This window comes from Proteiniclasticum sediminis, from assembly GCF_018128025.1.
Taxonomy (GTDB): Bacteria; Bacillota; Clostridia; order Clostridiales; family Clostridiaceae; genus Proteiniclasticum; species Proteiniclasticum sediminis.
Genome location: NZ_JAGSCS010000009.1, coordinates 39,568 through 96,031 on the forward strand (window position 1 = coordinate 39,568; position 56,464 = coordinate 96,031).

At 50.2% G+C, this 56,464-nt stretch carries 67 protein-coding genes, 1 tRNA gene and 1 other annotated feature (1 of these 69 cut by a window edge); of the genes, 1 reads left to right on the forward strand and 67 read right to left on the reverse strand.

The annotated features are described in order from the left end of the window. The 39 genes from KCG48_RS07985 to rpoB form a co-directional block, all read right to left on the reverse strand. The coding region (locus tag KCG48_RS07985; protein WP_230977056.1) for a DNA-directed RNA polymerase subunit alpha at window positions 1-738 on the reverse strand (738 nt) is incomplete at its 3' end. Window positions 739-830: 92 nt separating this feature from the next. Next, window positions 831-1,232 (reverse strand): 30S ribosomal protein S11, encoded by a 402-nt coding sequence (rpsK, locus tag KCG48_RS07990; RefSeq protein ID WP_211801133.1) that lies wholly within the window; start codon window positions 1,230-1,232, stop codon window positions 831-833. Window positions 1,233-1,244: 12 nt separating this feature from the next. Then, window positions 1,245-1,613: a 30S ribosomal protein S13 gene (gene rpsM / locus KCG48_RS07995; protein ID WP_211801135.1), complete on the reverse strand. Its 369-nt coding sequence runs from the start codon at window positions 1,611-1,613 to the stop codon at window positions 1,245-1,247. 38 nt (window positions 1,614-1,651) lie between these two features. Beyond that, a complete protein-coding gene (gene rpmJ, locus KCG48_RS08000) occupies window positions 1,652-1,765 on the reverse strand; it encodes a 50S ribosomal protein L36 (RefSeq protein WP_003373491.1) in 114 nt (37 codons plus the stop codon). A gap of 18 nt (window positions 1,766-1,783) precedes the next feature. Next, window positions 1,784-2,002 (reverse strand): translation initiation factor IF-1, encoded by a 219-nt coding sequence (infA, locus tag KCG48_RS08005; protein ID WP_211801136.1) that lies wholly within the window; start codon window positions 2,000-2,002, stop codon window positions 1,784-1,786. A 7-nt stretch (window positions 2,003-2,009) separates the two neighbouring features. Beyond that, entirely contained in the window at window positions 2,010-2,282 is a 273-nt protein-coding gene (locus tag KCG48_RS08010) for a KOW domain-containing RNA-binding protein (RefSeq protein WP_211801138.1), read from the reverse strand. 32 nt (window positions 2,283-2,314) lie between these two features. Next, window positions 2,315-3,064: a type I methionyl aminopeptidase gene (gene map, locus KCG48_RS08015; protein ID WP_211801139.1), complete on the reverse strand. Its 750-nt coding sequence runs from the start codon at window positions 3,062-3,064 to the stop codon at window positions 2,315-2,317. Further along, window positions 3,057-3,710 carry an adenylate kinase gene (locus KCG48_RS08020; protein ID WP_211801141.1) on the reverse strand — a complete coding sequence of 218 codons (654 nt, stop codon included), beginning with the start codon at window positions 3,708-3,710 and terminating at the stop codon, window positions 3,057-3,059. The genes map and KCG48_RS08020 overlap by 8 nt, the downstream gene beginning before the upstream one ends. A gap of 23 nt (window positions 3,711-3,733) precedes the next feature. Beyond that, on the reverse strand, window positions 3,734-5,011 hold the full coding sequence (gene secY / locus KCG48_RS08025; RefSeq protein ID WP_211801144.1) for a preprotein translocase subunit SecY: 1,278 nt from the start codon (window positions 5,009-5,011) through the stop codon (window positions 3,734-3,736). Beyond that, window positions 5,011-5,451, reverse strand: a complete 441-nt coding sequence (gene rplO, locus KCG48_RS08030; RefSeq protein WP_211801146.1) for a 50S ribosomal protein L15 — start codon at window positions 5,449-5,451, stop codon at window positions 5,011-5,013. The genes secY and rplO overlap by 1 nt, the downstream gene beginning before the upstream one ends. 23 nt (window positions 5,452-5,474) lie before the next feature. Continuing rightward, window positions 5,475-5,654: a 50S ribosomal protein L30 gene (gene rpmD / locus KCG48_RS08035; RefSeq protein ID WP_211801147.1), complete on the reverse strand. Its 180-nt coding sequence runs from the start codon at window positions 5,652-5,654 to the stop codon at window positions 5,475-5,477. A 12-nt stretch (window positions 5,655-5,666) separates the two neighbouring features. Next, window positions 5,667-6,164: a 30S ribosomal protein S5 gene (gene rpsE / locus KCG48_RS08040; protein ID WP_211801148.1), complete on the reverse strand. Its 498-nt coding sequence runs from the start codon at window positions 6,162-6,164 to the stop codon at window positions 5,667-5,669. Between the two features lie 15 nt (window positions 6,165-6,179). Next, entirely contained in the window at window positions 6,180-6,539 is a 360-nt protein-coding gene (gene rplR / locus KCG48_RS08045; protein ID WP_211801150.1) for a 50S ribosomal protein L18, read from the reverse strand. 23 nt (window positions 6,540-6,562) lie between these two features. Continuing rightward, entirely contained in the window at window positions 6,563-7,102 is a 540-nt protein-coding gene (rplF, locus tag KCG48_RS08050; protein ID WP_211801152.1) for a 50S ribosomal protein L6, read from the reverse strand. Between the two features lie 37 nt (window positions 7,103-7,139). Next, on the reverse strand, window positions 7,140-7,538 hold the full coding sequence (gene rpsH, locus KCG48_RS08055; RefSeq protein WP_211801154.1) for a 30S ribosomal protein S8: 399 nt from the start codon (window positions 7,536-7,538) through the stop codon (window positions 7,140-7,142). A 28-nt stretch (window positions 7,539-7,566) separates the two neighbouring features. Then, window positions 7,567-7,752: a type Z 30S ribosomal protein S14 gene (locus KCG48_RS08060; protein ID WP_211801156.1), complete on the reverse strand. Its 186-nt coding sequence runs from the start codon at window positions 7,750-7,752 to the stop codon at window positions 7,567-7,569. 15 nt (window positions 7,753-7,767) lie between these two features. After that, complete coding sequence (gene rplE / locus KCG48_RS08065) at window positions 7,768-8,310, reverse strand: 50S ribosomal protein L5 (protein ID WP_211801157.1); 543 nt, start codon at window positions 8,308-8,310, stop codon at window positions 7,768-7,770. A 24-nt stretch (window positions 8,311-8,334) separates the two neighbouring features. Then, on the reverse strand, window positions 8,335-8,649 hold the full coding sequence (rplX, locus tag KCG48_RS08070; RefSeq protein WP_211801159.1) for a 50S ribosomal protein L24: 315 nt from the start codon (window positions 8,647-8,649) through the stop codon (window positions 8,335-8,337). 17 nt (window positions 8,650-8,666) lie between these two features. Beyond that, the gene (gene rplN, locus KCG48_RS08075) at window positions 8,667-9,038 is read right to left on the reverse strand and encodes a 50S ribosomal protein L14 (protein ID WP_211801161.1); all 372 of its coding nucleotides are present in this window, start codon (window positions 9,036-9,038) and stop codon (window positions 8,667-8,669) included. Window positions 9,039-9,062: 24 nt separating this feature from the next. Further along, complete coding sequence (gene rpsQ, locus KCG48_RS08080) at window positions 9,063-9,317, reverse strand: 30S ribosomal protein S17 (RefSeq protein WP_211801163.1); 255 nt, start codon at window positions 9,315-9,317, stop codon at window positions 9,063-9,065. A 21-nt stretch (window positions 9,318-9,338) separates the two neighbouring features. Further along, the gene (gene rpmC / locus KCG48_RS08085; RefSeq protein WP_211801165.1) at window positions 9,339-9,551 is read right to left on the reverse strand and encodes a 50S ribosomal protein L29; all 213 of its coding nucleotides are present in this window, start codon (window positions 9,549-9,551) and stop codon (window positions 9,339-9,341) included. Further along, entirely contained in the window at window positions 9,551-9,985 is a 435-nt protein-coding gene (rplP, locus tag KCG48_RS08090) for a 50S ribosomal protein L16 (RefSeq protein ID WP_211801166.1), read from the reverse strand. Before rplP ends, rpmC begins: the two co-directional genes overlap by 1 nt. A gap of 31 nt (window positions 9,986-10,016) precedes the next feature. Continuing rightward, window positions 10,017-10,682 carry a 30S ribosomal protein S3 gene (gene rpsC / locus KCG48_RS08095; protein ID WP_211801167.1) on the reverse strand — a complete coding sequence of 222 codons (666 nt, stop codon included), beginning with the start codon at window positions 10,680-10,682 and terminating at the stop codon, window positions 10,017-10,019. A 20-nt stretch (window positions 10,683-10,702) separates the two neighbouring features. Continuing rightward, window positions 10,703-11,038 carry a 50S ribosomal protein L22 gene (gene rplV / locus KCG48_RS08100; protein ID WP_211801168.1) on the reverse strand — a complete coding sequence of 112 codons (336 nt, stop codon included), beginning with the start codon at window positions 11,036-11,038 and terminating at the stop codon, window positions 10,703-10,705. A 30-nt stretch (window positions 11,039-11,068) separates the two neighbouring features. After that, a complete protein-coding gene (rpsS, locus tag KCG48_RS08105; protein WP_211801169.1) occupies window positions 11,069-11,347 on the reverse strand; it encodes a 30S ribosomal protein S19 in 279 nt (92 codons plus the stop codon). Window positions 11,348-11,416: 69 nt separating this feature from the next. Continuing rightward, a complete protein-coding gene (gene rplB, locus KCG48_RS08110) occupies window positions 11,417-12,247 on the reverse strand; it encodes a 50S ribosomal protein L2 (protein WP_211801170.1) in 831 nt (276 codons plus the stop codon). 71 nt (window positions 12,248-12,318) lie between these two features. Continuing rightward, window positions 12,319-12,618, reverse strand: a complete 300-nt coding sequence (gene rplW, locus KCG48_RS08115; protein ID WP_211801171.1) for a 50S ribosomal protein L23 — start codon at window positions 12,616-12,618, stop codon at window positions 12,319-12,321. Then, window positions 12,618-13,238 (reverse strand): 50S ribosomal protein L4, encoded by a 621-nt coding sequence (gene rplD, locus KCG48_RS08120; protein ID WP_211801172.1) that lies wholly within the window; start codon window positions 13,236-13,238, stop codon window positions 12,618-12,620. The genes rplW and rplD overlap by 1 nt, the downstream gene beginning before the upstream one ends. Before the next feature lie 25 nt (window positions 13,239-13,263). Further along, window positions 13,264-13,890, reverse strand: a complete 627-nt coding sequence (gene rplC / locus KCG48_RS08125; protein WP_211801175.1) for a 50S ribosomal protein L3 — start codon at window positions 13,888-13,890, stop codon at window positions 13,264-13,266. A gap of 79 nt (window positions 13,891-13,969) precedes the next feature. After that, window positions 13,970-14,278 carry a 30S ribosomal protein S10 gene (gene rpsJ, locus KCG48_RS08130; RefSeq protein WP_211801177.1) on the reverse strand — a complete coding sequence of 103 codons (309 nt, stop codon included), beginning with the start codon at window positions 14,276-14,278 and terminating at the stop codon, window positions 13,970-13,972. A gap of 432 nt (window positions 14,279-14,710) precedes the next feature. Continuing rightward, window positions 14,711-15,517: an HAD-IIA family hydrolase gene (locus KCG48_RS08135; RefSeq protein ID WP_211801179.1), complete on the reverse strand. Its 807-nt coding sequence runs from the start codon at window positions 15,515-15,517 to the stop codon at window positions 14,711-14,713. Window positions 15,518-15,525: 8 nt separating this feature from the next. After that, a complete protein-coding gene (locus KCG48_RS08140; protein WP_211801180.1) occupies window positions 15,526-17,151 on the reverse strand; it encodes an ABC transporter ATP-binding protein in 1,626 nt (541 codons plus the stop codon). Then, window positions 17,144-18,790, reverse strand: coding sequence for an ATP-binding cassette domain-containing protein (locus KCG48_RS08145; RefSeq protein WP_211801182.1), 1,647 nt, complete (start codon window positions 18,788-18,790; stop codon window positions 17,144-17,146). Before KCG48_RS08145 ends, KCG48_RS08140 begins: the two co-directional genes overlap by 8 nt. A gap of 171 nt (window positions 18,791-18,961) precedes the next feature. Next, complete coding sequence (gene tuf, locus KCG48_RS08150; protein ID WP_211801184.1) at window positions 18,962-20,155, reverse strand: elongation factor Tu; 1,194 nt, start codon at window positions 20,153-20,155, stop codon at window positions 18,962-18,964. 27 nt (window positions 20,156-20,182) lie between these two features. After that, window positions 20,183-22,249 carry an elongation factor G gene (gene fusA / locus KCG48_RS08155; RefSeq protein ID WP_211801186.1) on the reverse strand — a complete coding sequence of 689 codons (2,067 nt, stop codon included), beginning with the start codon at window positions 22,247-22,249 and terminating at the stop codon, window positions 20,183-20,185. A 73-nt stretch (window positions 22,250-22,322) separates the two neighbouring features. Continuing rightward, on the reverse strand, window positions 22,323-22,793 hold the full coding sequence (rpsG, locus tag KCG48_RS08160) for a 30S ribosomal protein S7 (RefSeq protein WP_211801188.1): 471 nt from the start codon (window positions 22,791-22,793) through the stop codon (window positions 22,323-22,325). Window positions 22,794-22,928: 135 nt separating this feature from the next. Beyond that, complete coding sequence (gene rpsL / locus KCG48_RS08165; protein WP_211801190.1) at window positions 22,929-23,309, reverse strand: 30S ribosomal protein S12; 381 nt, start codon at window positions 23,307-23,309, stop codon at window positions 22,929-22,931. Between the two features lie 275 nt (window positions 23,310-23,584). Further along, window positions 23,585-27,136, reverse strand: coding sequence for a DNA-directed RNA polymerase subunit beta' (rpoC, locus tag KCG48_RS08170; protein WP_211801192.1), 3,552 nt, complete (start codon window positions 27,134-27,136; stop codon window positions 23,585-23,587). 18 nt (window positions 27,137-27,154) lie between these two features. After that, a complete protein-coding gene (gene rpoB / locus KCG48_RS08175; RefSeq protein WP_211801194.1) occupies window positions 27,155-30,832 on the reverse strand; it encodes a DNA-directed RNA polymerase subunit beta in 3,678 nt (1,225 codons plus the stop codon). A 346-nt stretch (window positions 30,833-31,178) separates the two neighbouring features. Here rpoB and KCG48_RS08180 point away from each other — a divergent pair, with 346 nt between their 5' ends. Further along, window positions 31,179-32,441 (forward strand): IS30 family transposase, encoded by a 1,263-nt coding sequence (locus KCG48_RS08180; RefSeq protein WP_211801195.1) that lies wholly within the window; start codon window positions 31,179-31,181, stop codon window positions 32,439-32,441. 333 nt (window positions 32,442-32,774) lie between these two features. Here the strand turns inward: KCG48_RS08180 and KCG48_RS08185 are convergent, their stop codons facing one another. From KCG48_RS08185 to KCG48_RS08320, 28 genes are all read right to left on the reverse strand, one after another. After that, a complete protein-coding gene (locus KCG48_RS08185) occupies window positions 32,775-33,143 on the reverse strand; it encodes a YccF domain-containing protein (protein ID WP_211801197.1) in 369 nt (122 codons plus the stop codon). A 128-nt stretch (window positions 33,144-33,271) separates the two neighbouring features. Next, window positions 33,272-33,640 carry a 50S ribosomal protein L7/L12 gene (gene rplL / locus KCG48_RS08190; RefSeq protein ID WP_211801200.1) on the reverse strand — a complete coding sequence of 123 codons (369 nt, stop codon included), beginning with the start codon at window positions 33,638-33,640 and terminating at the stop codon, window positions 33,272-33,274. A 59-nt stretch (window positions 33,641-33,699) separates the two neighbouring features. Further along, window positions 33,700-34,191 (reverse strand): 50S ribosomal protein L10, encoded by a 492-nt coding sequence (gene rplJ / locus KCG48_RS08195; RefSeq protein ID WP_211801202.1) that lies wholly within the window; start codon window positions 34,189-34,191, stop codon window positions 33,700-33,702. A 38-nt stretch (window positions 34,192-34,229) separates the two neighbouring features. After that, window positions 34,230-34,356 (reverse strand) — a sequence feature (ribosomal protein L10 leader region). Between the two features lie 41 nt (window positions 34,357-34,397). Next, window positions 34,398-35,087 carry a 50S ribosomal protein L1 gene (rplA, locus tag KCG48_RS08200; RefSeq protein ID WP_211801204.1) on the reverse strand — a complete coding sequence of 230 codons (690 nt, stop codon included), beginning with the start codon at window positions 35,085-35,087 and terminating at the stop codon, window positions 34,398-34,400. A 57-nt stretch (window positions 35,088-35,144) separates the two neighbouring features. After that, window positions 35,145-35,570 (reverse strand): 50S ribosomal protein L11, encoded by a 426-nt coding sequence (gene rplK, locus KCG48_RS08205; RefSeq protein WP_211801206.1) that lies wholly within the window; start codon window positions 35,568-35,570, stop codon window positions 35,145-35,147. A gap of 79 nt (window positions 35,571-35,649) precedes the next feature. Continuing rightward, entirely contained in the window at window positions 35,650-36,174 is a 525-nt protein-coding gene (gene nusG, locus KCG48_RS08210) for a transcription termination/antitermination protein NusG (protein ID WP_211801208.1), read from the reverse strand. A 47-nt stretch (window positions 36,175-36,221) separates the two neighbouring features. Further along, window positions 36,222-36,422 (reverse strand): preprotein translocase subunit SecE, encoded by a 201-nt coding sequence (gene secE, locus KCG48_RS08215; RefSeq protein WP_211801209.1) that lies wholly within the window; start codon window positions 36,420-36,422, stop codon window positions 36,222-36,224. 21 nt (window positions 36,423-36,443) lie between these two features. Beyond that, on the reverse strand, window positions 36,444-36,593 hold the full coding sequence (gene rpmG, locus KCG48_RS08220) for a 50S ribosomal protein L33 (RefSeq protein ID WP_211801211.1): 150 nt from the start codon (window positions 36,591-36,593) through the stop codon (window positions 36,444-36,446). Window positions 36,594-36,801: 208 nt separating this feature from the next. Further along, window positions 36,802-37,995 (reverse strand): elongation factor Tu, encoded by a 1,194-nt coding sequence (gene tuf, locus KCG48_RS08225; protein WP_211801184.1) that lies wholly within the window; start codon window positions 37,993-37,995, stop codon window positions 36,802-36,804. A gap of 112 nt (window positions 37,996-38,107) precedes the next feature. Next, a tRNA-Thr gene (locus tag KCG48_RS08230) sits at window positions 38,108-38,183 on the reverse strand. Between the two features lie 68 nt (window positions 38,184-38,251). Then, window positions 38,252-38,881 (reverse strand): RNA polymerase sporulation sigma factor SigH, encoded by a 630-nt coding sequence (sigH, locus tag KCG48_RS08235; protein WP_211801213.1) that lies wholly within the window; start codon window positions 38,879-38,881, stop codon window positions 38,252-38,254. Window positions 38,882-38,976: 95 nt separating this feature from the next. Next, complete coding sequence (locus KCG48_RS08240; protein ID WP_211801215.1) at window positions 38,977-39,477, reverse strand: NYN domain-containing protein; 501 nt, start codon at window positions 39,475-39,477, stop codon at window positions 38,977-38,979. A gap of 27 nt (window positions 39,478-39,504) precedes the next feature. Next, the gene (rlmB, locus tag KCG48_RS08245; RefSeq protein WP_211801217.1) at window positions 39,505-40,377 is read right to left on the reverse strand and encodes a 23S rRNA (guanosine(2251)-2'-O)-methyltransferase RlmB; all 873 of its coding nucleotides are present in this window, start codon (window positions 40,375-40,377) and stop codon (window positions 39,505-39,507) included. Next, window positions 40,370-40,822: a Mini-ribonuclease 3 gene (locus KCG48_RS08250; RefSeq protein WP_230977058.1), complete on the reverse strand. Its 453-nt coding sequence runs from the start codon at window positions 40,820-40,822 to the stop codon at window positions 40,370-40,372. Before KCG48_RS08250 ends, rlmB begins: the two co-directional genes overlap by 8 nt. Before the next feature lie 89 nt (window positions 40,823-40,911). After that, window positions 40,912-41,505, reverse strand: coding sequence for a 30S ribosomal protein S4 (gene rpsD, locus KCG48_RS08255; RefSeq protein WP_211801219.1), 594 nt, complete (start codon window positions 41,503-41,505; stop codon window positions 40,912-40,914). Window positions 41,506-41,666: 161 nt separating this feature from the next. Then, the gene (locus KCG48_RS08260) at window positions 41,667-42,752 is read right to left on the reverse strand and encodes an FAD:protein FMN transferase (RefSeq protein WP_211801221.1); all 1,086 of its coding nucleotides are present in this window, start codon (window positions 42,750-42,752) and stop codon (window positions 41,667-41,669) included. A 171-nt stretch (window positions 42,753-42,923) separates the two neighbouring features. Beyond that, window positions 42,924-43,745 carry a hypothetical protein gene (locus KCG48_RS08265; protein ID WP_230977059.1) on the reverse strand — a complete coding sequence of 274 codons (822 nt, stop codon included), beginning with the start codon at window positions 43,743-43,745 and terminating at the stop codon, window positions 42,924-42,926. 543 nt (window positions 43,746-44,288) lie between these two features. Next, window positions 44,289-45,686 (reverse strand): cysteine--tRNA ligase, encoded by a 1,398-nt coding sequence (gene cysS / locus KCG48_RS08270; RefSeq protein WP_211801225.1) that lies wholly within the window; start codon window positions 45,684-45,686, stop codon window positions 44,289-44,291. A 49-nt stretch (window positions 45,687-45,735) separates the two neighbouring features. Further along, window positions 45,736-47,193, reverse strand: a complete 1,458-nt coding sequence (locus KCG48_RS08275; RefSeq protein WP_211801227.1) for a YbaK/EbsC family protein — start codon at window positions 47,191-47,193, stop codon at window positions 45,736-45,738. Between the two features lie 121 nt (window positions 47,194-47,314). Then, window positions 47,315-47,644, reverse strand: coding sequence for a Lin0368 family putative glycerol transporter subunit (locus KCG48_RS08280; RefSeq protein WP_211801228.1), 330 nt, complete (start codon window positions 47,642-47,644; stop codon window positions 47,315-47,317). A 19-nt stretch (window positions 47,645-47,663) separates the two neighbouring features. Next, a complete protein-coding gene (locus KCG48_RS08285) occupies window positions 47,664-48,032 on the reverse strand; it encodes a Lin0368 family putative glycerol transporter subunit (protein WP_211801229.1) in 369 nt (122 codons plus the stop codon). 24 nt (window positions 48,033-48,056) lie between these two features. Continuing rightward, window positions 48,057-48,446: a dihydroxyacetone kinase phosphoryl donor subunit DhaM gene (gene dhaM, locus KCG48_RS08290; RefSeq protein WP_211801230.1), complete on the reverse strand. Its 390-nt coding sequence runs from the start codon at window positions 48,444-48,446 to the stop codon at window positions 48,057-48,059. Window positions 48,447-48,598: 152 nt separating this feature from the next. Continuing rightward, a complete protein-coding gene (glpK, locus tag KCG48_RS08295) occupies window positions 48,599-50,086 on the reverse strand; it encodes a glycerol kinase GlpK (protein WP_211801231.1) in 1,488 nt (495 codons plus the stop codon). An 80-nt stretch (window positions 50,087-50,166) separates the two neighbouring features. Beyond that, a complete protein-coding gene (locus tag KCG48_RS08300; RefSeq protein WP_211801232.1) occupies window positions 50,167-50,733 on the reverse strand; it encodes a glycerol-3-phosphate responsive antiterminator in 567 nt (188 codons plus the stop codon). 294 nt (window positions 50,734-51,027) lie between these two features. Continuing rightward, window positions 51,028-51,705 (reverse strand): 2-C-methyl-D-erythritol 4-phosphate cytidylyltransferase, encoded by a 678-nt coding sequence (ispD, locus tag KCG48_RS08305; protein ID WP_211801233.1) that lies wholly within the window; start codon window positions 51,703-51,705, stop codon window positions 51,028-51,030. Window position 51,706: 1 nt separating this feature from the next. After that, window positions 51,707-52,807, reverse strand: coding sequence for a PIN/TRAM domain-containing protein (locus KCG48_RS08310; protein ID WP_211801234.1), 1,101 nt, complete (start codon window positions 52,805-52,807; stop codon window positions 51,707-51,709). A 108-nt stretch (window positions 52,808-52,915) separates the two neighbouring features. Beyond that, on the reverse strand, window positions 52,916-54,271 hold the full coding sequence (gene radA / locus KCG48_RS08315; RefSeq protein ID WP_211801235.1) for a DNA repair protein RadA: 1,356 nt from the start codon (window positions 54,269-54,271) through the stop codon (window positions 52,916-52,918). 143 nt (window positions 54,272-54,414) lie between these two features. Beyond that, window positions 54,415-56,464, reverse strand: the 3' portion of a protein-coding gene (locus KCG48_RS08320) for an ATP-dependent Clp protease ATP-binding subunit (RefSeq protein WP_211801237.1). 476 nt of this gene lie beyond the right edge of the window; 2,050 of the gene's 2,526 nt are visible here — the last part of the coding sequence; the start codon falls outside the window, past its right edge; its stop codon occupies window positions 54,415-54,417.

Below are 56,464 nucleotides of genomic sequence, written 5' to 3' on the forward strand. Positions count from 1 at the left end.
TTCCTTCTTGTCGTCTTCCTTCTCAATCATAACCTCCACATCGTTGGCATGATTGGTCAGTGTCATGAACAGCTTGAAGTGCTCGATAAGTACTTTTGCTGCAAGACTTATGGCTTCTTCAGTCAAAATGGTCCCATTGGTCCATAGCTCAAGAGTCAACTTGTCATAATCCGTGATCTGACCGACTCTTGTGTTATCCACAGTGAAGTTTACACGCTTCACTGGGGTGTAGATCGAATCCATGGGGATGGTGGAGATGGCCAGAGCATCGGATTTGTTCCGAGCCTGGGACACATAACCGCGTCCTCTGTCCACGTTGATTTCGATGTACAGCTTTGCATCCTCTTCCAGGGTGGCAATGTAGAGATCCTTGTTGACAATCTCCACGTCGCCGTCTGTCTTGATATCGCCTGCGGTGACAACACCGGGTCCCTTGGCATCTACATAGATCTTGCGGGGGCCTTCGCCGTTCATCTTGATGTACAGGCCCTTCAGGTTCAGGATCAGCTCCGTCACATCCTCGCGGACGCCGGGAACTGTGGAGAACTCATGAAGGACACCGTCAATCTTGACGGAACTGGGGGCAACGCCAGGCAGGGAGGACAAAAGCATTCTTCTCAATGCATTACCTAAAGTAATTCCATAGCCTCTCTCGAGAGGTTCCACTACGAACTTACCATAGGTTCCATCTTCGCTGGTTTCCACACACTGAATTTTTGGCTTCTCTATTTCAAACATTAATTAACCCTCCTCAGATTATTGGCAACTGTCTGAGGGCAACTGATTCCAGATCCCAGATCTCTCGTCCAGGTAACCGTTGAAACTTTAAGCTATACTCTTCTTCTCTTCGGAGGTCTGCATCCGTTGTGCGGAATTGGCGTAACATCCTTGATCAGTGTAACTTCAAGTCCTGCAGCCTGCAGTGAACGGATGGCTGCTTCTCTACCTGAACCAGGTCCCTTGACGTAAACTTCAACACTCTTCAAACCGTGCTCCATAGCTGCCTTAGCGGCTGTCTCAGCGGCCATCTGGGAAGCGTAAGGTGTGCTCTTTCTGGAGCCTCTGAATCCGAGGGATCCTGAGCTGGACCAGGAAAGCGCATTTCCTGCGGCATCGGTGATGGTGATGATGGAGTTGTTGAAAGTAGACTGAATATGGGCCTGACCATGTTCAATGTTCTTTCTTTCTCTTCTTCTTCTAACGACTTTCTTTGCATTCTTAGCTGCTGCCATTTTCTTCCCTCCTTACTTCTTCTTATTTGCGATGGTCTTCTTGGGACCCTTTCTGGTTCTTGCATTGGTCTTGGTCTTCTGTCCGCGGACGGGAAGTCCCTTTCTGTGTCTGATGCCTCTGTAGCATCCGATTTCTACAAGTCTCTTGATGTTCAGGGCTACTTCTCTTCTGAGATCGCCTTCCACCTTGATGTTCTTGCCGATATAGTCTCTGATTGCATTAACTTCTTCTTCAGAAAGATCCTTAACTCTGGTGTCCCCGTTTACTCCGGTTTCCTTGAGGATGGTTCTTGCTGTAGACAGTCCGATGCCGTAAATGTAGGTCAAACCTACTTCGACTCTTTTTGCCTTTGGCAGGTCAACACCTGATATTCTTGCCATGTAATTCTACACCTCCTGGTATACTCGAAATTTACTCTTTAGCCCTGTTTTTGCTTGTGCTTCGGGTTCTCACAAATTACCATTACTCTGCCTTTTCTCTTGATAACCTTGCACTTTTCGCAAATAGGCTTAACTGATGGTCTAACTTTCATCTCGCTAACCCTCCTTAATTACTTTGCCCTCCAGGTGATCCGTCCTTTTGAAAGGTCGTATGGGCTCAATTCTATTGTCACCCGGTCTCCTGGAAGAATTCTGATAAAGTTCATCCGCAATTTTCCTGAGAGATGCGCGTTGATGATGTGTCCGCTTTCCAGCTCCACCACAAACTGCGCATTGGGAAGTGATTCCTTGACCACGCCCTGCATCTCAATAACATCTTCTTTTGACATAAGGTAATCATACCTCCTTCGCCTCAAGCTCCAAGAGCTTGAATATATTGGGTAAGCATTTCTCATCCCTGGACATAATTCCTTGAACCACGTCCGCGTCTGCCTTCGTAAGAATCCAAAGATGTTTTTTGTTCTTCCGCTTTCGTCTCGTGAAATTGAACTTCTGCCCGTCCATGAGAGCCACGTGGAAGTCGTCCAGGACGTCTGCCACGATGTACAGCTTACCGCTGTCCCGGCCTTTTTTGGATCGGACGAGCCATCCAACCAGTTCTTTGTTCAATAATTGTTCCCCCGTTCCTTCTTCAGCCACTTCTAAAGAAGTGTGGTGATCAGCGGACCGTCCTCTGTGATGATGACCGTGTTTTCATAGTGCGCAGACAATTTTCCGTCTCGAGTAACCGTTGTCCAGTTGTCCTCCAGCACTTTGACATGGTACAAGCCCACATTGACCATGGGCTCAATGGCCAGTGCCATTCCTGCCCGCAGCTTCGGTCCCCGAAGTGCTGTTCCGTAGTTGGGGATGCTTGGTGCCTCATGAAGATCCCGCCCAATCCCGTGTCCGGTAAAATCGCGCACGACGCTGAATCCGTTGGATTCGATATGCTTCTGAATGGCTGCGGAAATGTCGCCCAGATGCTGGCCGACCTTTGCCTGTTCCAGCCCTTTGAAGAAACTCTCCTCCGTAATCTTGATCAGCCGGTCAGCTTCTTCCGAAACCTGACCCACTCTGAAGGTCCGGGCTGCGTCCCCGTGAAACCCCTGGAGCAATGCCCCACAGTCCACGGAAATGATGTCGCCTTCCTTCAAAATTACCGCTTTGCTCGGAATCCCGTGAATGACCACATGATTCACCGAGGCGCAGATGGAACCGGGAAAGCCGTTATAATTCTTGAAGGATGGAATTGCTCCATGCTCCATTATAAATTCTTCCGCGATTTTGTCCAGAGCCAAGGTGGAAATTCCGGGTCTAATCTGAGACTCCAACAGCTTCAGCGTTTCGCCGACCAAACGTCCAGCGTTCTTCATGAGCTCGATCTCTCGAGCGGTTTTAATGTTAATCATGGATTCCACCCAAAATGTCATTGATGTCATTGAACACTTCGTTGATGGCCTGGGTACCGTCCACGGACTTCAAAATGCCCTTGCGGGTGTAGTAGTCGATGAGGGGCAGGGTCTGGAAATCATATATCTCCAGTCTCTCCTCCACGGTTTCCCGGCTGTCATCCTTCCGCTGAATCAGTTCTGATCCGCAGTCGTCACAGGTGTCTTTCTGCATTGGCGGGTTGAACTCCAGATGGTAGGAAGCTCCACAGTTCTGGCAAACCCTTCGTCCAGTCATCCGCTGGATGATGAACTCCCGGGGAACCGTGATCAGGAGCGCCACATCAATCTTTTTCCCATCCTGATTAAGCAACTCTTCCAGGACATCTGCCTGGTTGATCGTTCTTGGAAATCCGTCAAGCAAAAATCCGTTCTTGGTGTCTTCTTCCTTTAGCCTGTTCTTGACCAGATCAATGGTTACGGTATCCGGAACGAGAAGTCCCTTGTCCATGTAACTCTTGGCGAGCACACCCAGTTCCGTTCCTCCCGAAATATTCTTCCGGAAGATGTCTCCGGTGGAGACATGGGGAATGGCATACTTGTTGCTGATTGACTGGGCCTGGGTTCCTTTACCGGCGCCAGGAGGACCCAATAAAATAATTCTCAACGGTATCATCTCCAAATTCATTACTACTTCAGGAATCCCTTATAGTGTCTCATGACCAGCTGAGATTCCAGCTGCCGCATCGTATCCAGTGCCACACCTGCCATGATGAAGATTACCGTTCCTCCAAAGGCCAGGCCTTTGAATGCGGTGAATCCCTCGAGGACGATGGGGAAGACGGCGATGGCGGCGGCGAAGATTCCGCCGACCAGGGCAACCCTGGTGAGGATCTTTTCCAGGTACTTCGCCGTGGCGACTCCTGGTCTGATTCCGGCGACATATCCACCTGACTTGGCCATGTTTTCGGCCATTTCTTCAGGCTTCATGGTGATTTGCGTATAGAATACCGCAAAGAAAATGACGAGGACGACATATGCGATGATATATCCCCACGAATTCACCTTGAAGATACTCCAGCCATTACTGGTCAGCCATTTCAGCACGGTGGATTTCGGGAAGAACTCCGCCAGAGTTGCTGGGAACTGCATGACCGACATGGCAAAAATGATGGCGATAACACATGCTGAACTGACGCTTACCGGGATGTGCGAAGACTGTCCCTTGATCTGCTTTGTTCCGCTGACCCGGCCGGCATACTGAACAGGGATCTTTCTTTCTCCCAGGGAGAAAGCGACCGTTCCGATAAACAGGGCGAGCATGGCGAGAACGAATAAGGCGAGCATGACGATGTCAACAGAACCGCCCCTGTACAGGGTAATGACCTGAGCAGCCATGGTGGGGATACGGGATACGATGTTGATGAAGATCAGAACGGACACGCCGTTTCCAATTCCATTCTCCGTTATCCGGTCGCCCAGCCAAATCAGGAACATGGATGCTGCAAGCAGGGTCATGATGATGAGGATGGTGTTGAGAAGGGAATCCTTCTCCACTGCTCCGGCATTGTAGATCAGCACATAAGTGCCGTATGCCTGAACGATACCGATGGCCACGGCCAGATACTTGGTGTAGTTCTGGATCTTGGCTCTTCCTTCCTGTCCTTCCTTGGATAGTTGTTCCAGTTTGGGGATGATCACATTCATGAGCTGCATGATGATTGATGCGTTGATGTAAGGTGTGACACCCATGGCAAAAATACTAAAATTGCCGAAGGCTCCACCGGAGATCAAATCATAAAAACCAACCAGCGTCTGCGAATTTGCCAGCTCTTTTAAGGCTGTCGTGTCAATATTAGGAACAGCTATAAAATTACCTAGTCTGAAGATGAAGACGATGAACACGGTAAACAGTATCCTTTTGCGCAGGTCCTCAAGCTTCCAAGCATTCTTCAGCGTCTGTAGCATTAAATCACCTCAACTTTTCCTCCGGCAGCTTCGATCTTTTCCTGGGCTGACTTCGAGAATTTAGTAGCCTTAACGGTCAGGGACTTGGTCAGTTCTCCGTTTCCGAGGATCTTGACGCCGTCAAGAATCTTGGATACGATTCCGGTTTTCTTCAGCAGGGCTTCGGTAACTTCTGTGCCGTTCTCGAAGATGTTCAGTCTTTCAACGTTAACTTCTACGATCTGCTTAGCAAAGATGTTGGTGAATCCTCTCTTGGGGAGTCTTCTGTATAGGGGCATCTGTCCGCCTTCAAATCCGGGCTTGACACCGCCGCCTGTTCTGGCGTTCTGACCCTTGTGACCCTTTCCAGCGGTCTTTCCGAGTCCTGAACCGGTACCTCTTCCTACTCTCTTCTGAGCTTTTCTGCTGCCTGCAACAGGCTTTAACTCATGTAGTTTCATATTCTGTACACCTCCTCTACCTTTTACGCTTCCTCGACTTGAAGAAGATATTCAATCTTCTTGATCATACCTCTGATCTGAGGAGTATCATTATGTTCCATGGTTTTGCCAATCTTGGAAAGTCCCAGAGCCTTCGCCGTGGCGATATGGTCCTTCTTTCTTCCGATCAGGCTCTTCTTGAGTGTTACCTTAACCTTAGACAAGTCAAACCCCTCCTATCCTAATATTTCTTCGACGGACTTTCCTCGAAGCTGTGCAATCTGCTCAGCGGTTCTGAGGTTAGCCAGTCCATTGATGGTCGCCTTTACCATGTTGCTGGGGTTGTTGGATCCCAGGGACTTGGCACGAACGTCCTTCAGTCCTGCCAATTCAAGCACCGCTCTAGCGGGGCCTCCGGCGATAACTCCGGTACCTTCGGTGGCGGGCATGATCAGCACTCTTCCGGTGCCGAAAATTCCATCGATGCTGTGGGGAACGGTGGTTCCGACGATTTCTACGCTAACCAGGTTCTTCTTGGCATCTTCGACGCCTTTTCTGATCGCTTCCGGAATTTCGATGGACTTGCCCATACCTACTCCGACGTGGCCGTTTTCATCTCCGACAACTACAAGAGCTGCGAATCTGAAGTTTCTACCGCCCTTAACAACTTTTGTAACTCTACCTATGTGAACAACTTTTTCTTTTAGGTCTAGTGTGCTAGGATCTATTCTCACTTCGTTATCCTCCTTTTAGAATTCTAGTCCAGCTTCACGAGCTGCGTTGGCCAGGGCTTCAATTCTTCCGTGGTAAATGTATCCACCTCTGTCAAATACGACAGTCTTGATTCCCTTGTCCAGTGCCTTCTTGGCAACCAGAACTCCAACCTTCTCTGCGGCTTCCTTGTTGCTGCCTACTCCATCAAAGTCTTTTTCTACTGATGAAGCAGAAACAAGTGTTACTCCGTTCACATCATCGATGATCTGAGCATAGATATTCTTTTCGCTTCTGTATACAGAAAGCCTTGGTCTTTCGGATGTTCCGCTGATCTTCTTACGAACTCTAGCGTGACGTCTTACTCTGTTCGCTCTTTTATCTTCCTTCTTGAACATTAAGGTTCACTCCTTTCCTATTTCTACTTACCAGTCTTACCAACCTTGCGTCGGATGATTTCTCCTTCGTACTTGACTCCCTTGCCCTTGTATGGCTCAGGCTTTCTCCAAGCACGAACGTCAGCCGCGATTGATCCCACCAGTTCCTTGTCAATTCCCTTGATCAGGAGCTTGGTTGGGCTGGCAACTTCGAACTCGATTCCGTCGATGGCATCGAATTCCACGGGATGTGAGTAACCCAGGTTCAGTACGAGCTTCTTGCCCTGGAGCTGAGCTCTGTAACCAACACCGACCAGTTCCAGGGTCTTGGTGTATCCAGCGGATACGCCCACTACCATGTTGTTGACAAGGGATCGAACGAGTCCGTGGAGGGCTCTGTTTTCCTTCTCATCGTTGGGTCTTGTCACATTAACCGTACCGTCTTCAACGGTGATGGTGATATTCTTGTGCATAGCCTTTTCCAGTGTGCCTTTAGGTCCTTTTACTGTTACAACATTTTCTGGTGAAACATTAAAGGTGACTCCGGCAGGAATTGCTATTGGCATTCTACCAATTCTTGACATTCATCTAACCTCCTGTTAAATAAGATGGCGATCCTGACTACCAAATGTAGCAGATCACTTCTCCACCGAGTCCAAGCTTTCTAGCCTCTCGATCGGCCAAAACTCCCTTGGATGTTGAAATTACAGCAACTCCAAGACCATTCAGAACCTTTGGAACTTCTTCAGCCTTGCAGTAAACTCTGAGTCCTGGCTTGGAGATTCTCTTCAGACCAGTGATAACTCTTTCTTTATTGCTGCCATACTTCAGGGCAATTCTCATCATCGGAACAACACCGTCGTTGTACTCCTCGATGCCCTTAACATATCCTTCTTCAAGTAATATATTTGCAACCGCCTTCTTAACCTTAGAAGATGGTACTTCCACAACTTCATGTCTAGCAGAATTCGCATTTCTGACTCTCGTCAAAAGGTCTGCTATAGGATCAGTCATAACCATTTATTTGCCTCCTTTCACTATATCGAGTTTACCAGCTTGCCTTCTTGACACCAGGAATTTCTCCCTTGTATGCAAGTTCTCTAAAGCAAATTCTGCAGATGCCGTATTTCTTCAGCACAGAATGGGGTCTTCCGCAAAGTCTGCATCTGGTGTAAGCCTGTGTAGGGTATTTCGGGTCTTTCTTCCACTTTTCTATAATAGCCTTACGTGCCACGTTATTCCCTCCTTATTATTGAGCAAATGGCATTCCGAGGAACCTTAACAGTTCTCGTGCTTCTTCGTCAGTCTTCGCTGTTGTTACGAATACGATGTCCATTCCTCTGATTGCATCAATCTTGTCATACTCAACCTCGGGGAATATGAGCTGTTCCTTGACTCCGATGGTGTAGTTTCCTCTTCCGTCGAATGACTTGTCGGAAACGCCTCTGAAGTCTCTAACTCTGGGAAGAGCGATGTTGATCAGCTTGTCGGCGAACTGGTACATTTTGGCCTTTCTCAAGGTTACTTTGCAACCAATGGGCATATTCTCTCTTATTTTAAAGTTAGCAACAGACTTCTTGGCTCTGGTGATGATTGGCTTCTGGCCAGAGATCAGGGTCAGATCCGCTACTGCTGCTTCCAATACCTTTGCATTGTCTTTCGCTTCGCCAACACCCATGTTGACGACGATCTTCTCCAGTCTGGGAACTTCCATCACATTCTTGTATGAAAATTTCTCCATCATCTGGGGAACGACTTTCTCATTATAAACTTCCTGTAATCTTGGAATCATCAATGGTCCTCCTTTCGATATTTACTAAAGTACGGTGCCGCACTTCTTGCATACTCTTACTTTTGTTCCGTCCTCGGTGATCTTCTTGGCAATTCTGGTCACTGCCTTGCACTTTTCGCAGTACAGCATAACCTTCGCACTGAAAATCGGGGCCTCGGTCTCGAGGATTCCGCCTTCCATGTTCTGTCTGCTGGGCTTCTTGTGCTTCTTGACGACATTGACGTCTCTGACGAGAACCTTGCCGACCTTGGGAAGAACTGCAATGACTTCGGACACCTTGCCCTTGTCCTTGCCTGATATTACCATGACCTTGTCATTCTTTTTTACATGAACCTTCATCTTAGCCACCTCTCCTTCTAAAGAACTTCAGGTGCTAGAGAAAGGATTTTAGAGAATGTGTCTTTATCTCTAAGCTCTCTTGCAACTGGCCCAAAGATACGGGTACCTTTTGGGTTCTTGTCCTCTTTGATAATTACTGCTGCATTCTCATCGAATCTGATGTATGTTCCATCAGGTCTGCGGGTCTCCTTAACAGTACGTACAACGACTGCCTTGATTACCTCACCCTTCTTGACAACTCCACCAGGTGTTGCACTCTTAACGCTGGCAACGATGATATCTCCTACTCGGGCATATCTTCTACGGGATCCGCCGAGTACCTTTATACACATGATTACTTTTGCTCCGGAATTATCCGCAACTTTAAGCAATGTCTGCTGCTGAATCATGATTTACCTCCTTTCAGCTATAAGCTACTTAGCTTTTTCGACAATTTCCACAAGTCTCCATCGCTTGTCCTTGGACAAAGGTCTTGTTTCCATAATCATTACGGTATCATTGATGTTTGCTTCATTATTTTCGTCATGAGCTTTGAACTTCTTTGTGACGTTCATTGTTTTTCCATACAGGGGGTGTCTGACCTTCGTCTTAACTGCGACGACGATGGTTTTTTCCATCTTATCGGATACTACGACCCCAATTCTGGTCTTACGGTTATTTCTCTCCATGAAGTTGACCTCCTTTCAGGACTAGTTTTCTACAGCCTTAATCTCTTCTTCTCTAATGATGGTTTTAATCTGGGCAATGGATTTGCGAACTTCCTTAATTCTCATGGGGTTCTCCAACTGCCCGGTAGCAAGCTGAAATCTCAGGTTGAAAAGCTCTTCCTTGAGATCATGAAGCTTAGCAGCAAGATCTTCAGAGCTGCCGGCTCTCAAATTCTTTAACTCTCTAGCCTTCATTATTCTTCACCACCCATTTCTTCAAAATCTCTTCTTGTGACGAACTTCGTGGTTACAGGAAGCTTATGCTGAGCAAGTCTCATGGCTTCTCTTGCCTTCTCTTCGTCTACTCCTGAAAGTTCAAAAAGAACTCTTCCAGGCTTGACAACTGCCACCCAGTACTCCACAGCACCCTTACCGGATCCCATTCTGGTTTCTGCTGGCTTTGCCGTGATTGGCTTATCGGGGAAAATCTTGATCCAGAGTTTTCCACCTCTTCTGATGTATCTGTTAATGGCTACACGCGCAGATTCGATCTGATTGGATGTGATCCAGCCGCATTCGGTAGCTTGTATTCCATAGTCTCCATAGGCAAGGAAATTACCTCTAGTGGCTTTTCCCTTCATTCTGCCTTTTTGAACTTTACGACGTTTAACTCTCTTAGGCATTAACATAGTCGAATTCCTCCTTTCTTAGTCTATTCTCTTAAGCGTTGACAACTTCCTTCGCTTTTTTAACAGGAAGTACCTCGCCCTTGTAGACCCAGACCTTAACTCCGATCTTTCCGTATGTGGTGGTTGCTTCTGCAAATCCGTACTGGATATCCGCTCTCAGGGTCTGCAGCGGAATGGTTCCCTCACGGTAGGTTTCTGTTCTGGCGATTTCAGCTCCGCCCAGTCTTCCGCCGCAAGTGGTCTTCACACCCTTAACGCCTGAAGTTCTCATGGCTCTCTGAATGGTCTGCTTCATGGCTCTACGGAAGGAAATTCTCTTTTCCAGCTGTGCAGCAATGCTTTCAGCCATGAGCTGTGCATCTCCGTCCACGTTTCTGATTTCAACGATGTTCAGAAGAAGAGTCTTGCCGTTGACCAAAGGAAGCATTTCCTTCTTCAGGGCTTCGATTCCTGATCCACCTCTGCCGATGACTACACCAGGCTTTGCGGTATGGATGTTGATCTTCACTCTCTTGGCTGCTCTTTCGATCTCAACCTGAGAAATTCCAGCGTTGAACAGTCTCTTCTTGATGAATTCTCTTATTTTCTGGTCTTCAATCAGATTGTCTGCAAAATTCTTCTTGTCTGCATACCATCTTGCGTTCCAATCCTTGATGACTCCAACTCTAAGTCCATGTGGATTAACTTTCTGTCCCACTATTTCATTCCCTCCTTTTCTTAAGCTCTTTCTTTGACCACAACAGTGATGTGTGTGGTTCTCTTCATGATGCTGAATGCTCTTCCCTGCGCATGGGGCTGGAATCTCTTCAGGACCGGTCCAGGTCCTGCATAGGCCTCAGACACATAAAGGGAATCTCTGTTGAGTTCAAGGTTATTTTCAGCATTGGCCACAGCAGACTTCAACACTTTGTTGATGACTACAGCCGCATCTTTTTGTGTAAATTCAAGAATGTTCATCGCGTCGGTGACGTTCTTTCCTCGAATGAGGTCGAGAACTATTCCAACCTTCAGCGGAGACATTCTGACATACTTATTTATCGCTCTAGCTTCCATTTCGTGATCCTCCTTTCGATAACGGTGAGATTATCTTACCTTTGACTTCTTCTCGCTGACATGTCCTCTGTAAGTTCTTGTAAGTGCGAACTCACCGAGCTTATGTCCAACCATATCCTCAGAGATATAGACTGGAACATGCTTTCTTCCGTCATGAACTGCGATGGTGTGCCCGATCATTTCTGGAAAAATTGTTGAGCTTCTGGACCAAGTCTTGATCACTTTCTTTTCTCTAGCTTGGTTCATTTCATTTATTTTCTTCATGAGCCCTTCGTGTACGAAAGGTCCTTTTTTTACTGATCTACTCACTGTTTATTTTCCTCCCTTCGGAAATATTGAGATAGTAGAAGAGCTCTTCCAGTGAGGAAGAGTGTCTTCCTACTTGGTTCTTCTCTTAATGATAAGTCTGTCGGAATACTTCTTGGACTTTCTGGTCTTGTATCCCAGAGCAGGCTTGCCCCAAGGTGTAACAGGCGCAGGTCTTCCGATGGGGGACTTACCCTCACCACCACCATGCGGATGGTCAACCGGGTTCATGACAGAACCTCTGACGGTGGGACGGATACCCATGTGTCTCTTACGTCCGGCCTTACCGATCTTGATGATTTCGTGAGTCTGGTTGGAAACCACACCGATGGTAGCACGGCACTCGATTCTGACGTATCTCATTTCACCGGAGGGCAGTCTCAGGGTGGCATAATTGCCTTCCTTTGCCATCAGCTGAGCGGAGGTACCGGCAGATCGGACCATCTGTCCACCCTTGCCGGCAGCCAGTTCAATGTTGTGAACCGTGGTACCTACAGGGATGTTCAGCAGGGGAAGAGCATTTCCGGGCTTGATGTCAGCGTCTTTGCCGGAAACCAGAACGTCTCCAACCTTGATGCCTACAGGTGCCAGGATGTATCTCTTCTCGCCGTCAGCATAAACCACCAGGGCGATGAATGCGGAACGGTTTGGATCGTATTCGATGGTTGCCACTCTTGCGGGGATTCCATCCTTATTTCTCTTGAAGTCAATGATTCTGTACTTTCTCTTTGCGCCACCACCACGGTGCCGAACAGTGATCTTACCCTGGGCATTTCTGCCTGCGGTTCTGTTCTTGGCTACAAGAAGGGACTTTTCTGGCTTGTCCGTGGTGATTTCCACGAACGCGTTAACCGTCATATTTCTTCTTGAGGGTGTAGTTGGCTTATAGGTCTTAATAGCCATTTAAACTTTCCTCCTTAATTGTCTTATCTGGTTTAAGAAACCAATATTTGGACCGATCCGTCGTTTTTCGACTAGTTCATGTTGTCGAAGAACTCGATGGTCTTGCTGTCGGCGGTCAAAGTGACAATCGCCTTCTTGGTGTCGGATCTCTTCCCGACGTGAACGCCCATTCTCTTGTATTTTCCCAGGGAGTTCATGGTCTTAACGTCCAGTACTTTTACCCCGAACACTTCTTCTACCGCTCTCTTGATCTGGACCTTATTGGCCTCAGGATGTACCAGGAACGTATACTTCTTGTCGGACATGGCACCCATGGACTTCTCGGTGATGACCGGCTTTCTGATGATATCATACGATGTCAGATTCTTCATTATGCGTACACCTCCTCGAGCTTCGATACAGCATCCTTGGTGATGATGAGTTTTTCATACTTCAGCAGGTCGTAAACGTTGATGTTGTTCACAGGCATAACCTGGACTCCTTCAATGTTTCTTCCAGACTTGTAGACATTGGCGTTGGACTCTGCCGTAACGATGAGGGCCTTCTTGGCTTCGAATGCGTTAAGCATAGCCACGATGGTCTTCGTCTTGGGTGCGTCCAGCTCCAGGCTTTCCAGAACGATCATTTCGTTCTCCAGAACCTTGCTGGTGAGAGCAGACTTCATCGCCACTCTTCTCATGCTCTTTGGAAGGGATACCCTGTAGCTTCTTGGCTTGGGCGCAAATACGATACCGCCGCCGGCCCACTGGGGTGAACGGATGGAACCCTGTCTTGCACGGCCTGTTCCCTTCTGTCTCCATGGCTTGATTCCGCCACCTCTGACTTCAGCTCTGGTCTTGGCAGACTGTGTTCCCTGTCTCTTGTTGGCCAGCTGTGCAACAACGACTTGGTGCAGCACTGCGGCATTCACTTCAACGTTGAATACTTTCTCGTTCAGGGAAAGCTCTCCAACCTTATTTCCTTCAATATTGAATAATCCTACTGTAGGCATTTTGTATCCTCCTTTCTCCTAAGATTTATGCCTTGACTGAGTTTCTGATCACGACCACACTCTTGTTGGGTCCGGGAATTCCACCCCTGATCAGAATCACGTTCTTCTCCGGCATTACTTTTACAATTTCAAGATTCAGCACCGTGGTGTTCACGTGGCCCATTCTTCCAGGCATCTTCTTGTTCTTGAAGGTTCTGGAAGGTGAGGATGAAGCTCCCATGGAACCTACGGCTCTGTGGAACTTAGATCCGTGAGTCTCAGGTCCTCTGTGGAAGTTCCAGCGCTTGATTACACCAGCAAATCCCTTACCCTTGGAAAGTCCGGATACATCGACCTTGTCGCCAGCGGAGAAGATCTCCACGGTGATTTCGGAACCAACTTCCAGGTTGGAATCTTCCAGCTTGAACTCCTTCAGGAGTCTCTTCACAGCGACGCCAGCCTTCTTGAACTGTCCCTGTCTTGGCTTGTTGACCAGTCTCTCTCTGATCTCGCCATAACCGACCTGTACAGCATTGTAGCCTTCCTTGTCCGCGGTCTTAACCTGGACAACGACGTTCGGCATTGCTTCAACGACGGTGACGGGAACGATCTTTCCCTTTTCATCAAATATCTGGGTCATTCCAATCTTGGTGCCCATAATTGCCTTTTTCATTTTTTTACCTCCAAACTTATTAGCGGATCGCACACAATTATGCGGTCATAACAGTTCATAGAGCATTCTACAAACTATCTTACAGCTTGATTTCGATGTCCACGCCAGCGGGCAGATCGAGTCTCATGAGCGCATCAACGGTCTTGGGTGATGGGTTCACGATGTCAATCAGTCTCTTGTGGGTTCTGAGTTCAAACTGCTCTCTTGAATCCTTGTACTTGTGTACAGCTCTGAGAATGGTGATGACTTCCTTCTCGGTGGGTAGCGGAACGGGTCCCACAACCTTTGCTCCGGTAGACTTAGCGGTCTCCACAATTCTTTCTGCGGACTGATCCAGTACACTGTGATCAAAAGCCTTCAGTCTGATTCTGATCTTCTGTTTTGCCATTTTGTTACCTCCTTTTTCTTTGTACGTTATACTTTTTCGCACAACAGCGGATACTCGTAAACCGCGCCGGGTGTTTCATGCATTAATGACGCACCTTAACAGTCACGACTACCCTCGCCGGGTTCATGACCTGACATACTCCTCAAGAATTACCTGTTTAGTCCAGCAACCTCTTGATTCTTCGCTGTTCGCTGTAACTATAACATTATACAATATTATAGCTCTGCAATCAATGAATATTTCCTGAACAACATGGCTTTTTCAAAAAATATTCGCTTGAGCATCCTTCTTATTATAGCGGCATTCCCCCACAGGGGCAATGTTTTTCGAAAATTATTTTTCAAGTTCTTCCATCCCGCTGAGGAGAAGGTTTCCCGACCTTTTCGCCGCAAAAAAGAAGCTGAGATGACTTCCTCAGCTTCTCTTTTCGGTTTATCGGAGCCTTTGGAGCAGGGCTTCCTGAAGTTCCGCCACCCCCTGGACGACCAGATCCGCCTGAAGCCCGGATTCCACATAGCTTTCCCAGGAGGTTTCCCCAGAGAGGACCAGAATGGAGGAAAGTCCCGCATCCGCCGCTCCCTGTAGATCCGTGTACAGCCGGTCCCCCACCATGGCCGCGGCTTTTCCAGATACGCCGGTGGTCTCGGCCAGTAGGGCATAGATTTCCCGGCTGGGTTTTCCCAGAATCACTTCGGGCAGTCTCCCCGTAGAGGCTTCCACGGCTTTCAGGAAGGACCCCGTATCGATGATGAACTTGCCGCCCTCCACGGGACAGTTGAGGTCCGGATGGGTGGCCACATAGTATACCCCTTCTGTAATGAAGCCGCAGGCAATCCGAAGCTTGTCATAGGTCAGGGTCTTATCAAACCCAAAGACCACCGCATCGGGCCGCTCCTCTTCTCCATGAAGGAGGGTGAACCCCGCTTCAAGAAACTCCTCTTCCAGGTCCGGTGTCCCCAAAAGAAAGATCCGTGCACCGGGCATCCTTCGGCGAAGATACTCCACCGTGGCTTTTCCCGAGGTCATGACCTGTCCTTCCTCCACGGGAAACCCCAGCTTTCGGAGTTTTTCTTCATACTGCCGGGCACTTTGGGAAGAGTTGTTGGTGAGATACCGAAACCTCTTCCCCAGGCGCACCAGAGTCAGGAGAAAATCCCGGGCCCCGGGTAGGGGTTTTCCGCTGAGGGTCAAGGTTCCGTCCAAATCCAGAATAAAGAGATCAATGGCGTTGAGATCCATAAGTCCTCCTATCCCCTGCGCAGGGTGACGGTTTTGTTGTCCACATGGAGCAGGCCGTCATACCGGTCTTTGTTCTCCGGAATGATGATGTGGCTCACATTGAGGACCGTCAGCGACGGGATGCGAAGAATCGTCCCTTCGATATCCCGGGCTGTGACATAATCCAGGCTTTGGAAGGCCTCATCCAGGATGAGAATCTGGGACTGGTTGAGGAGTGCCCGGGCGATGGCGATGCGGCTCTTTTCGCCGCCGGAAATATTCCGGCCATTGTCCTCGATGACGGTATCCAGCCCCTGGGGGAGCTTTTCCACAAAGTCCTGGAGGCCCGCCTCCGCGATGGCGCTCTGTAGGTCCTCCTCCCCGATGGTGCGGTGGAGGGTGAGATTGCTTCGCAGGGAGTCATCAAACATGAAGACGCTCTGCTCCACATTGGAAATGACCTGGAAGTAGCTTTCCTTGGTGATGCGGCGAAGATCCAGTCCATCCACCCAGATGGTGCCCTCCTGGGGCGAGAAATACTTGCGTAGAAGCTTCAGCAGGGTGGATTTTCCTCCGCCGCTGGGACCCACAATGAGATACTTTTTCCCCTTTTCCAGGGTAAGATTCACCCCTTCCAGCACCCGGTTCTCGCCATAGGCATAGGAAACCCCGTCCAGGGTGATGCTTTGGGTAAAGGCCGGTAGGACCTGATCCTCCACATTCTCCTCGGCATTTTCCAGGGAGCGGTCCAGGATCTTGAAGAGCCCCTTGGCACTGACGATTTTGGGAAAGAGCTCGCTGGCCTGATGAAAAGGGCCCATGAGGTTCTGGAAGTTGGTGAGGATCAGAATGATCCCGCCAAAGCTCAGTTTCCCGGTGATGGCGTAGTAGACGGACACCCCCAGTACACCCAGCACCGTCAGGTTGATGGTGAAATTTTGGGCAGCAAAGATATAGGTGGAGGTCTTCTCGATTTTATAGCTCTTGTCCTGAAGAAGACGGCTCCGTTCCTCGAAATTGTCCCGGATTTTCCCATAGAGATTATTCACCCGAATGATCCGGAAGGCATGGAGGACTTCATTGAGATATTCCGTGTACTTCTCATAGAGGGCGCTGCGCTCAGAAAACATGGTTTTCACGGGACGGGCCATGGCATTGGAGAGAAGCCCCGTCAGGACGGTGACCCCGATGATCACCAGGAGCACCTCCAGACTGAGCCCTCCGATGATGACCAGACTGACGAGGAACGCCATGAGGGACAGGGACAGCTCAAAGATGCTGTCGATGAAGTCCATGTCCACGGTGTTCAGATCATTGGTCATATGGGACACATACTTGGCGTTGCTTTCCTGGTTGAACTCGTTGATGTTCTTCCCGAATACCCGGCGCAGGTACTCCGTCTTCAGATTCAGGTTCGTTTTCCGGCGGTAGACCCCCTTGGCCAGAGCCAGGATGGACTGCACCACCAGAAGAAGCCCGGAGAAAAGGATGATCCGGATGCCCTTCTGGAGAAATCCCGGCTGTCCGGGAAGAAAGGACAGGTCGATCATGTCACGCATGAGGAGACTGATATAGCCACTGATGATGCTGGAGAAGAGTCCGGCGGAAAGGGCCAGGATGAGGAGGGGCAGACTTTTTCGGTAGATTTTATTCATGGCCTTCCCCCCTCAAGTATTCTTCCATGGTGAACAGCTGCAGGGTCCCATTGACGATCTCGATGACGGCATCGTATTTCTCTGTGACCCCCCGGTAGAAGCGGTGGGAAATGGCGATGACCGTCGTGTCCAGGGAAAGGATCGTATCCTCCACCAGGCGGCCTAAGGATTCATCCAGGGATGAGGTCACTTCGTCAGCGAAAAGGATCACGGGATTTCGGATGATGGCCCGGGCAATGGCAATACGCTGCCGTTCCCCGCCGGAAAGGTTCCGGCCGTTCTCTTCAATGGCTTCCTCCAGTCCCAGGGGGCGCTTGGCCAGAAGCGAAGTCAGCCCGGAGCAGGCGATGGCCTTCTCCAGATCCTTTTCCGGATAGCTCCGGTACAGCTCAATATTGTTCCGGATGGTGTCCTCAAAGAGAAACACATCCTGATAGATGAAACTGGCGCTGGCATTGAAGCTTTCCTCCCGGATGGTCCGAAGATCCACCCCGTCCACCCGAATTTCCCCCTCGTAGTTGTCATAGACCTTGGAGAGGAGGTTGATGAAAGTGGATTTTCCCGCACCGCTGGCGCCCTTGAGAAGATACTTCTTTCCCTTTTCCAGGGTGAGGCTGGCCCGGCTCAGTACCGGTCGCTCATCATAGGCAAAGGAGAGATCCCGGATTTCGATGCGGTCCTTAAAGACATAGTCCTGAACCTCCTCTTCCTTTTGTCCGTCCTCATCGGGGGCGAGAATCCGTTCGATGATGTTGGCATTGGATTTCAGCACATTGAAAAGGGGCATGATTTCCGTGATGGGCCAGATGGTAGAGCTGGCCATACTCACGGTGAACATGAGCCGAGTAAGATCATACGATGTTCCGGCCCGGCGGATTACGTAGTAGATGATGAGAATACTGATGATGGTGCCGAGAAAACCGGAAAACCGCTGCTGCCAGAAGGTGAAGACATTGTAGCCCGCCTTTCGGCGTTCCAGACGGTCCGTTTCCTTCATGGACTGGAGGAGGAATCGGTCCTCCAAACGGTTGAGCTTCAGAATTTCCAGCCCGGAGAAGGTATTGGCGATATTCACCGTGTACTTCTCATTGCTTCGCTGAACCTCTTCCTGCATACGGATGGTTTTCTTCTGAAAGCTTCGGCTCACGCCAAAGACGAAAAGGGATACGGCCACCATGGCCAGGGCCAGGGTCACATCCAGATAAAAGAGGATGAGAATGCTCACGGAATAAATGGTGAAGCCAAAGATCAGATTGAGAAGCGCATGGAAATACTTTCCTTCGAAGGTGTTGATGTCATTGACAAGGTTAGAGATGTACTCCGTGCGCAGCTTTTTGTTGAAGCTCCGCATGGTTTTCGTCATGATTTTTTCAAAGGCCTCCATGCGGATGAGCAGGGTAGTATCCCGCATGAATCCGATGCGCAGGTGCCGGGAAAGGATGAAGACCAAAGCGGCATAGATATAGGACACCAGTCCCAGTACAAGTCCCCGGGAGAGCCCCCCCAGATCCTTTGTCTGGACAACACCCACCAGGCGAGCGATGGCATAATTCGTTAAGACAAATTCGGTGATGAGGATCGTGCACCCGATGAGGTACCGGGTAAACGCCTTTTTGTTCCGAAACAGCAGTTCCTTCATACAGACCTCCATGATTCGCTTTGGGCAGCTTCAGGCAATATAGTTTAAATATACCACAAATCCCTCGCCGTTTATGTCAAAACCACGTCAATTCCCCTCTTTGCCCAGGCGCTTTACCGAATTTTTCCCATAAAAAAAAGGACTGGCAAGCCAGTCCTTTCAATTTGAAAATTATTCGCTGATGGTGGAAACTACGCCTGAACCTACGGTTCTTCCGCCTTCGCGGATAGCGAATCTCAGTCCTTCATCCATGGCGATGGGGGTGATCAGCTCAACAGCCATATCGATATGGTCGCCAGGCATTACCATTTCCATGCCGTTCGGAAGCTTGATGTTTCCGGTTACGTCGGTGGTTCTGAAGTAGAACTGGGGTCTGTAGCCATCGAAGAATGGGGTGTGTCTTCCGCCTTCTTCCTTCTTCAGCACGTACACCTGTCCAACGAACTTGGTGTGGGGCTTTACGGAACCGGGCTTAGCCAGAACCTGTCCTCTTTCAATATCCGATCTCTGGATACCTCTGAGCAGGGCTCCGATGTTGTCGCCAGCCTGAGCGGAATCCAGAAGCTTTCTGAACATCTCGACGCCGGTAACGACGGTCTTGCGGGAATCTTCCTTCAGACCAACCACTTCAACTTCATCTCCAACCTTCAGAATACCCGTCTCTACTCTTCCGGTAGCTACGGTTCCGCGTCCGGTAATGGTGAACACGTCTTCCACAGGCATCAGGAAGGGCTTGTCGGTCTGTCTCTCTGGGGTGGGGATGTAGCTGTCTACAGCTGCCATCAGGTCCAGAATCGGCTGGATAGCCACGGGATCCGTGGGGTTCTCCAGAGCCTTCAGTGCGGATCCGGCCACCACGGGGGTGTCATCTCCGGGGAAGTCATACTCGCTGAGGAGTTCGCGAACTTCCATCTCGACCAGTTCCAGAAGTTCTGGATCGTCAACCATGTCGGCCTTGTTCAGGAACACGACGATGTAGTTAACGCCTACTCGGGAAGCCAGAAGGATGTGCTCACGGGTCTGGGGCATTGGGCCATCTGCTGCGGAAACAACGAGGATAGCGCCGTCCATCTGTGCTGCTCCGGTGATCATGTTCTTGACATAGTCAGCATGTCCAGGGCAGTCCACGTGGGCATAGTGACGGTTTTCCGTCTCGTACTCTACGTGGGAGGTGTTGATGGTGATTCCTCTTTCCTTCTCTTCAGGGGCCTTGTCGATCTGATCGTACTTGGTCGCCTGAGCAAATCCTCTCTGTGCAAGCACAGTGGTGATTGCTGCGGTCAGCGTGGTCTTGCCGTGGTCAACGTGTCCGATGGTTCCGATGTTGACATGCGGCTTGCTTCTTTCAAATTTTGCTTTTGCCATTATTCTTTCTCCTCCTTAAATATGGAATTAGCTATTCTTCTTGCCAGCGATTTGTTCCTGGATGCTCTTTGGAACGGTCTCATAGTGATCGAATTCCATAGCATACACGCCTCTTCCCTGGGTCTTGGAACGCAGGGTGGTGGCGTATCCGAACATTTCGGACAGCGGAACGAATGCGGCAACAACCTTAGCTCCTGCACGGTCACTCATTCCTTCGATTCTTCCGCGTCTGGAGTTGATGTCACCAATAACGTCTCCCATGTATTCCTCGGGGACAGTGACTTCAACCTTCATCATAGGCTCAAGAATCACAGGATCTGCCTTGGCCATAGCATTCTTGAACGCCATGGATCCGGCAATCTTAAAGGCCATTTCAGAAGAGTCGACGTCATGGTAGGATCCGTCTACAATCTTAGCCTTGAAGTTGATGGTCTGGTAACCACCGATGATACCGGCCTGGGAAGCTTCCCGAATACCCTGATCAACAGCAGGAACGTATTCTCTCGGAACAACACCACCAACGATGGCATTTTCGAAGGAGTACTCTTCCTCGGTGGGGATCAGCTCGATGACGGCATGGCCATACTGACCACGTCCTCCGGACTGACGAACAAACTTACCTTCAGCACGGACAGCCTTCTTGATGGTTTCCTTGTAGGCAACCTGCGGAGCACCAACGTTGCATTCTACTTTGAATTCTCTCTGCAGACGGTCAACGATGATTTCCAGATGAAGCTCACCCATACCTGCAATGATTACCTGACCGGTTTCCTGGTCAGTGTAGGTCTTGAAGGTCGGATCTTCTTCAGCAAGCTTTGCCAGGGCAATGCCCATCTTTTCCTGACCAGCCTTGGTCTTGGGTTCGATGGCTACACGAATAACCGGCTCAGGGAAGACCATGGATTCCAGGATGATCGGATTCTCATCGGTACACAGGGTGTCTCCGGTGGTGGTATCCTTCAGTCCTACAACAGCGCCGATATCGCCGGCTCTGAGTTCTTCGATTTCCTGACGGTGGTTGGCGTGCATCTTCACCAGTCGTCCGATTCTTTCCTTCTTGCCCTTGGTCGAGTTAATGACGTAGGAGCCGGAAGTCATGACGCCGGAGTAGATTCTGGTGAATGCCAGCTTTCCGATGAAGGGGTCTGTGGCAATCTTGAATGCGAGGGCTGACATGGGGGCATCATCAGATGCTTCTCTCTCGTCAGGCTCTCCATCTGGTGTGACACCCTTGATGGCGGGGATGTCTACGGGGGATGGCAGGTAATCAACAGCTGCGTCGATCATTTCCTGAACACCCTTGTTCTTGTAGGATGAACCGCAGACTACGGGTACAACGGCATTGGCAATGGTGCCCTTACGAAGAGCGGCCTTGATTTCCTCCACGGTGAATTCTTCACCTTCCAGGAACTTCATGGTCAGGTCCTCGTCCAGATCAGCCACAGCTTCAATCAGTGCTGTACGGTATTCCTGGGCTCTATCCTGTACGGACTCCGGAATGGGTCCCACTTCGATTTCCTTACCCAGGTCATCGAGGTGAACAATTCCTTCCATGGTGATCAGATCCACCACGCCGCGGAAATCACTCTCAGCTCCGATGGGAACCTGAATCGGCACCGCATTGGCCTTGAGTCTGTCCTTGATGGAGGCAATACAGTTGTAGAAGTCAGCGCCGGTGGCATCCATCTTGTTGACGTAAACAACACGTGGAACGCCATACTTGTCGGCCTGTCTCCATACGGTTTCTGTCTGGGGCTCGACACCGGACTTGGCATCCAGAACGGTTACCGCTCCGTCAAGAACACGAAGTGATCTTTCCACTTCTACGGTAAAGTCTACGTGTCCAGGGGTGTCGATGATGTTGATGATATGACCCTTCCAGTTTGCTGTAGTAGCAGCGGAAGTAATGGTGATACCTCTTTCCTTCTCCTGAGCCATCCAGTCCATCTGTGATTCACCAGAATGTGTTTCACCGATTTTATGAGTCTTTCCTGTATAGAAAAGTATACGCTCAGTTGTTGTGGTTTTACCTGCGTCGATATGTGCCATAATCCCTATATTACGAAACTTTTCTAAAGGGAATTCTCTTGCCACATGGACTCCTCCTCTCGTGAATATATTGCATAAAACTGTTTCAGCTTCGCCAAAACAGTTTTATGCTCAAAAATTAATATCTGTAATGAGCAAAGGCCTTATTAGCTTCTGCCATTCTGTGTGTATCTTCTCTCTTCTTGACAGCTGTACCTGTGTTGTTTGCAGCGTCCATCAGCTCTCCAGCCAATCTCTCTCTTGCATACTTCTCAGATCTCTTGTCCACTGCCAGTAGAATCCAGCGGATACCCAGCGTCTGTCTTCTCTCGGGTCTAACTTCGATCGGAACCTGGTAGTTGGAACCACCGATTCTTCTAGATTTGACTTCGAGCATAGGCATAACGTTATTCATGGCATCTTCAAAAACAGTGACAGGATCTTTTCCTGTCTTCTCCTGAATGATGGCGAATGCATCGTAGACGATCTTCTGGGCTACACCCTTCTTGCCGTCCTCCATGACGTTATTGACCAGCTTAGTCACAACCTTGGAGTTGTACACGGGATCAGCTAATACTTCTCTCTTTGCAATATAACCTTTTCTTGGCACTTTTCTTCCCTCCTTAACATAAATTAATTCATCGGTACTCGGTAATGTCTACCGCAAAGCGCTTTGTATATTCTATATGAATGAAAACCTTCTATTTTCCAATCTATATCCTAAACATCGCACCGTCTGGTTTACTTACTTCTTAACCTTTGGTCTCTTGGCGCCATACTTAGACCTGCTCTGCATTCTTCCGTTTACACCAGCACTGTCCAGGGCACCTCGGATAATGTGATAACGTACACCAGGAAGGTCCTTGACTCTTCCACCTCTGATCAGAACCACGCTGTGCTCCTGCAGATTGTGTCCGACTCCTCCGATGTAGGCTGTAACCTCAAATCCGTTAACAAGTCTAACTCTGGCAACCTTACGGAGTGCGGAGTTTGGCTTCTTCGGGGTTGTGGTCTTAACAACCGTACAAACGCCTCTCTTCTGAGGGGCTTCCTTCAGAGCTGGTGAACTGGTCTTGTAGATCGCAGTCTCTCTACCCTTTCTTACTAATTGGTTAATAGTTGGCATCATTTCACCTCCATTTTTTGTTGAGTAAAGTTCTATATTAAGAATTAATATAGCAAGCATTGGGCGGCTTTCACCGCAGTGGTGCCACAAGTAACATTCTACCTTATCGGGAAGTTCCCGTTGTTAAATATATTTTAATATATTGTGAAGTGTAGAAAGTCTTGAGGCTCTTCACCGATGCCTTCTCCGGGGAAATCCCGGAGAAGACGCCAGTAAAATCACACAAACTTTATTCTATCATCATCAACCATGAGTGTCAATGAAAGGAAGAGGATTTATTCCTCGTCCTCAAACACTTCCATCTCTTCCACTTCCGGCATTTCTACTAGTTCTTTCTCCGTAGAAAGCTTCATGGAGTTGTATCGGCGCATACCGGTTCCCGCAGGGATCAGCTTACCGATGATGACGTTCTCCTTGAGGCCCAGCAGAGGATCGATCTTGCCCTTAATGGCAGCATCGGTGAGCACTCTGGTGGTTTCCTGGAAGGAGGCTGCAGAGAGGAAGGAATCCGTGGCCAGCGAGGCCTTGGTGATTCCCAGGAGGACCTGTTCGCCTTCGGCTTCCATGAGTCCCTGCTCCCGGGCCTTCTGGTTCTCTTCCACAAAGTCGAAGATGTCCACCAGGACGCCGGGCATGAGATTGGTATCATTGGCTTCTGCCACACGAACCTTACGGGTCATCTGACGTACCACCACTTCAATATGCTTGTCGTTGATGTCAACACCCTGGAGGCGGTAAACCTTCTGCACTTCGGAGAGCAGGTATTCCCGCACACCCTTGATGCCCTTGATTCGGGAGATATCATGGGGGTTGATGGAACCTTCCGTGATGCTGTCACCCGCTTCAATGGTATCGCCATCGTTGACTTTCAGGCGCGAACCGAAGGGAATGTCATAGCTGAATTCCTGTCCGTCTTCGGCGAGAATGTACACGACGCGTTTCTTCTTGGTTTCATCGACGCGGACCTTTCCGGTGATATCGGAAACCACAGCCAGTCCCTTGGGCTTACGGGCTTCGAAAAGCTCTTCAACGCGGGGGAGACCCTGGGTGATATCGGCACCGGCAACACCGCCGGTGTGGAAGGTTCTCATGGTCAGCTGGGTACCCGGCTCACCGATACTCTGGGCAGCGATGATGCCGACGGCTTCGCCGATGTTGATCTTCTGGGCGGTAGCCATGTTCATGCCGTAGCACTTGGCGCAGACCCCCACCTTCGTCTTGCAGGTGAAGACGGAACGGATGAGGACTTTCTTCACGCCCAGGCCATCGATCTTTTCGGCCATGAGGGGTTCGATGTATTCATTCTTGGGAACCAGGACTTCGCCGGTTTCCGGATGGAGGATATCCTCCAGCGTGTAACGGCCGGTGAGTCTTTCCCGAAGGGTTTCAATGACTTCATTGCCTTCGCGGATGGCTTCCACGATGATGCCTTCTTCGGTGCCGCAGTCCGCTTCCCGGACGATCACGTCCTGGGATACGTCAACCAGTCGACGGGTCAGGTATCCGGAGTCAGCGGTCTTCAGCGCGGTATCGGCATTACCCTTACGGGCACCGTGGGTGGAAATGAAGTACTCGGAGATATTCAGGCCTTCCACGAAGGATGCCCGAATGGGAAGTTCAACAATCTTACCAGAGGGGTTGGCCATGAGGCCTCGCATTCCGGCCAGCTGCTTGATCTGGGACTTGGATCCTCGGGCGCCGGAGTCCGCCATCATGAAGATGGGGTTATAGCGGTCCAGGGAGTCCATGAGGGCGTTGGCCACGTCGTCGGTGGTTTGTGTCCACTTCTCGATGACCCGCTCATAGCGCTCATCTTCAGAGATGAGTCCGCGCTTGAACATATTTTCAATCTTCTTCACCGTGGCATCGGCATCCGCCAGCAGATGAGCTTTCTTCTCCGGAACGATCATATCCGAAACGGCAACCGTGACGGCGCCGATGGTCGAATAGTGGAAGCCCAGGGATTTGATTTCATCCAGCATAACGGAGGTACGGGTGGGCCCGTAGTTGATGTAGCAGCGGTCGATGATCTTTTCCAGCTGCTTCTTGCCCACGAGGAAGTTGATTTCCAGGGCAAATTCCTGCTCCTTGTCGGTGCGGTCCACAAAGCCCAGATTCTGGGGAATGGACTCGTTGAAGAGAAGCTTGCCCAGGGTGGTCTGAATAATCTTGGAACGGACTTCGCCGTTGATCATCTTATTCACCCGGACCTTGATGCTTTCCTGCAGCGTGACGTTATGGAGCTGATAAGCCATGAGGGCTTCTTCCTTGGAGGAGTAGATCTTCATCTCCGCCTCGGGCACCGTCTTTTCCATGGTGAGGTAGTAGGATCCCAGAACCATGTCCTGAGAAGGCACGGATACCGGTCGTCCATCGGAAGGCTTCAGAATGTTTCCGGAAGCCAGCATGAGGAAGCGGGCTTCAGCCTGGGCTTCCATGGACAGGGGAACGTGCACAGCCATCTGGTCACCGTCAAAGTCGGCATTGTACGCGGTACAAACCAGCGGATGAAGCTTAATGGCACGGCCTTCGATGAGAACCGGCTGGAAGGCCTGGATTCCCAAACGGTGCAGTGTGGGTGCGCGGTTGAGGAGAACCGGATGGTCCGTAATAACCTCTTCGAGGATATCCCAAACCTGGGGCTGGATTCTCTCCACCATGCGCTTGGCGCTCTTGATGTTGTGGGCGGTTCCGTTCTTCACCAGCTTCTTCATGACGAAGGGCTTGAAGAGTTCCAGAGCCATTTCCTTGGGCAGTCCGCACTGGTACATTTTCAGTTCCGGTCCGACGACGATAACCGAACGGCCGGAATAGTCCACGCGCTTACCCAGCAGGTTCTGACGGAATCGGCCCTGCTTGCCCTTGAGCATATCGGACAAGGACTTCAGGGGACGGTTTCCGGGGCCGGTGACTGGTCTTCCCCGACGGCCGTTGTCGATGAGGGCATCCACCGCTTCCTGGAGCATGCGCTTTTCATTGCGGACGATGATGTCCGGTGCGCCCAGATCCAGAAGTTTCTTCAAACGGTTGTTGCGGTTGATGACTCGTCGGTACAGGTCATTGAGGTCAGAGGTGGCGAAACGTCCGCCATCCAGCTGGACCATGGGACGGATATCCGGTGGAATCACCGGAATCACATCGATGATCATCCACTCAGGCCGATTGTTGGACTGGCGGAAGGATTCCACCACTTCCAGTCTTCGGACGATGCGGACCTTCTTCTGTCCGGAGGCGGTCTTCAGTTCGCTTTTCAGCTCCTGAGCCATGGTCTCCAGATTGATTTCTTCCAGAAGATCCTTGATGGCTTCTGCGCCCATTTTTGCTTCGAAGGCGTTATAGCCTTCCTGCTCCACCAGTTCGCGGTACTCGCGCTCGGAGAGGATCTGCTTCTTCATGAGGCTAGTGTGCTTGGGATCCAGAACCACGTAGGAGGCGAAATACAACACGCGCTCCAGGGATCGGGGGCTCATATCCAGAATGAGACCCATTCTGGACGGAATGCCCTTGAAATACCAGATATGGGAGACGGGGGCCGCCAGTTCAATGTGGCCCATACGCTCTCTTCTGACCTTGGATTTCGTCACTTCAACTCCGCAGCGGTCGCAGACGATGCCTTTATAACGAACTCTCTTATACTTTCCGCAGTGACACTCCCAGTCCTTCATGGGACCAAAGATCCGTTCGCAGAACAGACCGTCCCTTTCTGGCTTCAGTGTCCTGTAGTTAATGGTTTCAGGCTTCTTGACTTCGCCTCTGGACCAGCTTCGGATCTCCTCTGGAGATGCCAGGCCGATTTTCAGGGCATCAAAATTGTTTAATTCTATCAAGGGTAATCCTCCCTTCAATTACTCTAAATCGTCAGCGAAACTATTGGAATTGACTTCTTCGAAATCTTCATCGATGATGAGGGCATCTTCACTGATTTCCTCATGGATATCCAGAATCACGTCCTCTGGAGAATCGATTTTGATCTCACGGAAATCCTTGGAGATTTCATCGTGGTCCGTATCTTCCTTGAGCTCGATTTCTTCGTGCTCGTCGTTCAGAACCTTGACGTTGAGGCAAAGAGCCTGCAGTTCCTTGATCAGAACCTTGAAGGACTCCGGTACGCCAGGTTCGGGAATGTTTTCCCCCTTGACGATGGCTTCATAGGTTTTGACTCTTCCGACCACGTCATCGGACTTCACGGTGAGGATTTCCTGCAGAGTATGGGCGGAGCCATAAGCCTCCAAAGCCCAAACTTCCATTTCTCCGAAACGCTGACCGCCGAACTGAGCTTTACCGCCCAGGGGCTGCTGTGTGACCAGGGAGTAAGGTCCTGTGCTTCGGGCATGGATCTTGTCATCCACAAGGTGAGCCAGCTTCAGAATATACATGTAGCCCACGGTGACTTCGTTGTCGAAGGGTTCACCGGTTCTTCCGTCATAGAGAACGGTCTTTCCGTTGGCGTTGAATCCAGCTTGGACCAGCACCTTCTGGATGTCTTCCACGGTGGCGCCGTCAAAGACCGGAGTGGCCACATGCCAGCCCAGCTTTGCCGCTGCCCAGCCCAGATGGACTTCCAGCACCTGCCCGATATTCATACGGGAAGGTACGCCCAGCGGGTTCAGACAGATCTGCAGCGGACGTCCGTCCGGCAGGAAGGGCATATCCTCTTCTGGAAGCACGCGGGAGATAACACCCTTGTTACCGTGACGTCCAGCCATTTTGTCACCGACGGAAATTTTTCTTCGCTGTGCGATATAGCAACGAACGAGCATATTGACGCCCGGGGGCAGCTCATCCTGATTTTCACGGGTAAAGATCTTGATATCCACAATGATTCCCGCTTCACCATGGGGTACACGCAGGGAAGTATCGCGGACTTCGCGGGCCTTCTCACCGAAGATGGCCCGAAGGAGCCTTTCTTCAGAGGTCAGATCCGTTTCGCCCTTGGGGGTAACCTTGCCCACCAGAATATCGCCGGAGCGGACTTCCGCACCGATGCGGATAATTCCGCGCTCATCGATATCCTTCAGGGAATCTTCGCCCACATTGGGGATATCCCGAGTGATTTCCTCTGGCCCGAGCTTGGTGTCGCGGGCTTCTGCCTCATACTCCTCGATGTGGATGGAGGTGAAGACGTCCTCGCGGACGAGTTCTTCGGAAATCAGCATAGCATCTTCATAGTTGTAGCCTTCCCAGGTGATGAATCCCATACGGATATTCTTGCCCAGGGAGATTTCGCCCAGGTCGGTGGAAGGTCCGTCTGCCAGGAGAGCGCCTCTTTCCACATGTTCACCCTTAAGGACCAGGGGCTTCTGGTTGATACAGGTTCCCTGGTTGGAGCGCTTGAACTTGAGCAGCTTGTAGATTTCTACAGAGCCGTTGTCATCGCGCTTGATGCGGATTTCATTGGCGCTGACGTAGGTGACGGTTCCGGCATTTCTGGCCTTGGGAAGTACTCCAGAGTCCAGTGCTGCCTTGTACTCAATGCCCGTACCCACATAAGGTGCGGAGGGCTTCAGAAGCGGAACGGCCTGACGCTGCATGTTGGAACCCATGAGGGCTCGGGAGGCATCGTCGTTCTCCAGGAAGGGGATCATGGCCGTGGCTACGGATACGATCTGTCTTGGAGAAATGTCCATGAGGTCCACTTCGGTTTTCGGCACAACCAGCACGTCCTCCAGATAACGAACGGTGACCCGCTCATCGATGAAGACCTGGTTTTCGTCCAGAAGTTCATTGGCCTGGGCCACGAGGAGATCATCTTCCTCATCGGCGGTGAAGTAACGCACTTCATTGGTTACTCGTCCGGTTTCCTTTTCCACGACACGGTACGGGGTTTCGATGAAACCATACTCGTTGACGCGGGCATAGGTAGCCAGGGAGTTAATCAGACCGATATTCGGACCTTCAGGTGTCTCGATGGGACACATTCTTCCATAATGGGAGTGATGTACGTCTCGAACCTCGAATCCGGCTCTTTCTCGGGAAAGACCGCCAGGTCCCAGGGCGGAAAGTCTTCGCTTATGGGTCAGCTCGGACAATGGATTGGTCTGGTCCATGAACTGGGACAGCTGGGAGGATCCGAAGAATTCCTTCACGGCGGCTGTCACAGGACGGATATTGATCAGCGCCTGGGGCGTGATGTTGTCCTGATCCTGGATGGTCATTCTTTCCTTCACGACTCTTTCCATACGGGAAAGACCGATGCGGAACTGGTTCTGGAGCAGTTCGCCCACAGAACGCAGACGACGGTTGCCCAGATGGTCGATGTCGTCCACATGGCCGATGCCATGACCCAGTCCAATTTCGTAGCTCATGCTGGCGAAAATGTCGTCCTTCAGAATATGCTTAGGAATAAGCGCATGAATGTTCTTCTTCAGCTCTTCCTTCAGCTCGTCATCGGGCAGATTCTTGTCCAGAATCGCCTTCAGCGTGGGATAGTGAACCATTTCCTTAATGTGAAGATCGGAAAGGTCCAGGGACACGAAGTCCTTCAGATGAACAAAGTTGTTTCCGATGATCCTTACGGGCACATCCTCCACGACAATATCCACCACATTGATTCCGGCAGCCATGATTTCCTGAGCCATTTCCCGGGTGATCTTCTCGCCCTTGGAGACAAGAATTTCACCGGTTTCCCCGTTCACCACGTCATTCAGTGCCGTCTGATTATGAAGTCTTCCGGCAATGGAAAGCTTCTTGTTGAACTTATAGCGGCCAACCTTGGAAAGGTCATATCTCTTGGGATCGAAGAACAAAGAATCGATCAAAGAGGTGGCGCTGTCCACGGTGGGGGGTTCGCCGGGACGAAGTCTCTTGTAGACTTCCAGAAGTCCCTCTTCATGGGTATTGGTGTTATCTTTTTCAAGGGTGGCTTTTAGTCTTTCATCCTCACCAAAATAGTCGATGATTTCCTGATCGGAGTTGAATCCCATGGCCCGGGCCAGCACCGTGATGGGCAGCTTACGGGTCTTGTCGATTCGAACGTTCATCACTTCATTGGAGTCCGTCTCATATTCCAGCCAGGCGCCCCGATTGGGAATCACAGTGGCAGCATAGAGAGCCTTACCGTTTTTGTCAATGGTCTCATTGTAGTAAACGCCCGGAGAGCGAACCAGCTGAGAGACAATAACACGCTCCGCACCATTGATAATGAAGGTTCCCTGTTCAGTCATCACGGGGAATTCTCCCATGAAGACCTCCTGCTCCTTGATCTCGCCGGTTTCAATGTTTTCCAGCCGGATCTTCACCTTCAGCGGTGCTGAATATGTGGCATCTCGTTCCTTGCATTCCTCAATCGAGTATTTGATGTTCTCTCGGTCTAAATGGAATCCGACGAATTTAAGAACCAGATTTCCGCCATAATTGGAAATAGGGTTAATATCGTCAAACACCTCATCAAGACCTTCACTTAGAAACCAATTGTAGGAATCCAACTGAATTTCGATGAGATTAGGCATGTCGTAGACGTCCTTAACCCTTCCGAAGCTCATTCTTGTCCGCTTTCCTGTTGAAATTGGAACAGGATGTACCATTAGCATTCACCCCTTATATAAACTAAAATAACCAGAAAATGCGCATAGAATCCCTAGGGACTTTGCACTTCTGGATTGTGACCCTGCGTCTTGGATTTCTTGATTTATCTAGGACAAACGCAAAAAACCCCGTATACTATAGTAACGTATTTTCATCCCTTTTACAAGAGTACGATTATATATATTATCATAAACTTTACAATTGGTCAATGGATTCCCCTCAAATTCACACCCCTGTGTAAGTTATTAAAGTAAATGCATCTAGAACGAGGGAAGATTGCATTTACTTTGAGAAACCCGGAAAATGGAGAAGGGATTGGCAGCTGTTCCAGGAGGAGAAAACATTATGTTTAAACAGCTGAACCAAATTGATCGTCTCTACATCGAAACCGCCTTGAACCAAAGCCAGCCGATCCGGAAAATCGCCGAGCAGATGAACCGACCGCTCATGACCATCACCCGGGAGATCAAGCGGAACCGGACCGCCAAGAAGTACACGTTCGACAAGAACCAGTGTGACCTTCGAACAGACTGCCGGAAGCGTCATGCTTGCGGAAAGGCTGATTGCACAGGGCGTTGCAATACTTGTCACCTGTGCAACAAAGCCTGCCCCTCGTTCATTAAGGTTCCCTGCAAGACCCGCGACCGTTCTCCTTATTGCTGCAATGCCTGTCCGAAGAAAAGCCGGTGCTATCTGGACAAGTACTTCTATGTGGCCTCTTCCGCAGAAAGCTCAGCCAAGGCCCGTCTGCGCTCATCCAGGGCGGTTATTCAAGTCTCGGATCTAGAACTGGAAAAGCTCAACCAAACCGTCTCACGCCGCTTAAAACAAGGCCAACCGCTCTACCATATCCTGGCGTCCTCCGACCTTCCGGTTTCGGAGTCCACCATGTATCGCTACATCAGCCAAGGAATTCTCGAGGCCCGGAATATCGATCTCCCTCGAAAAGTCGGCAGGCGGATCCGTACAGGCCGCAAGCGGCCTACGGGGGAGATTCCTGCGTATCGGCAGGGCAAAACCTACGATGACTATGTCGCCTGGATGGCCAAGAATCCGGACCTGGAAGTGGCCCAGATGGATCTGGTGGAGGGTTCGGGGAAGAAGCATCTGCTGACCTTCACCTTCACGCACTGTCGGCTGTTGCTGGCGTTTCTTATTCCTGACAAAACCCAGGCCTCCGTTAAACATGCGCTGGATGAGCTGGAGAAAACCATCGGCCATCAACATTTCCGGAAAGCCTTCCAAGTTGTCCTGACAGACAACGGAACGGAGTTCCAAAACCATCGTCTTCTGGAGTTCACCTCCGGAGGGGAACGCCGATGTCAGCTCTTCTACTGCGATCCCTACGCCTCCTGGCAGAAAGGAGCCTGTGAGAAGAACCACACCAACATCCGGCAGTTCCTCCCGAAAGGATCCAATTTTGACGCTTTGAGCCAGGCGAAGATCAACCGCATGCTCAACAATATCAACTCGGTGCTCCGAAAATCCACAAAAGAAGATGCGCCCTTTAATCAGCTCTCCGTTACTTTAGCGGGTATCGTTCGAAAGCTGGGTTTGGTGCGCATCCATCCGGAAAATGTGACCTTGCGGTCAAGTGTCCTAAAATAAACTAACGACGCACAGCTGTCATCCCAAAAACGGAATACGAACATCCGAACAAGTTGCATTTACTTTGACAAGAGAAATGAGCTTGTTCTGTTTGCGCTGGAGATAGTTTATTTTCACCTTCAGAATACCACGAAATCCTGTCCAAAAACATCCCCGAAGAATCCCCTTGGTTGCAGTTACTCTGCGAAGGAGAGGTTCCTCCTGGTCTAGTTGCAATTACCTTGAATGTTTACCATTCACACCCCTGTCCGACGGAATCCTCCAAAGGCAGAGCAGCAGCCTAAGGCAGAGAAACACCGAAGAGCATCTTCGGTGTTTCCTCCCTCCTCTTGCCTACACCCGGATGATCCGGGCACCAAAGGGCATGAGACTGAGCTTCGCCATTTTGAAGCTTTGGAGACCAAAGGGGATACCCACGATGGTCAGGCAAAGGGCAAGGCCAGCCAGAACATTCACCGCTGCCAGCTCCAGTCCGCCCAGGAAAATCCACAGCAGATTGATGAGGAGCGAACCCGCCCCCATCCGGTCATAGCTCAAATCTTTCCCGAAGGGGAACAGCTGCAGCGAAGCCATTTTAAAACACTGAATCCCCACGGGAATGCCGATGATCGTCACGGACCATAAAACACCCACAACGAACCACAGGATGGCCGGCACAAAACCGCCCAGCAGAAACCAAATTAAATTTCCCAAAAAACTCATCTTCATCAACTCCTTGGGCTAAGCATAAAGGAGGAAGATTAGTCCTTCATTAAGAAAATCCGCAGATAGGAAAAAAGTCCCGATGAACAGGTTCATCGGGACTTTTGAAATCAGCGATCCGAAATTAATTACTTAACTTCGACTTCTGCTCCAACTTCCTTCAGCTTAGCAGCCAGGGCTTCAGCCTCATCCTTGGATACAGCTTCCTTAACAGTCTTAGGAGCTCCGTCTACGATCTCCTTAGCTTCCTTCAGGCCAAGACCTGTAGCTTCACGTACAGCCTTGATAACCTTGATCTTCTCTGCGCCTGCAGACTTCAGAACAACGTCGAATTCGGTCTTCTCCTCAACAGCTTCAGCAACTACTGCTCCAACTGCTGCAACAGGTGCTGCTGCGGATACTCCGAACTCCTCTTCACAAGCCTTAACGAGCTCGTTCAGCTCGATTACTGTCATTTCCTTAATAGCTGCAATGATTTCTTCTCTTGATACTGCCATTTATAGACACCTCCGTAAATTTTTGTTTTATTTTTTAGGCGATTCGCCTGGGGCTTATCTTAAGCCTCTTTGCTTTCTGCCACGGCATTAAGCATATAAACGAGATTGGAAAGCGGGGATTTGATGCTTCCCAGGAATTTGGCGATAAGAACTTCCTTGGAAGGAATCTTCGCCAGCTGATTCATCAGTTCGGCATCATAGACGGTTCCGTCTACATATCCACCCTTGATTTCCAGCTTCTTCGCGGTCTTTGCAAACTCAGCGATGAGCTTAGCGGCTGTGGTTTCATCCTCATAGCCGAAAGCAACGGATACAGGTCCTTCCAGGTACTTGTCCAGTCCCTCGATGCCCAGTTCCTGTGCTGCGCGGGTTACCATGGTGTTCTTGTACACTCGGTATTCCACATTGGAATTGCGAAGTGTTTTTCTCAGCTCGGTATCCTGCTCAACATTGATTCCCTGGTATGTAACGAGGACCAATGACTTCGCCTTTTGGATTTTCTCCTTGATCTCACTGACCTTCTCGGCCTTGATCTGCTTATTGTTGTTCACTGCGTGTCCACCTCCTTACAGTTTTTAAAACTGCCTATTCAACCATAATGAAAAGGTCTCTCCAAGACAGGAGAGACCTTAAGTCCGAAAACTAAAGTACTCGCACCTCGGTAGGATTTATGAGAATGTCTCACCCACTGTCTTAGAATGCCAATTCAATTATTTAACTCTGCAAGTATATCATCTCTCAGGATGGGTGTCAAGGACTAATCAAGTACCTTTGTGGGGTTGATCTTGATGCCAGGGCCCATGGTGGAAGAGACGGATACGGACTTGATGTACTGACCCTTGGCGGCTGCAGGCTTAGCCTTGACCAGCGCTTCCATAAGAGCCTTGAAGTTGTCCTTGAGCTTTGCATCGCCGAAGGTCTTCTTTCCGATCGGAACGTGAACGATAGAGGTCTTGTCGACTCTGTACTCCACCTTACCGGCCTTGATTTCAGCAATAGCCTTGGCTACATCGAAGGTAACGGTTCCGGACTTGGGGTTCGGCATGAGACCCTTTGGTCCGAGGACTCTTCCCAGACGTCCTACAACACCCATCATGTCGGGAGTTGCCACGACGACATCGAAGTCAAACCAGTTTTCCTTCTGAATCTTGTCGAGGTAATCTTCTGCTCCAACGTACTCTGCTCCAGCTTCCTGAGCTTCCTGAGCCTTAGCGCCCTTGGCGAAAACCAGGACGCGGACGGACTTACCTGTTCCGTGGGGCAGTACAACTGCACCTCTTACCTGCTGATCTGCGTGTCTTGGGTCAACACCAAGCTTCACGTGAAGTTCGATGGTCTCATCAAACTTAGCCTTGGCAGTCTTCACTGCGAGCTCCAATGCTTCTTGTGGTGTGTAAAGCACACTCTTATCAACAAGCTTTGCGCTTTCTACATAATTCTTTCCCATAATATTGCCTCCTTTGTGGTTTTAACGGTTTAATGCCTCCCACTTATTGGGTAGTTGTTATTCTACGATGGTGACGCCCATGCTTCTGGCAGTTCCTTCGATCATGGACATTGCTGCCTCGACGGATGCTGCGTTCAGGTCAGGCATTTTGGTCTCGGCGATGGTTCTCACCTGAGCCTTGGTCAGCTGTGCGACCTTGGTCTTGTTGGGAACGCCTGATCCGCTTTCGATTCCTGCGGCCTTCTTGATCAGTACGGCTGCAGGGGGTGTCTTCAGAATGAAGCTGAAGGATCTGTCCTGGTAAACCGTGATAACAACCGGAATGATGTATCCAGCCTTCTCTGCTGTTCTTGCGTTGAACTCCTTACAGAATCCCATGATGTTAACACCATGCTGTCCAAGAGCGGGTCCTACCGGGGGAGCCGGAGTTGCCTTTCCTGCAGGAAGCTGTAGCTTGATCATTCCAGTAACTTTCTTTGCCATGAGTTTATTCCTCCTATACTGTGGTAGATTGCGGGTATTTTACCCTCCCACTTATTTCAGACCCAAAGGGTCACAAAACCTAATAAATCTTTTCGATCTGATTGAAGTCCAGTTCTGCCGGAGTAGCCCGACCAAACATTTCGACTTCAACTTTAACCTTGCGCTTGTCGTTGTGGATCTCGACGACGGTAGCCGGGAAGCCCTTGAACGGTGTGGCGATGATCTTGACGCTCTCGCCGATGACCAGATCAATGGCAGCCTGAGTTTCCGCGATGCCCATGGCTCTGACCTCTTCATCCGTCAGCGGAACAGGATTGTTGGATTTGGCTCCCACAAAACCAGTCACACCACGGGTGTTTCGGACAATATACCAGGTATCTTCTGTCATGACCATTTTGACAAGAACGTACCCCGGAAACTTCTTCTTGAGGACAACCTTTTCCTTGTCATCCTTTCTTTCGATGACTTCTTCCATAGGAACCTCTACACCCTGTAAAAGATGTCCAAGATTTCTGTTCTCAATTGCCTTTTCAAGGTTTACCTTTACTTTGTTCTCATAACCTGAATATGTATGTACGACGTACCAACGTGCTTTTTCTTCCATACGAAAATAGAGGAGCAGACATTGCGTTCTACCCCTTTCCTCCTTGTTTAAAGTTTATAGAGTATTTCAGTCAGGATCCCCTTGTAGATGACATCCGCAATAGCGATCAGCACGACATAAATCGCACAGATCACGGATACAACCGACACGGCCTTTTTGACTTCCTCTTTGGAGGGCCAGGTTATTTTGTTGAGTTCGTTTTTGACACCTTTTACAAGATCTACAAGTCCTTTTGTCTTCGAAGCCATGAAATCACATCCTTAGCTGTGTTACTTTGTTTCTTTGTGAACAGTATGCTTTCTGCAGAACTTGCAATACTTGCTCATCTCAAGTCTCTCTGGGTTGTTCTTCTTATTCTTCATCGTATCGTAGTTTCTCTGCTTACATTCTGTGCATGCCAAAGTCATTCTAACTCTCACTTTTAAGCACCTCCGTACATTATAATTTTTATTGTCGACAACATAAATAGCCCCATTTGGCAGGGTATTACTAAATTACTTTATCACAAGGCCCTGACCCTGTCAATTAGAAAAACGGGTTTATTTTGAATGCCATGTGGAAAGGCGTTTCCTCGGACCTTCTTTGGGTTAAAAAAGGACTGGCAAGCCAGTCCTTTTCATTTGAAAATTATTCGCTGATGGTGGAAACTACGCCTGAACCTACGGTTCTTCCGCCTTCGCGGATAGCGAATCTCAGTCCTTCATCCATGGCGATGGGGGTGATCAGCTCAACAGCCATATCGATATGGTCGCCAGGCATTACCATTTCCATGCCGTTCGGAAGCTTGATGTTTCCGGTTACGTCGGTGGTTCTGAAGTAGAACTGGGGTCTGTAGCCATCGAAGAATGGGGTGTGTCTTCCGCCTTCTTCCTTCTTCAGCACGTACACCTGTCCAACGAACTTGGTGTGGGGCTTTACGGAACCGGGCTTAGCCAGAACCTGTCCTCTTTCAATATCCGATCTCTGGATACCTCTGAGCAGGGCTCCGATGTTGTCGCCAGCCTGAGCGGAATCCAGAAGCTTTCTGAACATCTCGACGCCGGTAACGACGGTCTTGCGGGAATCTTCCTTCAGACCAACCACTTCAACTTCATCTCCAACCTTCAGAATACCCGTCTCTACTCTTCCGGTAGCTACGGTTCCGCGTCCGGTAATGGTGAACACGTCTTCCACAGGCATCAGGAAGGGCTTGTCGGTCTGTCTCTCTGGGGTGGGGATGTAGCTGTCTACAGCTGCCATCAGGTCCAGAATCGGCTGGATAGCCACGGGATCCGTGGGGTTCTCCAGAGCCTTCAGTGCGGATCCGGCCACCACGGGGGTGTCATCTCCGGGGAAGTCATACTCGCTGAGGAGTTCGCGAACTTCCATCTCGACCAGTTCCAGAAGTTCTGGATCGTCAACCATGTCGGCCTTGTTCAGGAACACGACGATGTAGTTAACGCCTACTCGGGAAGCCAGAAGGATGTGCTCACGGGTCTGGGGCATTGGGCCATCTGCTGCGGAAACAACGAGGATAGCGCCGTCCATCTGTGCTGCTCCGGTGATCATGTTCTTGACATAGTCAGCATGTCCAGGGCAGTCCACGTGGGCATAGTGACGGTTTTCCGTCTCGTACTCTACGTGGGAGGTGTTGATGGTGATTCCTCTTTCCTTCTCTTCAGGGGCCTTGTCGATCTGATCGTACTTGGTCGCCTGAGCAAATCCTCTCTGTGCAAGCACAGTGGTGATTGCTGCGGTCAGCGTGGTCTTGCCGTGGTCAACGTGTCCGATGGTTCCGATGTTGACGTGCGGCTTGCTTCTTTCAAATTTTGCTTTTGCCATTATTCTTTCTCCTCCTTAATACCTGAGCATTTCAAGTTCTATTATAATATGTTTTGCGTTCATTGACTAGACCCAACAACGGTGCCTGGTGTTCCGCGTATAAAAGGGTAAATGGAGCCCATAAGCGGATTTGAACCGCTGACCTCCGCCTTACCAAGGCGACGCTCTACCAACTGAGCTATATGGGCAAGAACCTTACCTAGACAATATTACTAAAAACCCTATTTGTTGTCAACACCTATCTTGGAAAAGTTCTTCAGCTTTCCGTCAGATTTCGGGAGAGTTTTTTTCGAATCCGTTGAATGGCATTGTCTATCGCTTTTTCTTCTTTTTCGAGAATTTTTGCGATTTTGCTGTAACTGACCCCTTGAAGATAGAGGCGCAGCACCTTCAGCTCAAAATCGGACAGGCTTCTTCGGATCTCTTCATTGATCTCCGAGGTCTTTTCCAGGTCCAGATAAAGGAATTCCGGATCTTCCCGCCGACCGGTGGTGAAGACATCCAGGTATTCTTTTTCTGAATCCTCGGCAAACAGGGGTCGGTTTAAGGACACGTAGGTATTCAGCGGAATGTGCTTTTGGCGCGAGGCAGTCTTAATGGCCGTCATGATTTGACGGGTAACACAGATATCCATAAAGGTTTTGAAGGAAGCCTGCTTATCCCGGCTGTAATCCTTGATGGCCTCATAGAGCCCGATGAGTCCTTCCTGAAGGATGTCTTCGGAATCCCCGCCCACCAGATAGTACGCCCGGGATTTGTTCTTCACATAGGGGAGATATTTGGACGTAATGAACTCCGACGCTTCTTTTTCCCCAGCTTGGGCCAAAAGAACGACATCCTCATCACTGAGCTCCCGATACTTCTCATTCTCCTCGTAATAACTCATCGTCCACCTCCAACGTCTCGTCGACGAACCTGGGAAAGGCCTAGACCGCTTGAATTGACTAAATTATGACGGAAAAACGGCTGAAAGTCAAGCTTTCAGCCGTTTCTACGCATTTTCTCCAGTTTTTCCCGGGCTTCGTCATCCATATGATCGGAGAGCTTCAGAGCATCCCGATCCGACAAGGCGTCCGTCTTCTTTCGGATGCTCCGGGCAGCCTCCAGATAGGCCGCCCAGAACTCCTTGGAGCTCATTCGGGTGGCTCCCCTGCCGAAAATGATCTGCTGCTCCAGATTGTCCGAAGTCACTACCTGAACATCGGCGCGGCGTCCCAGTTCATCCACCGCCCGCTCGATGTAGGCATCGGCGGTTTCCTTGTCCTTGGTGTACACCACTTCCACGTTGGTGCGCATCTCCTTATGCTGACTATTCCCCGGAACCCGGTGGGCGTCAAAAACCACGATGACCTTCACCCCATAGAAGCTGGCGTAGTTGATCATGTACTCCACCAGTTTTTCTCGGGAGGCCCCAAGTTCCAGGTCCTTCAGGTCGCTCCACGAGTTGATTACATTATAACCGTCAATAAATACCCTTTTCATGTCGAACCCAAAGGCCTCCTTTCCCTGTTATTTCCCGGCGCTGAGCCGAGTGGTCATCACTTCGTACATGAGGATTCCCGCCGCTACTGAAGCGTTGAGGGAGTTTACTTTCCCCACCATGGGGATACTCACGATGCTGTCGCACTTCTGGGCCACCAGCCGGGAAATCCCCTTTCCTTCATTGCCAATGACCAGGGCCACTCCGCCGGAGAAGTTGGTCTTGTGGCTTTCGCTGTCACCCTTCATGTCCGCGCCATAGACAAAGAGTCCGGCATCCTTCAGCTCATCCAGCGTCCGGGCAATGTTGGTCACCTTGGCAATGGCCATGTGGTTCACGGCACCGGCAGACGTCTTGTACACGGTGGAATTGACGCCGACGCTGCGCCGTTTGGGGATGATGACCCCGTGAACGCCCGTGAGCTCCGCCGTTCGGACGATGGAGCCCAGGTTATGGGGGTCTTCAATTTCGTCCAGGACCAGGATGAAGGGTTTCTCCCCTCGCTCCTCGGCAATTTTTAAGATATCCGGCAGCTCCCGATAATGGTAGGGCGTCACATAGGCAATGACCCCCTGGTGATGCTTGGTGTTGCTCACATCGTCCAGCCTGCGGCGATCCACTTCCATCACGGGAATATTCCGTTCCCGGGCCATGGAGATGATCTTCACGATGGAACCCTGGGTTTCCCCTTTGCTCACCAGAAGCTTCTCAATGGTCAGCTTGGAGTCAAAGGCTTCCAGGATGGGATTACGCCCCTCGATAATGTTTTCATTGAGCTCACGCTCTTCCTGGGGCTCCCGGACCTCTCTGGGGACACGAGGTCCCTTTTCCAGGCGTTTTCTTCGATCTTCCTGCTTGATCATTTCTGTTTCGATGCGTCTTTTATTTTCTCTCTTAGTCATGGTTTTCTCCTTCCACTACGGTAAATGCGTGATCAATGAGGATTTGGAGTCTCTCTGTATTCCCCGTGAGATACAGGTAGCCGATCAGCGCCTCAAAGCCGCTGGCCCGCCGATAGTCGAGCACATCCGCATTCTTGGGCACGGTGCCGGATTTCGTGTTTCTTCCCCGCTTGTAGACATAGTGCTCCTGTTCGGTGAAGAGCGGCTCCAGTTCTTCCACGATGCGGCTCTGGCTGGAGGCCTTCACATAGCGGATCGCCTGGAGATGGAGCTCCCGGGGCACCATCCGGGGCGCCCTTCGCAGGATCCGCTCCCGGACATAGTTTTCATAGACGCTGTCGCCGATGAACGCCAGGGACAGCGGATGGTAAGCCAAGGCTTCGGTTTCACTAAGCGGTGCAGAATACATGACGGCCTCCAAAGTTTCTTCTTCTGGTATTTTCATTATAACTTCCTTTCTCCCAAAAGGACATTCCGAAAAAGCTGATCATAAGAAAAAGGATCTGACCGGAATCAGATCCTTTGCGGTACCTATTACTTTGAGTAGAACTCAACGATCAACTGCTCATTGATCTCAATGGGTAACTCTTCTCTCTGAGGCTCTCTTACGAGGGTAGCCTTGAAGTTGTCAACATCCTTCTCGATGTATCCCAGGGGTGAAGCGGAGATATTGTTGAAGTTCTGAACGAAAAGCTCAGTCTTTCTGGACTTCTCTCTCATTTCAACCACATCACCAACCTTCAGTCCATAGGACGGAATGTTGACGCTCTTGCCATTGACCAGGAAGTGGCCATGGGTAACCATCTGTCTTGCCTGACGGATGGAGCTGGCGAAGCCCATTCTGTAGGCCATGTTGTCCAGTCTCTTCTCCAGCAGGTTGATCAGAACCGGTCCGGGCTGATCCTTGCTCTTCATGGCTTTGTCCACGTAACGGACAAACTGCTTCTCCAGTACGCCATAGTATGCTCTCAGTCTCTGCTTCTCGAGGAGCTGTACGCCGTACTCGGAAAGCTTCTTGTCTGCTCTTGCTGTGCCTCTCTTCGCTCTGTTCATCGCCTTAGGATGTCCAACAACGTTCAGCCCCAGTCTTCTGGCTGTCTTAAAACGGGGTCCCATCATTTTTGCCATTTTTGTGTTTACCTCCAAAAATTAAATACTTGCCGCGGTATTTTTTATCTTTTGGATATGCCATACAATATTTTATACTCTTCAAATCAAAAAGTCAAAGGATTTATACGGATTATTTCCCTGAATCTCAACGGAATTTCCCGTCACGGGAAACATTCGGTTTAGTCCGCTCCGGAAGCGCCTTTGCTCTTTAACAGTTTCTCAAACCCGTCGGAAATAATCACCTCATTGTCATGGGTAACCCAAAGGGCATAACTGTCCGGAATCTTGGCCAGCATGGCTTTCCCTTCCTCCAGGGTGGAGAGGAACAATGTGGTGGACATGAAGTCCGCCAGCCCCGAGTCCTTCATGACCACGGTCACGGCTTTAAACTGGGTTCCGGGCATGAGGGTGTCGCTGTCGATGAGATGGTGATATTTGGTGTCTCCCACCACATAGTAGCGCTGATAGTCCCCGGAGGTGACCACAGCGATGTTATTGGCGAAGATCGTATCCAGGGAAGGACCGTCGGTGAAGATGGACTCATCAGGATTCTGGATCCCGATTCCCCATCGGGCCTTTACCTCTTCTTTGGGCTTGTCCAGAGCCTTCACATTGCCGCCTGCACTGATGATGAGGGAGGTGAACCCCTTAGCGCGCATGTACTCCCCTACAGCCTCTGTGGCATAACCCTTGGCCACGGCACCCACATCGAGGCTCATCTCGGGATCCTCCAGATACACCGTTCCTTGGGCTTCGTCCACGATGACTTTCTCGATATCCGTATGGGCATTGGCAGCCTGCAGGAGCTCCATGGGCGGAACTTCCGCATTGGCCGGATCATCCTCCGCTGCGCTGCGGTAGTCATGCCAGATGGACAGCACTGCGCCCATGGCGATATTGGCTTTTCCATTGGTCTTTTCGTACCACTCCTTGGAGAACAGAATCAGATCGATGAGCTTCTGATCCACTTTCACCGGTTTGATGCCAGCGTTGTCGTTGATGGTTTTAATGTTGTTAACTCCAGGATAATCATTGTAAATATCGTAGAGTTCATGATAAGTCTTGAACTCCTGACGAATTTCTTCAAAATAGGCCGTGAACTGCTCCTCGGTCTCCGTATAGCCGATGACCGTGGTCACCGTGTCAAAGTACTCGAAGAAGTTATCTTGGTAGCGCGTAAAGGCGACCTGGTTCTTGTTTTGACATCCGCTGAGAATCATCATGAGAAGGAGAAGAGGTGTGAGGATTAGCGTTATTTTTTTCATGTTGCCTCCACATCAATGGGAAATCTCCCAGACTTTATCTGTCGATTATAGCACATCCTGAATTCCCCGAAAGTTACATTTCGCTGAAAATTCCACGGATTCTTGAAGCCCAGGATAATTCCGGTCTTGAAAAAAGCTCCTCCATTTCTGGAGGAGCCTCATTTTTAGTGATTATTTTACGTTAGCAGCAGCTTCCTTGAAAGCTTCCAGGTATCCGCCCACAGTGACGGTAACGCTGGTCTTCAGCTCTTCAACATCAGCCTTGCCTTCAGCAAGCTTCATGCCGGTAACTTCAGCAGGGGTCTTGCCAACCATCCATTCCTGGAGAGCCTTAGCCTGTTCGAACCACTCTTTACCAATCTTGGAAGCGCCCTTCATGCCATAAGCGTCGCCCAGTTCAACCTTGGACTTTACTTCTGCAGTCTTGTCCGTGGTAACCTTGCCATCCTTGTCGAAGGCAACCTTGGTCTGTGCAACGTCGATGAAGGATCCGGCAACCTTGCCAGCCTTGTCGAGTACAGTAGCAACGATGGTGGTGTCAACCTGAGCAACTGCTCCGTTTTCACCTTCAGCAGACTTGGACTTCGCGGTGGAAACTACAGCGCCGAGACCAACCTTTTCTCCGCCCTTGACAGCAATGGCGTTCTTGGAAGCCTTCTCGATGGCCTTGATGTAGTCAGCTACCTTGATGGTAACCAGAGTCTTCAGATCTTCTTCAGCAGGAACGGTCTCGGTGAGCTTCATGGCTGCAACTTCAGCAGCTGTCTTTCCAACTACCCACTTCTCGAATTCAGCGATCTGCTCGAACCATTCTTTGCCAATCTTGGAAGCAGTCTTCATGCCATAGTCGTTTCCGAGTTCCTTCTTGGTCTTTCCGGCAACCTTGGTGTCACTGGTCAGAGCCATTTTGTCGTCGAAGCCAACTTTATCCTGTGCGGTGTCGATGGAGATGGAGACAATCTTGCCATCCTTGTCGAATCCGACAGCAGCCATAACGGTATCTACCTGTGCGGTAGCTTTTCCTTCAGCAAGATCCTTGGACTTAGCAATGGAAGTAACGATGCCAAGACCCAGCTTGGTAACTTTTCCTTCTGCTTCAGCAGGTGTCTCTACTGGGGTTTCTGCTGGGGTTTCAGCAGGAGTCTGTGTAGGAGTGGTTGGTGTCTTTGCGCAGCCAGCCAGAACTCCGAGAGCCAGAACAGATGATAGGACGATAGAAATTACTTTTTTCATGTTTCCCCTTTCCCTCCGTGTATGTTTAGATTTGTTTTACTCCCTTATTCTAATACATTGTTAATGATCAAACAATAGCTTTTTGAAAAGTTATCACATTCACATTTTTTTCATATTTGAGGATTCAGTTACGCACTTCAACGCCTTTTTACGTCGAAAATCGTTAACAGATTGTGAGAATCATAATCGTTTCCCCGACATTTCCCAGATTTTTTCCGGAAATGAAAGCGGTTACCTTGAGAAATTGTACTAAAAAATGAACAGTAGTGATAAAAAAATCACTACTGCTTTCATTTTTTACCTTTAGTTCTTTCGACTCCAGCGAACCCCCTGGGGCGTGTCTTCCAGGACGATCCCCTGTTCCAAAAGCTCATTCCGGATCTTGTCCGCCAGCGCAAAATCCCGGGCTTTTCGGGCCTGCTGTCGTTTTTCGATGAGGGACTCCACCTCCGCATCCAAATCTCCCCCCACAGGATTCTGCATAATTCCCAAGGGTGAGCCCAGATCCACCAGCAGGTCTATGACCTCCTGCACCAGAGCTTTGGAGGACCCCTCATGGATTCGGCTGTTCACTTCCCGAATCAGCTCAAAGATGACGGAAATGCCATCAGCCGTATTGAAGTCATCATCCATCTTCTCCAGGAAACGGGTCTTGAAGGCCAGGAGTTCTCCCTTTAGCTGTTCTTCTTCCTCAGCCCCCTGTAAAGGCGCATTCCCCAGATACCCATGGAGGATATTCAGCGCATTGTACATTCTCTCCAGGGAGGCCTTCGCCGCATCCAAAACTTCCATGGTGAAGTTGATCTGGGTACGGTAATGACCGGAGAGCATAAATAGCCGCACCACTTCCGGATCATATTTTTCAAGGATTTCCCGGGCGGTGAAGAAGTTGTTGAGGGACTTGCTCATCTTCTTGTTGTCCACATTGATGAATGCCCCGTGGAGCCAGTAGCGAGCAAAGGTCTTCCCTGAACGCCCTTCACTCTGGGCAATCTCATTTTCATGGTGAGGGAAGATCAGGTCCGTTCCACCGGCATGAATATCGATGGTTTCCCCCAGAAGATTCAGCGCCATGCAGGAGCACTCAATGTGCCAGCCGGGTCTTCCTTCTCCCCAAGGGCTCTTCCAGAACGGTTCGCCGGGTTTGGAGACTTTCCAGAGCGCAAAATCCATGGGATCCTTTTTCCGGTCATCTACATCGATGCGCGCTCCGGACTGAAGATCCTCCAGATTCTGTCCCGAGAGCTTTCCGTAGGTGCCGAAGGCCTTGGTGGAAAAATAGACATCTCCATCCACAGCATAGGCCAGTCCGCGGTCCATGAGCTCTCCGATAAACTTGACCATTTCTTTAATATATTCTGTAGCCCGGGGATTCACCGTGGCTCTCTTAATCTTCAGCCGATCCGCATCCTGATAGTATTCCAGGATATAGCGGTCTCCCAGCTCCTTCACCGTGGTGCCCGTATCCTGGGCCTTCTTGATCATCTTGTCATCGATGTCTGTGAAGTTCTGCACGAACTCCACTTCATAGCCCCGGTATTCCAGATAACGCCGGATGGTGTCGAAGATGATGAAGGTCCGGGCATTGCCGATATGGAACAGATTGTACACTGTAGGCCCGCAGACATACATCTTCACCTTGCCTTCCTGCAGCGGCACAAATTCTTCTTTGGTTCTGGTCAATGTATTATATACCTTCATTTTCATACTCCTCCGTCGAGCAACTCTTGTATTGTACCCATTTTACCATTTACTGCTGCAGAAATTCCACCAGATCGTCCGAATGCACAGAAAAGAGAGCCCCATTCCGGTTCTTCACTTCAAGCAGTTCGCCTGGATTCTTGCCAATGATGATGCGCATGCCGATCCCCATGAGGTCATAGTCCATGAACTTGCTCCCCATGCGATCCTTCCGATCATCCAGCAGCACCCGCATCCCGGCATCCTGGAGCCTGGTATAGAGCTCTCTTCCCATGGCCATGGCCCGCTCATCCCGAAGGTCCACAATGGCGATGGCCACCTGGAACGGTGCCCATGCCTGGGGGAAGTCAAAGCCCACCTCTTCTAGGGAAGTCTCGGCGAGGGCCAGAAGAATCCGGTCCAGGTTGAGATAACCGGTGATCAGCTCCTCATAACAAAGGCTTCCTCCGGCATCAGGAACACGGATTTTCTCCCGGTGAGGGCGAACCTCCGCCAGCAGCCAAGCCGCTTTACTCTCTTCCTCCATGGCCAAATCCCCAAAATCTCCGCTGTAGTCCCGTCCGTAATACACGTGACGAAGATGATGGTCCGTTTCATTGGCCCCGGCAATGTATCCGAAGTCCCGGTCTACCTGGAAGTCCACAAGAATGTGGTCTGCCTTCAGCCCCACCGGTCCGGCAAAGCCCACATCAGCCTGGGTCAACGCCTTCACCCGGGCTTCATCCGCCGGCGAAAGCCTACCCTCCGGAAGATCCAGATGCCGTTCCACTTTCGAAAGATCCACCTCCCGGTCACCGGGAACCACCACTGCGATGGTTTCCTCCTGGTTCGCCAGCAGAACGGTTTTCAGAAGATCCGCCTTTTTGCAGCCAAAAAATTCCCGCAGTTCTTCAATGGTTCGTATTCCCGGGGTCTTCACCTTATCGATTTTGACCCGGTCATAGATTATTCTCTCCCCGGTCTTTTGCGTAGCCTTCCGGGGTTCCGTTACGCCCATCCGATCTTTACCATCGGCGCTTTCCAGGTAAAACCCCTGCCCCCTTTGACGATAGGGAAGCTGCAGTCGATCCAAAATGGCTGTAAGAATGTCTTGCGGTTTCTTCTCGGCCTCCCCTAGACTGCTCACCAGAAGAAGACTCTGATGTTTTGCTCGCCACAGGGTCTCTGCCCCTTCCTCCCGCATGCGGAGGCTTTGGGTGAAAAACAGGGGAAGCGGAAGATCCTTGTACGAGATGGCGGTCTCCGCAGCAAAGGCCTGGATGGCCCCTTTGGCTTCCCGGAGATCTTCCAGGTGATCCCAGAGGATTTCATGGTAACCCGTTTCCTCCAGCACCTCTTTCGCCAAACGCAGGATTTCATTCCGCAAAATTGTCCCCGTTTGGGTATAGGCAAGCTTTCCTGACACTCGTTTTAAAAACCCGCCCCGGAGGAGCATTTGGGAAGCCGTATGCCCCGCTGGAGCGCTTTCCCCCTTGACTGTTCGCGTATGCAGTTCACTGATCTTCACGATTATCCCTCAATTCTACAAATCTTTTCTCTATTATACCCCAGCAGCCCTGCCCTGCCTATGCAGATTCCCTCAAATTAAGAGAGGGTGCGATATCGCACCCTCTCCTGGTATGTTGTGTTTATAGGAATGTTGAAAGGAAGAATCCGCCGATGATACCGCCGACGATACCGGCAAGTACGAGGCTGTAGTTGATTTTCTTTCCGCCGATGACATCAGCCAAGAACAATCCTGTTCCAGCTGCCCATGCCATATCTACCCAAGAGGTTCCGGACTGGAAAATCATGCCGAGGCCGTGGTTCAGGGACCACATGGTTCCAACGATAAATGCTGCAGCCATCCATCCGCCGATGGGACCGAAAGCTTCAACCAGTTTGCCCCAAAGCATCGAGATCAGGAAAGGAAACAGAAATCCGCCAACAATTGTTGAAATAATATTATTGATATCCATTAATTATATCCTCCTATCCTTACTTCGTTGTGCTTTTTTTGTTGAAAGCATTGATTGCAATAGCTGCCAGCAATGCACCAATGGTAAGACATGCGATGGTGGGCAGGGAGCTGATCAGTCTCTGGAAATCAAAGGTATTTTCCCCTGTTCCAAAAACGTCTCTCATGAGACCTGTCCAAGCAATACCCCAGGCCATGTCAACAAAGGCATGGTCGCCATCATTCTGGATAAGGCCGATATAGTGGTTAAGGAACCACATGGGTCCGATAATGGCAACAGCTGCAAACCATCCGCCGAGATTACCATACTTTCCTACCCAGTCTCCCCATACACTCATAACGAACATACCAGCTATGGCAAAACCTACTGTACTCTTTACAAATTTCATAGTGTATCTCCTCTCGTTTGTTTTTTAGAGCTTGCTTTGCTTGGTGAGTTTAACTTCTTCCAAAACCGCATCCACATCTTCACTGACCATGGCCTGCACGCCGGCAACAAAGGCACCTTCCACGATGGGCGCATCCACCAGGAGACATTTCTCCCGCAGATCCGAATCCACCATTTCCAAGGCAATCTCCGAACTCATGATCGAACTTCCGATATCCGTAAAGATCAGGATATTATTGCAGGATGAAAGTTCATTAATCGCTTCGACGATCTTTTCTGCACTGGTGCCCAGTCGCCCGTCCGATGTACCTCCTGCGGAGATAATCGGCACAGCCTCCTGCGTCATTTCCAGAATGAGTTCCCGAAGCCCATCAGTGATTTTCTCGCTGTGTGATACCAATACCAGCCCGATCATACCGAATGCTCCTTTCCAGCTGCTTTTGCACCGCAGCATCCACGTCAGGTGAAAATGCAGATCTTCTTTGGAAGTATACTTGGCGGGTCAGTTCTCTATGCCGCGGCCGCGGCATAGAGACTCTGTCCCTTCATCAAGTCATTGGAATAAGGTTATTTCTCTTCCCAGTCGAGGGCTCTGCCCACAGCCTTCTGCCATCCGGCATACAGTCTGTCTCTGTCTGGGGTAGCCATGTTCGGATCATACTTTCCATCCACAGCCCACTTGGTCTTGACTTCGTCCTCACTTGCCCAGAATCCAACAGCCAGTCCGGCGAGATAAGCTGCGCCAAGAGCTGTGGTTTCAGCAATAACAGGTCTCAGAACGGTTCTGTCCAGAATGTCAGCCTGGAACTGCATCAGGAAGTTGTTTGCGGAAGCTCCGCCGTCAACCTTCAGATTCTGCAGCTCGATACCGGCATCCTTTTCCATAGCAACCAGAACGTCCTTGGTCTGGTAAGCGATGGACTCCAGAGCAGCTCGGATGATGTGGTAGCGGTTAGCTCCACGGGTCAGGCCGAGAATGGATCCTCGAGCATACTGATCCCAGTGGGGTGCGCCCAGTCCTACGAATGCAGGAACAACATAGACACCGGCATTATCCTTGACCTTGCCGGCGAAGTACTCGGAATCCTTTGAGTCGTAGATGAGCTTCAGCTCGTCTCTGATCCACTGAATAACGGCTCCGGCAACGAAGATGGATCCTTCAAGTGCATACTGAACCTTGTCATGGGATGTGGCGGCGATGGTGGTAACCAGTCCGTTTTCGGAAAGCTTCATTTCCTCGCCGATGTTAACCAGCAGGAAGCATCCGGTTCCGTAGGTGTTCTTGGCTTCGCCAGGGGTGAAGCAAGTCTGTCCATAAAGAGCAGCCTGCTGGTCGCCAGCGATACCGGCGATGGGAACCATAACGCCATTAAGGTTGGTTTCGCCATAAACGGTGGATGATTTCTTGACTTCAGGCAGCAGGGACTTTGGAATGTTCATTTCAGCAAGAAGCTTCTCATCCCATTTCAGGTCCTTGATGTTGTAGATCATGGTTCTGGAGGCGTTGGTGAAGTCTGTAGCATGAACTCTTCCTTCAGTCAGCTTCCAAAGAATCCAGGTATCCACGGTTCCGAAAAGCAGCTCGCCGGCTTCAGCCTTGGCTCTAGCGCCTTCCACGTTGTCGAGGATCCACTTGATCTTGGTTCCGGAGAAGTAAGCATCAATCTGAAGTCCTGTGTTCTCGCGGACATAGTCTCCCAGTCCTCTTGCCTTCAGCTCGTCGCAGATTCCGGAAGTTCTTCGGCACTGCCAGACGATGGCATTGTATACCGGTTCGCCTGTGTTTTTGTCCCAAACCACTGTGGTCTCGCGCTGGTTGGTGATACCGATAGCCGCAACTTCGTCAGCTCTTACGCCGGCTTTTGCCATGGCTTCATTAAGAACGCCGTACTGAGAAGACCAGATTTCCATAGGATTGTGCTCTACCCAGCCCTGTTTTGGATAAATCTGGGTGAATTCCTTCTGAGCAACACTCACAATGTTCTGTTCCTTGTCGAAGACGATGGCTCTGGAACTTGTGGTTCCTTGATCAAGTGCGATGACGTACTTTTTCATTTTGTACCCCCCTGATAAATATTTTGGAATATATAAAAAGCTACAAACTTAATAAGCTTGTAGCTTTCTCTATCACTCTACTACAAATTCCACAAACTACTATTAGTCGTTGAAATTGCGGCTGCCCCGGATTCCAAGGCAGAATATGCGTCATTCTTGTCAACAATCAACCCGCCAGCAATGATGGGGATATTGGTCATTGAGGAAATCTTTTTAATGGTCTTGGGGATTACCCCAGGTAAAATTTCAAAGGCATCGGCATAGGTAAACTCCATATGCTTTTTGGCCTTCTCCACCGCCATGGAATCCAGCATGAAGAATCGCTGAACTGTCATGAGGTTTAATTCTGAAGCAGCTTTCACCACATTAGACTTGGTGCTGATGATACCGTCTGCTTCGGTAAATTCTTTGATGTACTTGGCGGAGATTTCCTTATTGTCCAACCCGTCAATCAGATCCATATGGACAAATACGATTTTCCCGCAGGACTTCACTTTCTTCACAATTGATGAAATACTGACGATATTTCCGAAAAGCAGAAACACCACATTAATGGAAGATTCGCAAGCAAGTTCCACTCCGGCGCTGTCTTTGGCTGCCGCAATTACAGGATACGCTTCAAGTATCTTGGCTAAACTGCTTTGCATAAGATCTCCTATAATTTTCATACAACCGCAAAATACGACGATTACGCTCTATGAAACCCTTACCATTATTTTAGCATCAATTTACAATGATGTCGAACAATATTTGTGTAATAACGTTAACATTTTATGAATGACTCGGCAATTACTCCGTTATTATGCGAATGTATCATGTAAATATTTACAGAAAACCCCAGATGAAGCTAAAGAACCGCAATAAATCCTCGGATTTACTGCGGTTCTTTCATTCGCGCCCTTAACGGGATGTTCATTTTTTGAGCAATTTTTGAATTTTGACTAAACTTTCAGAAGCGCTTCCGCCATGATTAAATCTTCCACCGTGGTAATTTTTATATTGGCATAGGAGTCCTCAAAGAGACGAACAGGATAATAGTAGCGTTCAAACACTGTCGTATCATCCGTTACCGGGATTCCTTCCAGGAGGATTTTCCGATGAGCGCTGAGAATTTGAGCGCTTTGGAAGACCTGGGGTGTATGGATGAGAAAGAGTTTGGCCCGATCCAGGGTTCCTGCGGAAAGACCATCCGAACCCATTTCTTTCACTGTATCCTTAGGTTTCACACCACAGGCGGCTGCACCGTGTATCATCGCCAACCTTACCCCCGTCTCAAGGACCTCTGGCGAAACCAATGGACGAACCCCGTCATGAATCAGCACCAGAGATTCCGGATCCAATTCCACAATCAGCTCCAACCCATGGCGTACTGAATCCTGCCGTTCCTCCCCGGCCTTCACCCGATAGAGCGGTTTATTCGGGCTGTAGCCTAAGGTATCGAAGTACTCCAAATAGGCTTCCGGCAACACTAGGACTAGGGCATCCACCTGGGGACAGGCATCAAAGATCATCAGGGTTCGGATGAGCACCGGGATTCCGCCCAAGGGCAGGAACTGCTTGGGAATTTCACTCCCCATGCGTATCCCCTTTCCCCCGGAGACAATCAGTCCGTATACCATGCTAGTCCACCTTCGGTTTGGCGAAGATCATTCTTCCCGCAGCTGTCTGAAGCACGGAGGTGACCAGAACATTCAAATTCTGCCCCACATAGCGTTTTCCATCTTCTACCACGATCATGGTTCCATCATCCAGATAGCCAATTCCCTGGTTCTGCTCCTTGCCCACCTTCGAAATCAGAAGGTTCAACTCTTCACCGGGGAGTAGCATGGGCTTCACCGCGTTGGCCATCTCATTGATGTTCAACACCGGGACCCGCTGAAACTCGGCGACTTTATTCAGATTATAGTCATTGGTGACCACTTTCCCCGAAAGGACTGTGGCCAGCTTGAGCAACTTGGAATCCACTTCGGCAATCTCAGGAAAGTCCTTATCCCAAATTTCCACTTCAATATCCAACTCGTTTTGAATTTTATTGAGGATATCCAGTCCCCGGCGTCCCCGGTTCCGCTTCAGCGAATCCGAAGAATCGGCAATATGGCGGAGTTCTTCCAGGACAAACGATGGAATGACTAACTTTCCTTCCACAAATCCGGTTTTACAAATGTCAAAAATACGTCCATCAATTATCACCGAAGTATCCAGTACTTTCGGGGTCCCCTGGTAAATGGGCTTTTCGGCTTTCTCTTTACTTGTATGCGTGCCTTTTCCTCGAATTCCCTGGAAAAAGCTGATAATCTCATCTTTCTTCTTGATCCCGACATTGGCGCCGAGAATTGCTGCCAAGATATTGAGGAGCACAGCAAGAAGACTTCCCACCGCCGGCCAGAGACGGGAAAGGGGGGTCGTCAGGAAATATGTGATCACCAGCAGTACGATTGCGCCGGCTGAGCCGAAGAGAATCTCCGTGACGGTCATTTTGGAAAGATTCTTCTCAATGAGTTTATTGGTGGTGATGAGCAATTTATAAATCCGGGAAGATAAGAAGAAAAATATAAGTGCGAAGAAGAGGATCACCACAATGACGGTTCCCACCGTAAAGGGAAGAGTGTCTGCAAACTCTAGTTGTTTCAGATAGGGAATGGATAGCACAGCTTGCGCCAAGATATAGCCAATAACTGCACCGACCAGGGTAATGATGCTTCTTATAATATTTTTGATCAATACCAGCACCTCCTTTAATATTTTGGTTCATGTTGAATATGAGATTACGCGCTATCAGTATTCTCATTATACCGTCTTCTCCCAAGGGAAGATACGGTTTTTTTAAAGTTAAAAGAGAAGACTTACCGCTTCTTTCAGGGTATCCACGGCAATGATGTGGAGATTCTTCTGTTTGATCTTCTCGCGATTTCGCTTCGGAATGACAAAGGTCTCAAACCCCATTTTCACCCCTTCGCTGACCAGCCGCTCCACATGGTTCACCGGGCGGATTTCTCCCGTGAGGCCGATTTCGCCAATGGCGAGGATCCGGTCATGCTTCATCTCCTTGCCTTTGGCACTGGATACCAGACTCAGCGCCAGCCCCAGATCCTGGGAAGTGCCTTCCACGGCGAGTCCACCTACCACATTGACATAGACGTCGCTGGTGTAGAAAGGGATGCGCAGTTTCTTCTCCAGCACCGCAATGATCAGGTTCAGTCTTGGGGTATCAATACCTAAAGACGTTCTTCTCGGAATCACGGCCTTGGTTTCCGCCACCAGGGACTGGACCTGGACCAGAATGGGCCGAGTTCCTTCCATGATGCCGATGACCACGGAGCCTTCCTTGGAGTCCATATGGTCTTCCAGAAAAATCCTTGAGGGATCATAGACTTCGATGAGCCCTTCCTCCGCCATTTCAAAAACACCAATTTCCGAAGTCGTCCCGAAGCGGTTTTTCATCGTCCGGAGAATTCGGATTTCTTCTGTCCGTTCACCTTCAAAATAAAGGACAGCATCCACCATGTGCTCCAGCACCCGGGGACCGGCCAGTTCTCCCTGTTTGGTTACATGGGCGACAATGAACAGGGGAATGCCAATGGTTTTCCCCACCCGCATGAGGGCATTGGCACACTCCCTCACCTGGGACACGGATCCTGGAGCAGAATTCACCTTGTCCGAATACACCGTCTGAATGGAGTCGATGATGGCAAACTGAGGCTTAATGGTTCGGATGTGTTCCTCGATGATTTCCATGGATGTTTCGGATACGATGTAGAGCTTCTCCGCCTGGGCGCTTAAACGATCCGCCCGGATTTTGATCTGCTCTTCGGACTCCTCTCCGGAAACATAGAGCACCGTGCCATATTTCATGGAAATATTATTGGCGCACTGCAGAAGCAAGGTGGATTTTCCTATGCCCGGATCCCCGGAGATCAGGGTTAGAGAACCCTTGACCAGGCCACCGCCCAGCACGCGGTTCAGTTCCGCAATACCCGTATCAAACCGCTCCCGGTCGCCGGAAGTGATCTGTCCGATGGTTTTGGGCGTGCTGGCATTGGAGATTCCCTGCCGTCTTGCCGGTTCAGCGCTGATCACCTCTTCCACGTAGGAGTTCCATTCTCCGCAGTCCGGGCATCGCCCCACCCATTTCATGGAACTGGCACCGCAGTTTTGACAGATATATTGTGTTTTCGCCTTTGCCATGACAGCCTCCTGTTTCCTTAAGTGAAAGACCCACAATCAGCGGTAAAAATCCTGTTTTTAACAAACCAGCTGATCATGGGTCTATTTTACACCGGGTTACCTAACTAAACTTTAAATCCCCCCGGTTTTTTCATAAAATTTGCTTAATCTTGAGATTGCTCCTCCGCAGTCTCCGTTTCACCCAGTTCCACATTCACTCCGGTGCGCTTCTCCACCTTCACATCCCGATGACCGGTCCGCTCAAAGGTCAGCTTGCCGTCGGCCACATCCACCCGAACCTCGTCACCCCGCTGGATTTTGCCCAGAAGCATCTGCTCCGAGAGGGTATCCTCCAGCTCCTTGGTGATGGCGCGGCGCAGAGGACGGGCACCATAAGCCGTGTCTGAACCGCTTCTGGTCATGAACTCCACCGTTTCTTCGGTGAAGGACAGGTAGATTTCCCGATGGGCGATTCGTTCTGAGACTTCCTCCAGCATGAGCCGGGTGATCTTGTGGAGGTCTTCGCTGCTCAACGAATGGAAGACGATGATGTCATCGATGCGGTTCAGGAACTCCGGTCGGAAGGAGCGCTTGAGCTCCTCCATGATGTTTTCCTTCATCTTGAGGTATTCCGTCTCTTCCTTGTCCTCGGCGATATTGAAGCCCATGACTTTCTGCTTCTTGATCGTGGACGCCCCCACATTGGAGGTCATGATAATGATGGTATTCTTGAAGTTCACCGTCTTACCCTTGCCATCCGTGAGGCGCCCATCCTCCAGAATCTGGAGAAGGACATTGAAAACCTCCGGGTGAGCCTTTTCAATCTCGTCGAAGAGCACCACGGAATAGGGATTTCGGCGCACTGCCTCGGTGAGCTGTCCGCCTTCATCATAGCCCACATAGCCTGGAGGGGACCCGATGAGTCTGGACACCGTATGCTTTTCCATATACTCCGACATATCGATGCGAACCATGGCTTTCTCGGAACCGAACATGGCCACGGCCAAAGCCTTGGAGAGCTCGGTCTTTCCTACGCCGGTGGGGCCCAGGAAGATAAAGGAGCCAATGGGTCTGTCAGGATCCTTGAGACCCACTCGGGCACGGCGGACCGCACGGGAGATGGAGCTGACCGCCTCATCCTGGCCGATGACCCGCTCATGGAGGATCTGTTCCAGATTAAGAAGCTTTTCCGATTCTTTTTCCGTGAGCTTTTTCACCGGAACCTTGGTCCAGCGGGACACCACCTGGGCGATATCCTCCTCGGTGACCACCAGTCCTGCGGCAGCACCTAAGGATCCGCTCTTCCACTTGGTCTTGATATCCTCCAGGCTCTTTTTCAGCTCATTTTCCTTGTCACGAAGTTTAGCTGCCTTCTCATAATCCTGTAGGGAAACGGATTCCTCCTTTTCCTTCTGAATATTCTTCAGCGTCTCCTCCATGTTCTTCACATCCGGCGGAGCCGTCAGGGTGGAAATTCTCACCTTGGCCGCTGCCTCATCCATGAGGTCGATGGCCTTGTCCGGAAGAAAACGGTCGGTAATGTACCGATCGGAGAACTCCACGGCGGCCTCCAGGGCTTCATCGGTGATCTTGACCCGGTGATGGGCCTCATACTTGTCCCGAAGTCCCTTCAAAATGAGCAACGCTTCCGCCTTGGTGGGTTCCCCCACGTTCACGGGCTGGAAACGACGCTCCAGGGCGCTGTCCTTTTCAAAGTGCTTGCGGTACTCGTCAATGGTCGTGGCTCCGATGGCCTGGATTTCCCCTCGGGCCAGAGCGGGCTTCAAAATATTGGAGGCATCGATGGCGCCTTCCGCACCGCCAGCCCCGATGATGGTATGAATTTCATCAATGAAGAGAATGACATTCTTCGTATTTTTAATCTCCGTCATGACATTCTTCAGGCGCTCTTCAAACTCGCCCCGGTACTTGGCTCCCGCCAGCATCTGGGAAAGATCCAGGGTAACCACCCGTTTATTCTTGAGAAGTTCCGGAATATTTCCCTTGACGATGCGCTGGGCCAAACCTTCTGCAATGGCGGTTTTACCCACCCCAGGATCGCCGATGAGTACGGGATTGTTTTTGGTTCTCCGGCTGAGAATTTCCAGAATTCGTTCCGTTTCCTCACTGCGGCCGATGACCGGGTCCAGTTTTCCATCCTTGGCCATCTGGGTCAGATCTTTCCCGTACTGATCCAGGTTTGGCGTATCGGTT

Coding starts and splice junctions, on each gene's coding strand:
- rpsK (WP_211801133.1), bottom strand. CDS start 1,232: ATGGCAGCAGCTAAGAATGCAAAGAAAGTCGTTAGAAGAAGAAGAGAA.
- rpsM (WP_211801135.1), bottom strand. CDS start 1,613: ATGGCAAGAATATCAGGTGTTGACCTGCCAAAGGCAAAAAGAGTCGAA.
- rpmJ (WP_003373491.1), bottom strand. CDS start 1,765: ATGAAAGTTAGACCATCAGTTAAGCCTATTTGCGAAAAGTGCAAGGTT.
- infA (WP_211801136.1), bottom strand. CDS start 2,002: ATGTCAAAAGAAGATGTTATTGAGATGCAGGGCGTGGTCAAGGAATCA.
- map (WP_211801139.1), bottom strand. CDS start 3,064: ATGATTAACATTAAAACCGCTCGAGAGATCGAGCTCATGAAGAACGCT.
- secY (WP_211801144.1), bottom strand. CDS start 5,011: ATGCTACAGACGCTGAAGAATGCTTGGAAGCTTGAGGACCTGCGCAAA.
- rplO (WP_211801146.1), bottom strand. CDS start 5,451: ATGAAACTACATGAGTTAAAGCCTGTTGCAGGCAGCAGAAAAGCTCAG.
- rplR (WP_211801150.1), bottom strand. CDS start 6,539: ATGTTCAAGAAGGAAGATAAAAGAGCGAACAGAGTAAGACGTCACGCT.
- rplF (WP_211801152.1), bottom strand. CDS start 7,102: ATGTCAAGAATTGGTAGAATGCCAATAGCAATTCCTGCCGGAGTCACC.
- rpsH (WP_211801154.1), bottom strand. CDS start 7,538: ATGGTTATGACTGATCCTATAGCAGACCTTTTGACGAGAGTCAGAAAT.
- rplE (WP_211801157.1), bottom strand. CDS start 8,310: ATGATTCCAAGATTACAGGAAGTTTATAATGAGAAAGTCGTTCCCCAG.
- rplX (WP_211801159.1), bottom strand. CDS start 8,649: ATGAAGGTTCATGTAAAAAAGAATGACAAGGTCATGGTAATATCAGGC.
- rplN (WP_211801161.1), bottom strand. CDS start 9,038: ATGATTCAGCAGCAGACATTGCTTAAAGTTGCGGATAATTCCGGAGCA.
- rpsQ (WP_211801163.1), bottom strand. CDS start 9,317: ATGGAGAGAAATAACCGTAAGACCAGAATTGGGGTCGTAGTATCCGAT.
- rpmC (WP_211801165.1), bottom strand. CDS start 9,551: ATGAAGGCTAGAGAGTTAAAGAATTTGAGAGCCGGCAGCTCTGAAGAT.
- rplP (WP_211801166.1), bottom strand. CDS start 9,985: ATGTTAATGCCTAAGAGAGTTAAACGTCGTAAAGTTCAAAAAGGCAGA.
- rplV (WP_211801168.1), bottom strand. CDS start 11,038: ATGGAAGCTAGAGCGATAAATAAGTATGTCAGAATGTCTCCGCTGAAG.
- rplB (WP_211801170.1), bottom strand. CDS start 12,247: ATGGCTATTAAGACCTATAAGCCAACTACACCCTCAAGAAGAAATATG.
- rplW (WP_211801171.1), bottom strand. CDS start 12,618: ATGAAGAATCTGACATCGTATGATATCATCAGAAAGCCGGTCATCACC.
- rplD (WP_211801172.1), bottom strand. CDS start 13,238: ATGCCTACAGTAGGATTATTCAATATTGAAGGAAATAAGGTTGGAGAG.
- rplC (WP_211801175.1), bottom strand. CDS start 13,890: ATGAAAAAGGCAATTATGGGCACCAAGATTGGAATGACCCAGATATTT.
- rpsJ (WP_211801177.1), bottom strand. CDS start 14,278: ATGGCAAAACAGAAGATCAGAATCAGACTGAAGGCTTTTGATCACAGT.
- KCG48_RS08135 (WP_211801179.1), bottom strand. CDS start 15,517: ATGGATCTCAACGCCATTGATCTCTTTATTCTGGATTTGGACGGAACC.
- KCG48_RS08140 (WP_211801180.1), bottom strand. CDS start 17,151: ATGAATAAAATCTACCGAAAAAGTCTGCCCCTCCTCATCCTGGCCCTT.
- KCG48_RS08145 (WP_211801182.1), bottom strand. CDS start 18,790: ATGAAGGAACTGCTGTTTCGGAACAAAAAGGCGTTTACCCGGTACCTC.
- tuf (WP_211801184.1), bottom strand. CDS start 20,155: ATGGCAAAAGCAAAATTTGAAAGAAGCAAGCCGCATGTCAACATCGGA.
- rpsL (WP_211801190.1), bottom strand. CDS start 23,309: ATGCCAACTATTAACCAATTAGTAAGAAAGGGTAGAGAGACTGCGATC.
- rpoB (WP_211801194.1), bottom strand. CDS start 30,832: ATGGTACATCCTGTTCCAATTTCAACAGGAAAGCGGACAAGAATGAGC.
- KCG48_RS08180 (WP_211801195.1), top strand. CDS start 31,179: ATGTTTAAACAGCTGAACCAAATTGATCGTCTCTACATCGAAACCGCC.
- KCG48_RS08185 (WP_211801197.1), bottom strand. CDS start 33,143: ATGAGTTTTTTGGGAAATTTAATTTGGTTTCTGCTGGGCGGTTTTGTG.
- rplL (WP_211801200.1), bottom strand. CDS start 33,640: ATGGCAGTATCAAGAGAAGAAATCATTGCAGCTATTAAGGAAATGACA.
- rplA (WP_211801204.1), bottom strand. CDS start 35,087: ATGGGAAAGAATTATGTAGAAAGCGCAAAGCTTGTTGATAAGAGTGTG.
- rplK (WP_211801206.1), bottom strand. CDS start 35,570: ATGGCAAAGAAAGTTACTGGAATGATCAAGCTACAGCTTCCTGCAGGA.
- nusG (WP_211801208.1), bottom strand. CDS start 36,174: ATGGAAGAAAAAGCACGTTGGTACGTCGTACATACATATTCAGGTTAT.
- secE (WP_211801209.1), bottom strand. CDS start 36,422: ATGGCTTCGAAGACAAAAGGACTTGTAGATCTTGTAAAAGGTGTCAAA.
- tuf (WP_211801184.1), bottom strand. CDS start 37,995: ATGGCAAAAGCAAAATTTGAAAGAAGCAAGCCGCACGTCAACATCGGA.
- sigH (WP_211801213.1), bottom strand. CDS start 38,881: ATGAGTTATTACGAGGAGAATGAGAAGTATCGGGAGCTCAGTGATGAG.
- KCG48_RS08240 (WP_211801215.1), bottom strand. CDS start 39,477: ATGAAAAGGGTATTTATTGACGGTTATAATGTAATCAACTCGTGGAGC.
- rlmB (WP_211801217.1), bottom strand. CDS start 40,377: ATGACTAAGAGAGAAAATAAAAGACGCATCGAAACAGAAATGATCAAG.
- KCG48_RS08250 (WP_230977058.1), bottom strand. CDS start 40,822: ATGAAAATACCAGAAGAAGAAACTTTGGAGGCCGTCATGTATTCTGCA.
- rpsD (WP_211801219.1), bottom strand. CDS start 41,505: ATGGCAAAAATGATGGGACCCCGTTTTAAGACAGCCAGAAGACTGGGG.
- KCG48_RS08260 (WP_211801221.1), bottom strand. CDS start 42,752: ATGAAAAAAATAACGCTAATCCTCACACCTCTTCTCCTTCTCATGATG.
- KCG48_RS08265 (WP_230977059.1), bottom strand. CDS start 43,745: ATGGCTGCTGTCGGATTCGACAAGGATGGCAAGATTGTCTCCATCTCC.
- cysS (WP_211801225.1), bottom strand. CDS start 45,686: ATGAAGGTATATAATACATTGACCAGAACCAAAGAAGAATTTGTGCCG.
- KCG48_RS08280 (WP_211801228.1), bottom strand. CDS start 47,644: ATGGATATCAATAATATTATTTCAACAATTGTTGGCGGATTTCTGTTT.
- KCG48_RS08285 (WP_211801229.1), bottom strand. CDS start 48,032: ATGAAATTTGTAAAGAGTACAGTAGGTTTTGCCATAGCTGGTATGTTC.
- dhaM (WP_211801230.1), bottom strand. CDS start 48,446: ATGATCGGGCTGGTATTGGTATCACACAGCGAGAAAATCACTGATGGG.
- glpK (WP_211801231.1), bottom strand. CDS start 50,086: ATGAAAAAGTACGTCATCGCACTTGATCAAGGAACCACAAGTTCCAGA.
- KCG48_RS08300 (WP_211801232.1), bottom strand. CDS start 50,733: ATGCAAAGCAGTTTAGCCAAGATACTTGAAGCGTATCCTGTAATTGCG.
- ispD (WP_211801233.1), bottom strand. CDS start 51,705: ATGGTATACGGACTGATTGTCTCCGGGGGAAAGGGGATACGCATGGGG.
- radA (WP_211801235.1), bottom strand. CDS start 54,271: ATGGCAAAGGCGAAAACACAATATATCTGTCAAAACTGCGGTGCCAGT.